This window comes from Bacillus sp. FJAT-49711 (assembly GCF_018343715.1).
Classification (GTDB): domain Bacteria; phylum Bacillota; class Bacilli; order Bacillales; family Bacillaceae_C; genus Lederbergia.
The window spans coordinates 401,730-442,353 of record NZ_JAGYPL010000002.1; the positions used below are offsets into that span (position 1 = coordinate 401,730).

The 40,624-nt window shown below is 38.1% G+C and carries 38 protein-coding genes, 2 pseudogenes and 1 riboswitch; of the genes and pseudogenes, 30 read left to right on the top strand and 10 right to left on the bottom strand.

Translation table 11 applies throughout. The features are described 5' to 3' along the window. Positions 1 to 141: 141 nt before the first annotated feature. The 4 genes and pseudogenes from KHA96_RS09590 to KHA96_RS09605 all read left to right on the top strand — a co-directional run. Positions 142 to 1,185, top strand: a pseudogene (locus KHA96_RS09590) (elongation factor G); the annotation flags it as partial. A 97-nt stretch (positions 1,186 to 1,282) separates the two neighbouring features. After that, the gene (locus tag KHA96_RS09595) at positions 1,283 to 1,645 is read left to right on the top strand and encodes a DUF488 domain-containing protein (RefSeq protein WP_213129083.1); all 363 of its coding nucleotides are present in this window, start codon (positions 1,283 to 1,285) and stop codon (positions 1,643 to 1,645) included. A gap of 367 nt (positions 1,646 to 2,012) precedes the next feature. After that, a complete protein-coding gene (locus KHA96_RS09600; protein ID WP_213129084.1) occupies positions 2,013 to 2,573 on the top strand; it encodes a DoxX family protein in 561 nt (186 codons plus the stop codon). A 148-nt stretch (positions 2,574 to 2,721) separates the two neighbouring features. Continuing rightward, complete coding sequence (locus KHA96_RS09605) at positions 2,722 to 3,009, top strand: phospholipase A2 family protein (RefSeq protein WP_213129085.1); 288 nt, start codon at positions 2,722 to 2,724, stop codon at positions 3,007 to 3,009. Between the two features lie 361 nt (positions 3,010 to 3,370). Here the strand turns inward: KHA96_RS09605 and KHA96_RS09610 are convergent, their stop codons facing one another. The 5 genes from KHA96_RS09610 to KHA96_RS09630 all read right to left on the bottom strand — a co-directional run bounded on the left by KHA96_RS09610 (position 3,371) and on the right by KHA96_RS09630 (position 7,916). Continuing rightward, positions 3,371 to 4,558 carry an alanyl-tRNA editing protein gene (locus tag KHA96_RS09610; protein ID WP_213129086.1) on the bottom strand — a complete coding sequence of 396 codons (1,188 nt, stop codon included), beginning with the start codon at positions 4,556 to 4,558 and terminating at the stop codon, positions 3,371 to 3,373. A gap of 123 nt (positions 4,559 to 4,681) precedes the next feature. After that, entirely contained in the window at positions 4,682 to 5,269 is a 588-nt protein-coding gene (locus KHA96_RS09615; RefSeq protein WP_213129087.1) for a 3D domain-containing protein, read from the bottom strand. Positions 5,270 to 5,429: 160 nt separating this feature from the next. Continuing rightward, entirely contained in the window at positions 5,430 to 6,077 is a 648-nt protein-coding gene (locus KHA96_RS09620; RefSeq protein WP_213129088.1) for a TetR/AcrR family transcriptional regulator, read from the bottom strand. 10 nt (positions 6,078 to 6,087) lie between these two features. Then, on the bottom strand, positions 6,088 to 7,197 hold the full coding sequence (locus tag KHA96_RS09625) for an ABC transporter permease (RefSeq protein ID WP_213129089.1): 1,110 nt from the start codon (positions 7,195 to 7,197) through the stop codon (positions 6,088 to 6,090). After that, on the bottom strand, positions 7,194 to 7,916 hold the full coding sequence (locus tag KHA96_RS09630; protein ID WP_213129090.1) for an ABC transporter ATP-binding protein: 723 nt from the start codon (positions 7,914 to 7,916) through the stop codon (positions 7,194 to 7,196). Before KHA96_RS09630 ends, KHA96_RS09625 begins: the two co-directional genes overlap by 4 nt. A gap of 299 nt (positions 7,917 to 8,215) precedes the next feature. Here KHA96_RS09630 and hprK point away from each other — a divergent pair, with 299 nt between their 5' ends. Beyond that, entirely contained in the window at positions 8,216 to 9,130 is a 915-nt protein-coding gene (hprK, locus tag KHA96_RS09635) for an HPr(Ser) kinase/phosphatase (RefSeq protein ID WP_213129091.1), read from the top strand. Positions 9,131 to 9,183: 53 nt separating this feature from the next. On the opposite strand, the gene KHA96_RS09640 is transcribed toward hprK, so the two are convergent. Next, the gene (locus KHA96_RS09640; RefSeq protein WP_213129092.1) at positions 9,184 to 11,031 is read right to left on the bottom strand and encodes an exo-beta-N-acetylmuramidase NamZ family protein; all 1,848 of its coding nucleotides are present in this window, start codon (positions 11,029 to 11,031) and stop codon (positions 9,184 to 9,186) included. Between the two features lie 179 nt (positions 11,032 to 11,210). Here KHA96_RS09640 and KHA96_RS09645 point away from each other — a divergent pair, with 179 nt between their 5' ends. Continuing rightward, positions 11,211 to 11,819 (top strand): class I SAM-dependent methyltransferase, encoded by a 609-nt coding sequence (locus KHA96_RS09645; protein ID WP_213129093.1) that lies wholly within the window; start codon positions 11,211 to 11,213, stop codon positions 11,817 to 11,819. A 6-nt stretch (positions 11,820 to 11,825) separates the two neighbouring features. Here KHA96_RS09645 and KHA96_RS09650 read toward each other — a convergent pair whose 3' ends face one another. Further along, on the bottom strand, positions 11,826 to 12,698 hold the full coding sequence (locus KHA96_RS09650) for an AraC family transcriptional regulator (RefSeq protein WP_213129094.1): 873 nt from the start codon (positions 12,696 to 12,698) through the stop codon (positions 11,826 to 11,828). 122 nt (positions 12,699 to 12,820) lie between these two features. On the opposite strand from KHA96_RS09650, the gene KHA96_RS09655 reads away from it, so the two are divergent. Next, positions 12,821 to 13,705: a sugar phosphate isomerase/epimerase family protein gene (locus tag KHA96_RS09655; RefSeq protein ID WP_213129095.1), complete on the top strand. Its 885-nt coding sequence runs from the start codon at positions 12,821 to 12,823 to the stop codon at positions 13,703 to 13,705. A 199-nt stretch (positions 13,706 to 13,904) separates the two neighbouring features. On the opposite strand, the gene KHA96_RS09660 is transcribed toward KHA96_RS09655, so the two are convergent. Further along, the gene (locus KHA96_RS09660; protein WP_213129096.1) at positions 13,905 to 14,627 is read right to left on the bottom strand and encodes a YebC/PmpR family DNA-binding transcriptional regulator; all 723 of its coding nucleotides are present in this window, start codon (positions 14,625 to 14,627) and stop codon (positions 13,905 to 13,907) included. A 912-nt stretch (positions 14,628 to 15,539) separates the two neighbouring features. Then, positions 15,540 to 15,641, top strand: a riboswitch (purine riboswitch). A gap of 204 nt (positions 15,642 to 15,845) precedes the next feature. Between KHA96_RS09660 and KHA96_RS09665 the strand changes: the two genes are divergently transcribed. From KHA96_RS09665 to KHA96_RS09720, 12 genes are all read left to right on the top strand, one after another. Beyond that, on the top strand, positions 15,846 to 17,147 hold the full coding sequence (locus KHA96_RS09665; RefSeq protein ID WP_213129097.1) for an NCS2 family permease: 1,302 nt from the start codon (positions 15,846 to 15,848) through the stop codon (positions 17,145 to 17,147). A 327-nt stretch (positions 17,148 to 17,474) separates the two neighbouring features. Continuing rightward, on the top strand, positions 17,475 to 19,265 hold the full coding sequence (gene ade, locus KHA96_RS09670; RefSeq protein ID WP_213129098.1) for an adenine deaminase: 1,791 nt from the start codon (positions 17,475 to 17,477) through the stop codon (positions 19,263 to 19,265). 519 nt (positions 19,266 to 19,784) lie between these two features. Beyond that, the gene (nadB, locus tag KHA96_RS09675) at positions 19,785 to 21,365 is read left to right on the top strand and encodes an L-aspartate oxidase (protein ID WP_213129099.1); all 1,581 of its coding nucleotides are present in this window, start codon (positions 19,785 to 19,787) and stop codon (positions 21,363 to 21,365) included. Then, positions 21,334 to 22,170 carry a carboxylating nicotinate-nucleotide diphosphorylase gene (gene nadC, locus KHA96_RS09680; protein ID WP_213129100.1) on the top strand — a complete coding sequence of 279 codons (837 nt, stop codon included), beginning with the start codon at positions 21,334 to 21,336 and terminating at the stop codon, positions 22,168 to 22,170. Before nadB ends, nadC begins: the two co-directional genes overlap by 32 nt. A gap of 36 nt (positions 22,171 to 22,206) precedes the next feature. After that, positions 22,207 to 23,166 carry a quinolinate synthase NadA gene (gene nadA / locus KHA96_RS09685; RefSeq protein WP_213129101.1) on the top strand — a complete coding sequence of 320 codons (960 nt, stop codon included), beginning with the start codon at positions 22,207 to 22,209 and terminating at the stop codon, positions 23,164 to 23,166. 284 nt (positions 23,167 to 23,450) lie between these two features. Beyond that, complete coding sequence (locus KHA96_RS09690; protein ID WP_213129102.1) at positions 23,451 to 23,894, top strand: aminoglycoside adenylyltransferase domain-containing protein; 444 nt, start codon at positions 23,451 to 23,453, stop codon at positions 23,892 to 23,894. An 89-nt stretch (positions 23,895 to 23,983) separates the two neighbouring features. Continuing rightward, positions 23,984 to 24,514 (top strand): RNA polymerase sigma factor SigY, encoded by a 531-nt coding sequence (gene sigY / locus KHA96_RS09695; RefSeq protein ID WP_213129103.1) that lies wholly within the window; start codon positions 23,984 to 23,986, stop codon positions 24,512 to 24,514. Continuing rightward, positions 24,514 to 24,849: a YxlC family protein gene (locus KHA96_RS09700; protein WP_213129104.1), complete on the top strand. Its 336-nt coding sequence runs from the start codon at positions 24,514 to 24,516 to the stop codon at positions 24,847 to 24,849. Before sigY ends, KHA96_RS09700 begins: the two co-directional genes overlap by 1 nt. Next, entirely contained in the window at positions 24,839 to 25,048 is a 210-nt protein-coding gene (locus KHA96_RS09705) for a transcriptional regulator (RefSeq protein WP_213129105.1), read from the top strand. The genes KHA96_RS09700 and KHA96_RS09705 overlap by 11 nt, the downstream gene beginning before the upstream one ends. Before the next feature lies 1 nt (position 25,049). Then, entirely contained in the window at positions 25,050 to 25,235 is a 186-nt protein-coding gene (locus KHA96_RS09710; protein ID WP_213129106.1) for a PLDc N-terminal domain-containing protein, read from the top strand. 14 nt (positions 25,236 to 25,249) lie between these two features. Then, positions 25,250 to 26,137: an ABC transporter ATP-binding protein gene (locus KHA96_RS09715; RefSeq protein ID WP_213129107.1), complete on the top strand. Its 888-nt coding sequence runs from the start codon at positions 25,250 to 25,252 to the stop codon at positions 26,135 to 26,137. Then, complete coding sequence (locus KHA96_RS09720) at positions 26,134 to 26,910, top strand: ABC transporter permease (RefSeq protein ID WP_213129108.1); 777 nt, start codon at positions 26,134 to 26,136, stop codon at positions 26,908 to 26,910. The genes KHA96_RS09715 and KHA96_RS09720 overlap by 4 nt, the downstream gene beginning before the upstream one ends. Positions 26,911 to 27,080: 170 nt before the next feature. Here KHA96_RS09720 and KHA96_RS09725 read toward each other — a convergent pair whose 3' ends face one another. Further along, positions 27,081 to 28,007 (bottom strand): aldo/keto reductase, encoded by a 927-nt coding sequence (locus tag KHA96_RS09725; RefSeq protein WP_213129109.1) that lies wholly within the window; start codon positions 28,005 to 28,007, stop codon positions 27,081 to 27,083. Between the two features lie 154 nt (positions 28,008 to 28,161). On the opposite strand from KHA96_RS09725, the gene KHA96_RS09730 reads away from it, so the two are divergent. The 4 genes from KHA96_RS09730 (at position 28,162) to KHA96_RS09745 (ending at position 31,027) form a co-directional block, all read left to right on the top strand. Further along, the gene (locus KHA96_RS09730; protein WP_213129110.1) at positions 28,162 to 28,881 is read left to right on the top strand and encodes a sulfite exporter TauE/SafE family protein; all 720 of its coding nucleotides are present in this window, start codon (positions 28,162 to 28,164) and stop codon (positions 28,879 to 28,881) included. A gap of 19 nt (positions 28,882 to 28,900) precedes the next feature. Continuing rightward, a complete protein-coding gene (locus tag KHA96_RS09735) occupies positions 28,901 to 30,373 on the top strand; it encodes a sulfatase family protein (protein WP_213129111.1) in 1,473 nt (490 codons plus the stop codon). Between the two features lie 251 nt (positions 30,374 to 30,624). Continuing rightward, positions 30,625 to 30,804 (top strand): GNAT family N-acetyltransferase, encoded by a 180-nt coding sequence (locus KHA96_RS09740; RefSeq protein ID WP_249315438.1) that lies wholly within the window; start codon positions 30,625 to 30,627, stop codon positions 30,802 to 30,804. Next, positions 30,773 to 31,027, top strand: coding sequence for a hypothetical protein (locus tag KHA96_RS09745; RefSeq protein ID WP_213129113.1), 255 nt, complete (start codon positions 30,773 to 30,775; stop codon positions 31,025 to 31,027). Before KHA96_RS09740 ends, KHA96_RS09745 begins: the two co-directional genes overlap by 32 nt. A 20-nt stretch (positions 31,028 to 31,047) precedes the next feature. Here KHA96_RS09745 and KHA96_RS09750 read toward each other — a convergent pair whose 3' ends face one another. Next, complete coding sequence (locus KHA96_RS09750; protein WP_213129114.1) at positions 31,048 to 32,562, bottom strand: ATP-binding protein; 1,515 nt, start codon at positions 32,560 to 32,562, stop codon at positions 31,048 to 31,050. A 199-nt stretch (positions 32,563 to 32,761) separates the two neighbouring features. Here KHA96_RS09750 and KHA96_RS09755 point away from each other — a divergent pair, with 199 nt between their 5' ends. The 7 genes and pseudogenes from KHA96_RS09755 to KHA96_RS09785 form a co-directional block, all read left to right on the top strand. Then, entirely contained in the window at positions 32,762 to 33,991 is a 1,230-nt protein-coding gene (locus KHA96_RS09755) for an MFS transporter (protein WP_213129115.1), read from the top strand. Between the two features lie 18 nt (positions 33,992 to 34,009). Then, complete coding sequence (locus tag KHA96_RS09760; protein ID WP_213129116.1) at positions 34,010 to 34,930, top strand: metallophosphoesterase family protein; 921 nt, start codon at positions 34,010 to 34,012, stop codon at positions 34,928 to 34,930. A 145-nt stretch (positions 34,931 to 35,075) separates the two neighbouring features. After that, a complete protein-coding gene (locus tag KHA96_RS09765; protein WP_213129117.1) occupies positions 35,076 to 35,522 on the top strand; it encodes a MarR family winged helix-turn-helix transcriptional regulator in 447 nt (148 codons plus the stop codon). A gap of 57 nt (positions 35,523 to 35,579) precedes the next feature. Next, on the top strand, positions 35,580 to 37,310 hold the full coding sequence (locus KHA96_RS09770; RefSeq protein ID WP_213129118.1) for an ABC transporter ATP-binding protein: 1,731 nt from the start codon (positions 35,580 to 35,582) through the stop codon (positions 37,308 to 37,310). Then, positions 37,303 to 39,147, top strand: coding sequence for an ABC transporter ATP-binding protein (locus KHA96_RS09775; protein WP_213129119.1), 1,845 nt, complete (start codon positions 37,303 to 37,305; stop codon positions 39,145 to 39,147). Before KHA96_RS09770 ends, KHA96_RS09775 begins: the two co-directional genes overlap by 8 nt. Before the next feature lie 113 nt (positions 39,148 to 39,260). Beyond that, a complete protein-coding gene (locus tag KHA96_RS09780) occupies positions 39,261 to 40,193 on the top strand; it encodes an aldo/keto reductase (protein WP_213129120.1) in 933 nt (310 codons plus the stop codon). 254 nt (positions 40,194 to 40,447) lie between these two features. Beyond that, a pseudogene (locus KHA96_RS09785) lies at positions 40,448 to 40,588 on the top strand (transposase); the annotation flags it as partial. Positions 40,589 to 40,624 lie beyond the last annotated feature (36 nt).

Here is a 40,624-nt window from a genome sequence, read left to right on the forward strand (position 1 = left end):
AAATATTTACAAAAAAAGGGAACTGGGTCGAAATAGACTGAGCGTTACCTTTTTTTAAAAAATAGAATGAAAGCGACTGGAAAATTTTTACTTTTAAATCAAAAGTTACATTTATTGGTTATCGTGCAACACTAGTGGGAGGCTGGTCAACTGTTTGCAGTTACGGGCCTAACCATGCCCGAAGTCGGTGATGGTCTTGGAACTTTACTGGAAAAGTCAAATTATGAAATGGTTCCAACTTTAAAATCGAAGGTCATTTTCGATCGAGAAATCAATCTAAAAGAAGCAATTAAATATTTTAATATACTGGACGCAGAGGACCCATCTTTAAATGTAATATGGGAAGAGAGTTTACAAGAGATTCATATTCACATCATGGGAGTCATTCAGCTTGAGGTATTGAAGCAAATTGTTTTTGAACGCTTTCAGTTGAAAGTTTCTTTTGATAAGCCTGAAATCCTGTATAAGGAAACGATTGAAAATGCAGTGAATGGTTATGGACACTTTGAGCCTTTAGGTCATTATGCAGAAGTCCATTTAAGGCTCGAACCTGGAGAAAGAAATAGCGGAATGACTTTCCAAAATTCTTGTCACGCGGACGACTTGTCCGTTGGAAATCAAAACCTTATTCAACATCATCTTTATGAACGAGATCATCACGGACTTTTAACAGGCTCGCCAATTACCGATGTTAAAGTAACTTTACTGACTGGTCGGGCCCATAATAAACATACTTCCGGCGGAGATTTCAGGGAAGCAACGTATCGAGCGCTGCGACAAGGATTGGAAAAAGCAGCAAATGTGATTCTAGAGCCTGTTTATCAATTTAAAATTAAGGTCGGTCTAGAACAAATGGGCCGGGTCATTTCTGATATTCAAACTGCCCACGGTGTATATGATCCTCCAATAACAGAAGGAGATCATGTTATTTTAACAGGGCTAGTTCCTGTTGCTGCTTTTATGGATTATAGTACTCAATTTGCAGCGATCACCCATGGAAAAGGTATGCTTAATTTAGTCTTTTCGGGTTACGAGCGTTGTCACAATGAAGAGGAAGTCATTGCAAGTATGGGCTATAATAAAAACGCTGATCCTGAATACACTTCATCCTCCATTTTTTGTGCAAAAGGGCAAGGGTATACTGTGAAATGGGATGAGGCGGAGAAAGAGATGCACGCTCTATAATAATACGCCACTGTGTGAAAAATGGTATAAATACGGTTTTGGATTAATTCATGAGGCACTTCAATTGCCTTATGAGTTAATGAAAGGAATGACTTGCATGGAAGTTAAAATAAAGCGCGCTTATGAAGATGCGTCAAGCTGGGATGGAATCCGTGTATTGGTCGATAGAATATGGCCTCGCGGTGTGTCAAAGGAACAATTAAAAATTGATCATTGGATGAAAGAAGTTGCACCCTCCAACGAATTAAGGAAATGGTTTAATCACGACCCGGAAAAGTTTGATGAATTCAAAAAGAAATACAAAGATGAATTACAAAAAAACACTCAATTGGAAGATTTAAAAAGTTTAGTGTTAGAACAAAGGGAAATGGTCACTTTAATATATGGTGCTAAAGATGAGAAGCATAACCAGGCTATTGTGTTAAAAGAAATGTTGGACCAAAACAATGTGAAAAAATAATTTAATTATTTACTCATACATAAGGATGCTGTAACTGATCCCGTAAATGTTCTAGGAGTTTGGCTGCTAACCTTAACTTGGTTTCAATTCGGGATATAGTGTTAGGTCAAAATAATGGCTCTACAGTTGGAACTGCTTTAAATGATTAAAGCGGGTTAGTGGTATAATTCTCCTCTTAGGCAGGGAAGGAAAGTCTCTATGTTCAAAGACAGCCATTTAATAAAAACTTATTACCATTGAAAAAGCGAAAAACTACTAAATCAAATAAAAAGGATTAAGTTAGACCTGAAAGTGAGTAAAGATTCCGACTTCCGCTATTTATATAATATAATGAAATTTGATTGATAATATTTTAGGAGGAAGTACGATGTTTGACAAAAAAAATATTGTAATATCTGAAAACCCAGTTTCAAAATTCTTATTTAGCAATACACGTTCTGCTCTTATTTGGCTAATTATTCGTTTATATGTTGGCTACGCTTGGTTGACGGCGGGGTGGGGGAAGGTTACAAGTGATGCTTGGACAGGTGAAAATGCGGGAGGGGCTATTCAAGGATTTGTACAGGGAGCACTGGCAAAATCTCAAGAAGGGGCAGATGTTACCGGGTGGTATGCTAACTTTTTAGAGAGTGTGGTCTTGCCAAATGCTAAAGTTTTTGCTTTTATGGTTGCATATGGTGAATTACTCGTGGGACTAGGATTAATTGTTGGATTATTAACTGGAATTGCCGCTTTCTTTGGTGCATTAATGAATGTGAGCTTTCTTTTTGCTGGTACCTTGAGTACTAACCCATTATTGTTCATTCTAGCGACTTGGCTAGTATTAGCATGGAAAGTTGCGGGCTGGTATGGTTTAGATCGCTGGGCTCTTCCATTATTAGGGACACCTTGGAATAGAAGTAATAGAGAAATCCCATTAAAATATTAATTTAATTTTATCAAAGACCATTCTCATATTATAGGGATGGTTTTTTTGTTGTTATTCTTGCCTCGTAATGCTAAGAAAACAGCTTATACATAGCTGCACATAATCGAATATCCTATATTAACAAAATAAATGGAGGGAGGTTGTGTTAATGACACGGAACAGATACCGCAGAAAGTTGCGTTTATGTGTTTTTCCAGAATATCGTTGGTGTGGACCGGGGTGCAGCGGGCCAGGTGCCCCCATTAATGAAGTTGATGCTGCCTGTCAGGCACATGATGAATGTTACCGGCATTTCGGAGCTTCTTGTGAATGCGATCGAGCGTTTCTTCGCCGTCTACGTTCAATGAAGAACCCTAATACAAGAACGGGGAGACATGCCTACCTTTTATATAATTATATGAAATTCCAAGTATTATTAAATTGTAATATGTATTAATGCTTACTTATAAATGAAAATATTGCTTTCAGCTATTATAAGAGGAAACTTCTGATGAATTAAGTAAAGTCAATTACCTAGTTATATCTGTTAAAGCTCTTGATTAAATAAATAGCATTCCGAATATAATGCACACAGTTGAAAAGGCAAAGTACTTTTACTGGAAGCTACTGTCCCAAGTCTAGAAAATTTCTCTCATGGATAGTCAATTCATAGGTGTTGTAGTGCTCGTATGCAAATCTGCAAACAACTTCTAAAGGTCACTATGTCACTTGCCATTTATATAAAAAATGTAATTAAATGGAAAAGAGGCATTCGGGAAAATCAAATTTTTCCGAATGCCTTGAGTTTAGGGAACAGTTTAACGAAAAGAAACCACCATTTTATCCAGCAATTCGTTTCCTGTCATGGTACGTTCTCCACCACCTTGGACGAACGCATCTTTTCCTCCACCTTTCCCATTGATTGCAGATAGGGCAACTTCTGAAGCTTTCTTCATACTCGTTCCAACCGCGGACCCTTTTGCTGCAACAAACTGTAGTCGATTTTCATTTTCGACTACAAATAGGACTATGACGTCATCGTCCTCGGATACAATTAATCTTGCTAGTTTCTGTACATCTTGCATATTCCGCCCAAAGTAGACGCCTTTCACGATATGGGATTCTTTTTTTAATAATAATTCCTTTCCTTCAAACGTTAATAGAGATGCTTGTGCTTCTTCCAAAGACCTTTCTAACGTCCGGTTTGTTTCTAAGAGTTTGGAAACAGAGTGATTTATGTTATTTTCAGAGGCACTCAGTTGCCTGGAAGCCTCCGCTAAAATAGATGTTTTTCTATGTAGTTGCTGCAAAATACGACCACCACAAACAAAATGAACACGTATATTTCGTCTTTGCTTTTCCGTTGATAGTATTTTTATTCCACTTACTTGTCCTGTTGTATTAGGATGGGTACCGCCACAGCCGTTATAATCGAATTCTGGTATAATGACTAAGCGGATTTCATCGGTAACTGCTAATTCTTTTCGCAAAAAGTATTGGTCAAGTTCGTTCTCTGATACCCATTTCGTTTGGATAGGGAGGTTTTTTAATATAATCTCATTTGCAAACTTTTCCGCAGCTTCCAATTGTTCAGAGTTAATATTCTCTATTGACAGGTCAATCGTGCATAGCTCTTTCCCCAAATAGAAGCTCTCCGTTTGGAATCCGAATAATTCTACAAACGCAGCGGTCAAAATATGCTGCCCTGCATGTTGCTGCATATGATCAAAGCGTCTGCTCCAATCAATGATGCCTTCAATTTCTTGAGGAGAATCTAGCTGTTTGGCGATAGAATGGCGAATTTCTCCATTTATTTCCTCTACATTAAATACGTTAATCCCGTTTAATGTTCCTGCATCATGTGGTTGGCCGCCGCCAGTGGGGTAAAATGCGGTATTTTCCAATACGACAAAACAATTGCCATTTGAATCCTGTGATTCCTTAATGATTCGAGAGGTGAAGGTAGTAAGATACGGATCTTTATAATACAGACGATCTTGTAGCATTCAATAAAATTCCTTTCTGCAATTAAGAGTAATCAAGTTCATTAGGAAAATAATATCATATTCAATCTATGATAGCTTAAAGAGTCAACGAAAAACCCGAATGCAGAGCATCCGGGTTGCAATTTATTTATAGACTTTTATTTTTACAGTTCGTACTCCCCATTGCAGTGCTTTTGCTTTAGTAGGCAAGTGAATGTCAATTTTATTTCCTTTCATGGCGCCGCCAGTATCACCAGCAATCGCGTCTCCATATCCTTCAACCCATACTTTTGTTCCCAATGGAATCACTTTTGGATCAACGGAAATGACTTTTGCATTAGGGTTTTTCTTTAAGTTAATACCAGTGGCAGTAATTCCGCTGCAGCCTTTACAACTTGCTGTATAGGCAGTTGCTTTAACTGTCATAGTTTTATAGGCAGCTTTTTTACTAGTAGTTGTTTTTTTCTTTGCTGCGACCTTTTTCGGGGCAGCTTTTTTGACTGCCTTTACTTGTGGCTTTGTTAACTTTAATACTTGGTTTGGCTTAATTAAATCCGATTTAAGTCCATTCCAACTTTTTAGTTGGTTGACTGTGATTTTGTGTGTACTTGCAATTCTCCATAAAGAATCGCCTTTTTTAACTTTATATGTACTAGCCGCGGCTGAAGAAACACCAGAAAAACTAAATATCAGAAAACAAGCTGTGATCGTCGAAATAACTATTTTTTTCAAAGTAATAGTCTCTCCTAACGTTTTAATCTAGCATTAGTATAGCAGGAGAATATGACAGGAATATTTCACTAGAGTAGGAATTGTGTTACATTTTTATTTCAGTTTCACCAAAAAATGGAAAAGGCACACTTTCTTAACGGTGAAAGTGTGTCTTTAGTCATCAATTTTTCATTTCGACTCCATTCAGTATAGATCGAATGGTCCATTCAGTTTCATGTTCATCGTCCCATTCATAGTTAGGAAAGAGGATGTAACGGGAAAATAAGTAGCCCAATATATTAGTAATTAATATCCTAGCTAAACTTTTTGGCGGCATGTCTATCAATTGTCCTTTTTCTTGATAGATTTTAATTTTGTTAACGAAAAGCTCAAATATTTTTTCACCAAAACGTTCAATAATATGCTCTCTTAAGTCCGCTTGAAAAGGGATTTCCTGAAGTATAATCTTTATAACAGGTAACAGCTTTAATAAAACTGCTTTTCTATTTTCAAGTGTATCCTTTAAAAAGTCCTCAATATGATCGTACTCTTGATCCAACACCTTATTGAAATCATTCACAATAATAGGTCCAACTATCTTTGTAATAAGAGGCATTATGATGGACATAAGCAGCTCTTTTTTTGTTCTATAATGCCGGAAAATTGTACCTTCCGCAACTCCTGCTTTTTTTGCAATTTCATTAGTTGAAGTAGAAGCATAGCCCTTTTCAGAAAATAACTCGATGGCTGCTTCAATAATTTTTCTTTGTTTTTCAGTAAAATTCTCATTATCAAAAATCTGTTCAATTATCAAATCTGTATCAGACATTGTTTTCTCCTTATATTTTTCGATACTTTTTCAAAGCAATTATATTTAAGGCGATAAAGATAAAGGCAAATCCTAATAGCACAAAAAGATTATTTTTAATATCGTTTAAATCTAAGCCTTTATACATGACATCAACTAAAGCGTTGCCGCCATAATACATTGGTATAAATTTAGCAATTACTTGCAGCCAGTTTGCCATACCTTCAACAGGAATAATGCCAGCGAAAAATATTTGCGGGATAATGGCGACTGGTATAAATTGCATCATTTGAAACTCAGAGTTTGCAAAGGACGATAGGAGGATCCCGAGTGATAGTGCTACCAAGGCTAATATTAAGTTAATGAGAACGACATTCCATAATGAGCCGACAATCATCATATCTAATACTTTTATTGCATAAAAGACTATGATTAACGTTTGAATGACAGCAAATAACCCGTATCCTAAAACATAACCAAACACAATATCCCATCGTCGAATCGGAGTTGCCATTAATCGATCCAAAGTACCTGTCGTCCGTTCTTTCAGTAAAGCAATTCCTGAAATAAGAAAGACAAAGAAGAAAACAAAAAAACCAACTAAAATGGGGCTTAATAAATCGAAAAAGACTGTATTTTTGTTCCCGTAAATAAATGCAGTTTGGAAATTAGGCACATTCGCTTGTTCCAGCTGCGAAGGTTTTACTTGGGGCAGCTTAGTTTGAATTTCTTTTACAAACTTCTCCATATTTTCAGCCTGATTTTTTGCATTCATTGCAGCAATGCTTTGCTGAACTTTCATTTGCAGCGCCTTTGCTGAGGATGTTTCATCATTTAACAAGGTTAAAATAATCGTTTCATCATTGATTTCAAGAACACCGTCTAAATCATGGCCTTCGATGAATGTCTTCGTATTCTCAAGCTGATCATAGTTGATAACATCAAGATCTTTTTCCTGTAATGATTCAATCAGCTGTTCAATTGGGGCATTAATGCCGAGACGAGGTGTGGCTGTTTCACCAGATAGTAAATAATGAAGAAGGGTTAAAATAAGTAACGGTGCAACCATCATTAAAGCAAGGGCCCGTTTATCACGCAGCATCTGCTGGATGATCCGCTTCACTAAAGCTAATATTCTCATTCCTTTTTCCCTCCAGCCATTAAAAATACATCTTCTAAACTTGTAATTCCATATTTTTCTCTTAATTCCGAGGGGGAACCGGACGTAATGATTTCTCCATCCCGTACCATAGCAAGGCGGTCACATTTTTCAGCCTCGTCCATAACATGGGTAGTGACGAGGATCGTCTTTCCTTTTTCTTTTAAACGATGGATTTCAGCCCAAATGGATCTCCTCAATTCTGGATCAATCCCGACAGTCGGCTCATCCAAGACTAGTACTTGTGGATCTTGTATTAGGGCTACTGCAAGGGATAATCGACGTTTCATACCACCTGAATAATCTCTTACTTTTTTCTTAAGATCGGCAGTAAGGTTAACGAGATCCGCGGCATAAGTAATTCTCTTTTTCTTTAAGTCTTTTTTTAACTTAAATAATGAAGCAAAGAAGGCAAGATTTTCTTCGCCGGTTAAATCACTATATAAAGCATCTGCCTGTGCCATATAGCCAATTTTTTGCAGTAAAGTTAAGTTAGGGACTGCTGTACCGAGTACGTGAACATCTCCTTGGGAAGGGCGGTCCATACCAACGATTATTTTGACTAAAGTTGTTTTCCCTGAACCAGAGGGACCGATTAATCCATAAATTTGACCTTGTTCCACAGCTAAATCAATCTTGTTCAAGACAACCTTTTTACCAAAGCTTTTACTTACAGAATGCACCTTAATCGTGGCTGCCATTGTTAAGCCTCCTTATGTGAGTGATTACTCACTCTTATTATATATACTCACCAATTTCAATACAACGAAAATGAAAAATATAATCCTTATTAAAGATTAATAATTTTATTAAAATAATATTTGACGATTTTGTAAATGCTTCCAAACTTTCAATGAAGTGTGTTATAATAATTCACTAAGATAAAGTCAATGTTGGCATGAATGTAATGGATATAAAAAATTTGGCATTAAGTAAAAAAATGTTTGTGATATGTCGAACAAAGTATTGTTTTGAGGATATAAGGAATGGGTGTGGAAACATGGGAGTTATAACGATAGAAAAATTAGTAAAAAAGTTTTCTTTGAAAGTATTGGCCGGAGAAAATGAGCTTCGTCGAACAGTTACGAAGCCAAAGGCACATCGGCCAGGTTTGGAATTTGTCGGTTATTTTGATTTTTTCCCAATGGAGCGTGTGCAAATACTTGGTAGGACAGAAATCACTTATTTGCATACTCTAAGTAAAGATGAAAGAAAATATAGGATTGGAAATATTGTCAAATACCACCCACCTTGTTTTATCGTGACCGCTGGGCAAGAAGGTTTGGAGTACATCACACAATATTGCGCGCAGGAAGGGATTCCGTTGCTTCATACAAATGAACGTACATCAGAATTTATAGCAAAGCTAGATGCTTTCATGATAAAGGAATTGGCTCAAGAAATATCGATCCACGGTGTTTGTATTAACGTATCGGGAATGGGAATTTTACTGCGTGGTAAATCAGGAGTCGGAAAAAGTGAAACAGCCCATACTTTAATTCGCCGTGGGCATAGGTTAATCGCTGATGATATCGTTGTATTAAAAAAGCTTAGTCCACAAACTCTTCTCGGGACACATAATGAGAGCAATAAGGAATTTCTCGCTCTCCGCAGCATCGGCCTGCTAAATGTCGTCCGGTTATATGGGAGAAGAGCTTTTCAGGAAGAAACGAGAATTGCGCTGGATATCGAACTGACGAAATGGCGGGAGAACTCTTTATATAATGAATTGGAAGTGGAGCCGAAATTTACAGAATATATGGGAGTCCGCATTCCACATATCGAAATTCAGCTCCAGCCTGGTCGTGATGTTGCCGGATTAATTGAGGCTGCAGCAAATAACTGGTATTTAAAACAACAAGGATACAGCCCGATGGAAGAGTTTATGAGTCGTTTGGAAACAGGTTCAAATTAATAGAAGAGGAAAAAACCATTCTTCCAAGTATGGAAGAATGGTTTTTTAGTGGTCTAATTATTCATTAAATCAATTACAATTCGGTTTGAGAAGTACGGATCCTCATACCTTGCTTTGTCTGCTTTTAAATGAAAACGTGCTTCAAATGTATGACCATCGATGATGTCAAACGTCACTTTAGAAAGGATAGGGCTGTTTGCTATTGTAATGGTTTTACTTTCATTGGATGAAAGGGGAGAACCTATTTCTGCGTACGGGACAGTCAAAATGAGTAGTCCCTTTTCTTCAGAAATTTGATAATCTGTATTTTTATTTAAATCAAAAACAACTCTTGCATAATCTGGATTGACGCTATGTCTAATATTAGTGATTATATTTTGAGCTACGACAACAGATCGTTTAGCTTGGAATTTATTGAAACTGGCAGTGACAGTACCTATCCCTGCTTTTATAGCAGTAAATGTTTGACCTTTTATTGACCCAATATCTCCATCTGTTTTCCACGTTATAAGTGAGGGGTTGATATCAAGCTTTTTCCCATTCTTATCGAAACCAATTAATGTTAATTCCTTGGACTGTCCCGGTGCTAATTCTAAATCATGAGGCAAGATTCCTAATATCCCTTCATTTTTATAAGGCTGGGCTTTTGCCGGATAAGGGCCATACATCAAGTACTGGTTTCTTATATTTTTAATCCAATCGTTCAGTTCCTCTTTCCATATGTTTGTAATTTCTTCTATAGGTCGATCCTCTAATACAAGTGGGCGAACATGCTTGTCCCCAATTAAAGAATCATAAGAGGAAGTCATTTGGAATTTTTCGGGATTTTGGTCCTTCATAGCATCCACTAACTGAAGCCCTAACTCCACTAAATTAACTTTGCTTATATTTTCAATATGAACTTGTACACCACCTACACGTTGATCTTGGTATTTACCAAACATTGGTGTAAAATAAGCTGCTCGGAAAGAAACGCCCTCTATTTTTCTTCCGTTCAGTTCTTCAGCTAAATCCTCACCGTCAATCCAAGGAGCCCCAAGCAATTCAAATGGTTTCGTCGTGCCAAGACCTGTAGATAGGGAGGTGTCATCAAGTAATTCTGTCCCTGTGTATAAAAATGCTGTTTCGGGTGTTGGGATGTTAGGTGATGTCAAAACGAAAGGAAGTCCAGTTTCCTCGAAATGCATCGTCCTCTTCCAGCCCTTCATTTTTGCTACTTTCAAATTGACACCGAGATTGTATTCATGATTCCACATGGTTGCCAGTTCTCCGGCCGTCATACCGTGACGGACGGGAAGAAGAAATCTTCCCATAAAGCTGACCGTATCTGCATCACGAACAGGGCCTTCTACTCGGACACCACCCGTCGGATTTGGACGATCAAGTACAATCACTTCTTTATTAAATTCAGCAGTTGCTTCCATCACAAATCCAAGTGTATAAATGTATGTATACACATTCGAACCAACGTCTTGAATATCAAACAGTATGACATCCACGTTTTCCAGCATTTTTTGTGAAGGCTTCCAAGTTGAACCATATAGGCTGTAAACCGGAAGGCCTGTCCGTTCATCGATATATGATTCTACGTAGGCACCAGCTGGCTGGTCGCCGCGAATTCCATGTTCTGGCCCAAATAAAGCAGTTAAGTTAACATTAGGATGTTCATATAATAAATCGACCGTGCTAACAAGGCTGCTGTCAATCCCTGTTGGATTAGTGACAAGTCCTACTCGTTTTCCTTTAATCCATTCGAGATGGTTTTCCAACAACACTTCAATTCCTGGCTGAACCTTAGTTGCTCTTTCGTTGTCTTTTGCTTTTGTCAAATGTGTAGTTCCCGGAAGTGAACATGCTAAGACTAGTAAAATGGCAAAAATGATATAAAATCCTCTTTTCACTTTTCAACACACCTCCCTGAAATTACCAATATTATAATGGAAAGGAGTAATGAAGAAACGGGACTTATTAACCTTTATAGAAAAAATGATTACTAGGACTCATGTTTTTCTAGGAAAAAGGAGTTCATGGGGATGTTGTTGAATTTTAAAAGATATTAATATCAAGGGGAGGGAGACAGATGAAAAAGGAGAAACTCATTCGAATATTTGATAGACAAGCATCAAATTATGGGAAAAGTAGAGAGACGGCTAAACAAAAAACAATGCGAAAAAGCTTGATTAGTAAAGCAAAGGGGGAAGTATTGGAGTTAGCTGTTGGAGGGGGGGCAAATTTCCCATACTATCAATCTGGAGTAAAAGTAACTGCAGTAGATTTTAGTGAAGCTATGTTGGGAGAAGCTATGAAGACAGCTCGTGAGAATAATGTAGTAGCCAATTTTATCTGTTCAGATATTGAAGAAGTAAGCTTTGAAACTCATTCTTTTGATACCATTGTTTCTACTCTATCCTTTTGCAGTTATGAGAATCCTTTATTCATGATGAAGAAAATCCAACAATGGTGCAAGCCAGGTGGAAAAATCCTGCTTTTGGAGCACGGAATTAGCACAAATCGAATAGTGGCCGTCATCCAAAGAATGTTAAACCCTCTTTTATACCGCGCAATTGGATGTCATCATACGAGAGATATAATGAAAATGACGCAAGAATCGGGGCTATGTGTCGAACGAGTTGAAAGTTATTATTTCAATATGGTGCGTGTCATATGGGCAAGCCCCGGCAAAAATTGAAATTTCCTACATCATTTTCCTTTGATTAGATGGCGGGTAGCCCTTAATGTTCTTATACACTTTTGAAAAACGATATATCGAATTAAATCCTACACGCTCTGCAATCTCCGAAATGGACCATATTGAATTAACTAATAGCTTATCGGCTTCATAAATGCGATGTAGATTTATAAATTGAATGAATGTAGATCCTGTCAATTCTTTAAAAACTTTACAGAAGTGATATGGACTTAAGTTCACGATGGACGCTGCTTTTCCAACGGTTATTTTTTGTGAGTAATTTTCCTCTATAAAGAGAAGGAGCGCTTTAAATCGTTCTGCTTTTTTCTTCAATACATCTAGCTGTAATTCATCTCCTTGTTGTACGGTAAACGAGCGAATAAGCTGCATAAAGATTAACTGACAATATGCTCGAACAGCGAGTTGATATCCAGTATCTTTTTTTGTGAATTCCTCAGTAAGAGAGACAATTGCTTCCTTTACGGTGTAATATTGCGGGTGATCTTGATTAATAATGTTCGCTACCTTTGTGTTCCTCTTTACATAAGAAGAAACGATATCTTGAGAAAGCGAGCCTTCCAATTCATTGCCAAGTAATGAAGAATGAAAAACAATCGCGTCGTATTGAACATGGTTAGGATATTCTGATAAGGCTGTATGAAGTTCACCACTGTTAATAAAGATAATATCGCCCGCAATGGCAGGTATTCGATTTCCATTTATATAAAATACTGTTTCACCCGATTTTAATAAAATAATTTCATAATGCTCATGCCAATGAAGATGAAGTGTTTCTGTCTCAAATGTATCATTGTGGAAAATATTAATCGGAAATGAATGGTCAAGTAGATTTGTATTTTCCCATAATTCATCACGCATTGAAAAAAACACCCCTAATCGCAAAATAAGATAAAATTACCGCAATAAACGATATAGTAGACTACTAGAAAAGTATAATACAATAAAAGTAATTAGTAAAAGTGAAAAAGGGGGCTATTACAATGAAGCAAATCAGAGTTGGGACATTAGTTAATGGAGATACAGCGGCAGATGTTATTCCGCAAATAGTAGGACATGGTTTTGAATCATTTGGCTTAACTTTTTGGCAAACGACAGGGAACTATGATTTCGTAGAAAATGCAAAAAAAATAAGAGAGTTAATGGATCAACACGATTTTGTTATTTCAACAATAGGTGTGTTTGGAAATCCTTTAACGGGCCACGGAGATAATGCCGATACATTAGCAAGCTGGGAAAGAATAATAGACAATGCCCATCTATTCGGTGCAGAGATAGTTTGCGGGTTTACCGGAAGAATAGTAGATCGTCCAATTGACGAATCAATGGGTAAATACAAAGAAGTCTTTGGAGAACTCTCAAAAAGAGCCGAAGACCGTGGTTTGAAAATTGCTTTTGAAAATTGCGATATGGGCGGAACATGGACACAAGGTGACTGGAATATTGCCCATAACCCAACAGCATGGGAAATGATGTTCAATGCACTGCCTGTTGATAATATCGGACTACAATGGGAACCTTGCCATCAAATGGTAAGCCTCATTGATCCAATTCCGCAGCTTCGCAAATGGGCGCCAAAAGTATTCAACGTCCATGGAAAAGATGCAACGATCGCCTGGGATGTTGTAAAAGAACATGGAGTACACGGTCCACATGAATATGTCTGGCATCGGACACCAGGATTTGGGGATACGAATTGGACGGATGTCATCACAATTCTAAGGCAAAATAATTATACAGGATCTATTGAAATTGAAGGTTGGCATGATCCTGTATATAAAGATGAACTTGAAATGACTGGACAAGTGCATGGATTGAATTATTTAAAACAGTGCCGTGGTGGGAATTTCATTCCTAACCCGAAATAAACATAAAAATGGGGACAGAGTAATGAACGGTGACCCCTAAAAGTTAGTTTTAACTTTAACTTTTAGGGGTCACTACCAACTCTGTCTCCTTTTTCACTGTAATCTTCATTACATCCTTTTATGAGGAAAGAAATAAGGAATTAAAAAGAAGCAGACCCTTTGTATTACTGGGTCTGCTTCTTTTTAATATTGAAATTTATTAAGACTCAGGAAAATCCACATTATGATATACCTGACTAACATCTTCAAGATTATCTAATGCGTCAATCATTTTTTCAAACTGTGCTTGAGCATCTTCGGGCAATGCTATGTGGTTCTGAGCAAGCATCGTCAGCTCGGCAACGGCAAATTCGGTAATGCCAGCGTCTTTCAAAGCCTCTTGTACTGCATGGAATTGATCAGGTTCGGCATACACAATCACCATTTCATCTTCCTCGGTAATATCTCTTACATCGATGTCCGCTTCCATTAACAATTCGAGCACGTCATCTGCTGTTTTTCCTTCTATCCCAATAACCGCTGTTGCATCAAACATATATGCAACAGACCCACTGACTCCCATATTGCCGCCATTTTTACCAAAAGCGGCACGAACTTCAGAGGCTGTGCGGTTCACATTATTCGTAAGAGCATCTACTATTACCATCGATCCATTAGGGCCGAATCCTTCATAGCGGAGCTCATCATAATTTTCTTCTGACCCCCCTTTTGCTTTTTCAATCGCCCGATCAATAATAGCTCTCGGAACGCTATACGTCTTTGCACGCTCAAGCACGACCTTCAAAGCCTGATTCGATTCGGGATCTGGTTCTCCTTGCTTTGCTGCAACATATATTTCACGCCCAAACTTTGCATAAATACGACTTGTATTCGCATCCTTAGACGCTTTCTTCTCTTTAATATTGTTCCATTTACGACCCATTCTGAACACTCACTTTCAATAAAATCAATAGATTTTCAAAGACTAATCTTTATTAACAAAGGGAGTACCTACCAAGATATTATACAATAAAAAGGCAGTTTTTTGAAAATAAGACATGATAATTCAAAAAAATGGAATCTATGAGGTAGTTTCTGTTGTCGTTCGGGGGTTTTTATTTTCGTACGAATGGAGTTTATTCTCGTTGACAAGCTTCCAATTCCCGTTTGAGGTTAGCTTATTCCCCTTTAAGTGGGTTCAATTCTCGTTCAGGATTTTTATTCTCGTTCGAATGTGGTTTATTCCCGTTGACCGAATTCCAATTCCCGTTCGAGGCTGGCTTATTTCCGTTTAAGAGGATTCAATTCCCGTTCAGGTTTTTATTCTCGTCCGAAGGTGATTTATTCCCGATGACAGGCTATCAATTCCCGTTCGAAGGGGTCTTATTCCCGTTTAAGAGGATGCAATTCCCGTTCAGGATTTTGATTCTTGTCCCAAGGTGATTTATTCCCGATGACAGGCCACCAATTCCCGTTCGAGGCCGGCTTATTCCCGTTCAGGATTTTTATTCTCGTCCGAAGGTGAATTGTTCCCGTTGACAGGCCATCAATTCCTGTTCGAGGCCGGCTTGTTTCCGTTTAAGAGGATTTAATTCCCGTTCAGGTTTTTATTCTCGTCTGAAGGTGGATCTATTCTCCTTCAGAAACAATCTGTTCAGTGTTCAAACATCGTATTTTCAAAATCTCATATATTGCTATATTGGAGGAGGTTCGGCGATATGGCCTAAAATCGAAGGTGATTTATTGAAAGAGGGAGCGAAATTCACGAACATTGTTTAATTTCCATATAAAAACATTCGTCTTTTCTATTGACCATTCTAGGACTTTTATGCTATTAATAGAGTTGTAGAAAATAATTAAATAAAAGTTCATTCCATGTATATGCTTGAGAATATGGCTCAAGTGTCTCTACCAGGTAACCGTAAAATACCGGACTACATCGAATAACATTTGAAAATGATATCTAAAAGGTTTTGTCATTATTTTTCTCATTAATATATCATCATTTTCATTCGTTCATTCAACGTAGATCGGAACCTGGGTAGATTTTTGCCCGGGTTTTTTGCTGTTTTGCACATGTAATTGCCGATTAGCAAGCTGATTGACCAGGGTGTAGCACTTTCATATTTATGGCATGACATTCGAACTTAGGAGGAAAATCATGAATCGTTATTTTAATTTTAAGGAATTGAATACGAGCTACCGTCAAGAATCGGTTGCGGGTCTTACCACTTTTCTTGCCATGGCGTATATTCTTTTCGTTAACCCATCTATTTTAAGTGCAACTGGTATGGATCAAGGTGCCATTTTCGTTGCGACAGGTCTTGCTTCTGCTATTGCCTGTTTAATCATGGGTCTATGGGCAAAGTATCCTGTGGCACTTGCGCCTGGGATGGGGATTAATGCTTTCTTCGCTTTTACTGTAGTGTTGGGAATGGGTATTCCTTGGCAAACAGCATTAGCAGGTACGTTTGTTTCTGGTTTAATTTTCTTCATTTTAACGTTAACAAAAATTCGTGAAACGATTATCAATGCTATTCCTGAACAATTAAAGCTTGCGGTTGCATCTGGTATCGGTTTGTTTATTGCTTTTATCGGTTTTCAAAATGCAGGTATTGTAAAAGAAGCAGAGCCTGGTACAACGATTGTTGCGCTTGGTGATATCACAGCTCCAACTACTTTATTAGCCATTTTTGGTTTGATTGTTACTGCGTTTTTCATGATCAGACGTTTTAAAGGAGCCATTTTTTACGGAATGATCGTCACTTCCGTTGCAGGGATTATTTTTGGGCTCATTGATTTGCCATCTGGACTTGTTGCTCCAATTCCAAGCCTTGAACCTACTTTTGGTGCTATGTTTAGTCATTTAGGAGATCTTTTTACTCCGCATATGCTCGTTGTTATTTTTACATTATTATTTGTTGATTTCTTTGATACAGCTGGTACGTTATTAGCTGTTACCCGTCAAGCTGGATTATTAGTAGATGGGAAATTGCCTAGAATTGGCCGTGCTTTATCTGCCGATTCAATTGCAACTATGATCGGTGCACTTTTGGGAACTTCGACAACAACATCTTATGTAGAATCAACTTCTGGAGTTGCAGCTGGCGGGCGTACTGGTTTTACATCTATCGTCACTGCGGGCTTATTCATCTTAGCGTTATTCTTTTCACCTTTATTAAGTGTTGTTACACCGCAAGTTACAGCTCCTGCTTTGATCGTAGTAGGAATTTTGATGTCATCTGCATTAGCTGAAATCAAATGGAACGAATTTGAATTTGCGATTCCTGCTTTCTTAACTGTTGTTACAATGCCATTAACGTATAGTATCTCAACTGGTATTGCTTTAGGGTTCATCCTTTATCCTTTAACAATGGTATTCAGAGGGAAATACAAAGAAGTTCATCCAATTATGTACGTATTATTCGTCGTGTTCATTGCCTATCTTGGCTGGGCCGTTTAAAGCCATCGACGTAGAAACTTCAGTCCCAGACTTGCGATAAAGGAACGAGCCGATGTTACTTATCGTAAGGAAGAGGGCAAGAATTTTAATAGTCGATAGGCACTGATGTTAGACATAATAAAAAAGAACTCAATGAATGGGAATGCACATAATCTTATGGGCATTCCCTCCTTTTACTAAGGCGCGGTTCTCGTGTTTTTTTGTAAATGTTCAAAAGTTGGCAGCTATTTTCATACGATCGTTCAAATAAAATATTCTTTATGAATTTAAAATAGCAACCATGTTTGAGAAAAGAGCCTTATTAATATCGATGGGAGTGCAGCATCTATGCAAAGCAAAAGAAAAAAACTTTATGAAGTGAGTCAGCAGCTATCCAAAGTGGCTAGAGGAATTGAAAAAGCCGATTTAGTCATTAAAAATGGTACGCTCGTGAATGTATTTTCTGGAGAATTACTTGAAAACATGGATGTCGCGATCTCCCAAGGAAGAATTGCCTATATAGGGAATGCTGAACATACAATTGGTGAAGAAACGAAAGTGGTTGACGTACACAATAAGTATATCGTTCCGGGGTTATTGGATGGTCATATGCATGTGGAAAGCACAATGCTTTCTGTTACGGAATTTTCGAAAGCTGCGCTTGCGAAAGGGACAACAGGTATTTTTATGGACCCGCATGAAATTGCTAACGTCTTTGGTGTTGAAGGTGTTCGTTTAATGCATGAGGAAGGACAACAGCTTCCGTTAAAAGTGTTTACTACTTTTCCATCATGTGTTCCGGCAACGACGGATTTTGAAGATGCAGGCGCGTCTTTAGGTGTTGAGGATATTAAAGCTGGATTACAGTGGGAAAATGTAGCTGGTCTCGGAGAAGTGATGAACTTCCCAGGAGTCGTTTTCGGTGACCCTCTTATGTGTGGAGAAATTGAAGAAACAATCAAGGCGAATAAAACAGTAACGGGACATTTTCCTGCTGAAGACCCACATATGCTGCAAGCTTATATCGCTTCGGGAGTCACTTCTGATCATGAAACGGTCACGAGGGAGCAAGGGCTTGAAAAGGTTAGATTGGGCATGCATCTTATGATTCGCGAAGGATCTGCTTGGCATGATGTAAAAGAAGTGATCAAAGTTGTAACGGAAGATAAAGTAAACACGGATAATATCAGCTTAGTGACAGATGATGTTTACCCACAAACCCTTATTGAAAAAGGTCATCTAAACCACGTCGTTCGCCGCGCGATTGAAGAAGGGGTCGACCCTGTTACGGCGATTCAAATGGCCACGATCAATGTTGCTCGATATTATAAATTAGAACAAGATCTTGGAGCGATAGCACCAGGAAAATATGCAGATATTTTAATTATAGAAGATCTAGAAAAAGTTGAACCGGTTACGGTCATTACAGACGGGGAAATCGTTTTTAATAACGGAAAACTTGTAAAACAATTTCCTGCTTTCACTTATCCTGAACACGTTCGAAATTCAATCAATTTGAAATCGGGGCTTACTGAGAATGACTTCCTATTAAAGGGTAAAGCTCAGCAAACAGCGGAAGTAAATGTCATTAAAATCATTGAAAATAGTGCTCGTACAGAAAAAATGACTGCAAGCTTACAAGTGGTCGATGGATTTATCCAACCGGATTTGGAAAAAGATATTTTACAGCTGGCTTGCATCGAACGTCATCATGCAACAGGACAGATTTCTCTTGGGTTTGCGCATGGTTTCCAATTGAAAAAAGGGGCAGTAGCTTCCACGGTCGCTCATGACAGCCATAATCTACTTGTCATGGGGACGAATGCTGAAGATATGGCGTTTGCTGCGAATGAGCTCGCTAAGATGGGCGGTGGCATGATCGTTGTAGAAAATCAAAAAGTCCTTGCTAAAGTGAGCATGCGCATTGCCGGACTTATGTCAGATCAACCACTGGAAACGGTCGTAAAAGAAGTTCAAAATCTCGAACAAGCATGGAAGGAAATTGGATGCCCAATTCATGCGCCATTTATGACATTTTCACTTATTGCATTGCCGGTCATTCCAGAAATCCGCATCTCCAATCGAGGAATAGTGGATGTTACAGAATTTAAACTAATAGAAACTGAGATTTTCGAATAATTACTATTGAGGCGCTTAACGAAAGCGTCTTTTTTATTTGATATTTAGCTGTATAGATGCCTTATCCTTATCCTAAAAAGACAAGAAATCTCCCAATAGATAACTGCAGCTGGGACAAAAAATGAGAAAGGAAGGTTGCCCCAAAGTTGTCTCAACTGAGGACAAGAAAAGCGAAAAGCTCGGAAGGTTGCCCTCAACTGAAGACAGGAAAAGCGAAAAATTCAGAATGCTGTCCTGAGTTGTCTCAACTGAGAACAGGAAAAGTGAAAAGCTCGAGCACCGTCCAGAGTTACTTCAACTGAGGATGAGAAATGTAAAAAAGTAGGTTTTCTTCCCAAAATTCATATTCAAACTCTTTTTTGCTTTGTGGATTTAGGATCTTTAATTTAATTTATTTTTCATTATTAAATTTAGCTTCATTGCCATTTTCAACATGATACAAAAAAACCTTGTTTTTCATTTTAATCTGTGTAAAATATATAAGTGTAAAGACACCTGTAAACACCGGAGGCTTTCATAATGAAAATAAGTGATGTGCTTATCATCGGCAGCGGAGTAGCCGCTTTACAGCTAGCGACTTTGCTTAGTAAAGACAAAAATGTGAAAATCCTAACAAAGTCGGCCATAGAGAATGCAAATTCTTATTTGGCACAAGGGGGGATTGCTGCTGCACTTGGAATTTATGATGATCCTTCGAAACACATTAAGGATACTCTTGAGGCTGGAAGGCTTCATAATGATGATGAAATAGTTCGTGAAATATTGAACGAAGCACCTGAATTAATAGAAGATTTCTCTAAACGAAGTAATATTTTTGATAAAGCTGCAAATGGACAATTGGAACTCGGACTTGAAGGAGCCCATAGCGAAAAAAGAATTGTCCATAGCGGTGGTGATGCGACAGGAAGAAATGTAATAGAGTACTTAATGAGTAGATTAACAGAAAATATTAATGTGGAAGAAAATGTTTTTGCTTATGAATTAATCATTGATGATCAGCTGAAACAATGCATCGGTGTAAAAACCAAAAATCAAGAAGGCGATATTTGCTGTTTTTTTGGAAGCGCTGTGATTCTCGCAACCGGAGGAAATGGCCAATTATTTCCCTTTACGTCAAGTGCCCCAACGATCACGGGGGATGGAATTGCGATGGCCTATTTAGCTGGCGTAGAAATTGTTGATATGGAATTTATTCAATTTCACCCGACTCTCTTGTATAAAGATGGAGAAGCAAAAGGTTTAATTTCGGAGGCGGTTAGAGGGGAAGGGGGAATTTTAGTAAGCCAGGATGGAATGTCTATTATGGATGGAGTTCATCCGCTAAAGGATCTTGCTCCAAGACATGTTGTGTCTCAAACTATTTTTGACTATATAGAAAATGGACATGAAATATATTTAGACATACGGAATATAAAAAAGTTCGAGAAAAGGTTCCCGCAGATTACAGCTATTTGTTGGAAAAGTGGAATTAACGTTAAGGATGGGAGAATTCCAGTTGTTCCAGGCAGTCATTTTTTAATGGGGGGAATCAAAACGGATGCAATAGGCCGTACCTCGTTAAGTGGCTTATATGCTATCGGAGAAGCTGCATGCACAGGGCTGCATGGCGCAAATCGCTTGGCGAGCAACTCCTTGCTGGAAGGTCTTTATCAAGGGAGAAAGCTCTCACAATGGATTAATGCAAATTTAAAAGAGTATTCCATTCCAAAGCTAAATCAATTTTTTCGTCCCGTTCACGAAAAAAAGGTTATGCTACCGGATGTTCAACTTTTAAAGAGGTTGATGATGAAACGAGTCGGGATAGTCCGTTCTAAAGAACTTTTAGAAAAACATAAAAATTGGTTACAGAAGTTAAATGTAAATGATATTACAGACCTTGATTCTTATTCAATACAAGATCTTACAACAATATTTATGTATATCAATGCGTACCTTGTGACAGTAGCGTCATTAAAGAGAACGGAAAGCCGGGGAGGCCACTTTAGAAATGATTTCCCGTATGAAGATAATGATAACTGGTTGAAGAAAGTGGTTATTCAAAAGCGGCAGGAGGAAGGGGCGATCGTTTATGAACAAGTTAAAGCTGCGCTCATTAATTGAGCAATTTTTTATTGAAGACATTGGCGAACAGGATGTCACAACCGACTTAATTTTTACCGATGATACAAATGGAAAAATTGTTTTTTTAGCAAAGGAAAAAGGGGTTTTTTGCGGAGAAGATATTATTAAAACTGGATTTAATTTGCTGAACCCTGATATTGTTATCGATTTGCATGTGAAAGATGGTGATTCAATTGAGATAGGGGAGCAGCTAGGAGTTGTTTCCGGAGAAGTTTCCACCCTTTTAAAGGGAGAAAGGGTCATTTTGAACCTCGTTCAACGCATGAGTGGAATTGCGACTTTAACTCGTAAAGCAGTAGAGACACTGGATTGCTCTTATACAAGGATTTGTGATACTAGAAAGACAACGCCTGGACTTCGGATGCTTGAAAAGTATGCGGTACGCTGCGGAGGGGGATATAATCATCGTTTTGGCCTTTATGACGGAGTTATGATTAAAGACAACCATATATCATTTGCTGGTTCCATCAAACGTGCGGTTGAATTAGTGCGCGAGCAATTAGGGCATATGGTCAAAATTGAAGTGGAAACAGAGTCAAAAGAACAAGTCATTGAGGCGGTGGAAGCAGGTGCGGATGTGATTATGTTCGATAACCGTACTCCTGCTGAAATAAAAGAATTAATCAAATTGGTGCCCAACCATACGATTACAGAAGCTTCAGGCGGAATCGCATTAAGTGATTTGGACTCATATCGAGATTGTGGTGTTCATTATATTTCGCTCGGCTTTTTGACTCATTCTTTTAAGGCGCTGGATGTCAGTGTGAAAGTCGTACTCGGTTAATATATCAATTCTTAATGAGGGGAAGGAGCATACAAAATGACTGTTACAGAAATAAAAAACCGCTTAGTGGAGGAAATTCAAGAATGGAAGAAAAAGCGTAATGCCATTCTTCTTGCACACAATTACCAACTACCAGAAATTCAAGATATTGCAGATGTTTTAGGTGATTCTCTTGCTCTTGCTAGGGCTGCCGTGGATACCACAGCAGATACGATTGTGTTCTGCGGGGTTCACTTTATGGCAGAAACGGCAGCAATGTTGAACCCGGAAAAAACGGTGCTTCTTCCAGATCTTGAAGCGGGCTGCTCTTTAGCTGATTCTATCACAGCGGACCAACTTCGTGAGTGGAAAGCGGAGCATCCAGATGCCGTAGTCGTTGCTTATGTAAATACAACCGCAGAGGTAAAGGCAGAAAGTGATTATTGCTGTACTTCATCTAATGCAGTGGATATAGTTCGATCCATCCCGCCAGATAAAGAGATTTTATTTTTACCAGATATGTTCCTTGGAAACTTTGTGAAGAATGAAACAGGTCGTGAAAACATGTATATTTGGATGGGAGAATGCCACGTACACGCAGGAATTGCTCCATATCAAGTAGAGAATGTATTGACACAACATCCAGAAGCGGAATTGCTTGTCCACCCAGAATGTGGCTGTTCTACATCCAGCATGTATTTAAAATCTGAAGGTATTCTACCAAAAGATAAAACTCATATTCTATCAACAGGCAATATGTTAAAGCACTCTAAAGTGTCACAGGCGGATGAATTCATCGTTGCAACCGAAGTAGGGATCATTCATCAGATGGAAAAACAAAATCCCGAAAAGCGATTCGTCCCAGCTAATCCAGAAGCAGTTTGTCCTTTCATGAAAATGATCACGCTGGAAAAGGTTCTAGCAGCTCTAAAAGAAAATAAACATGTGATCACTGTCCCTGCCGATACTGCCGATCGGGCAAAGCTTGCCATTGAGCGTATGGTTTCTATTGGTTAATATGTGATACCGTTGGTTAGAAATAAAATAAGATAGGTGTAGGATGCACAGCTTTGTCCCTTTAGATATGATTATCTAAAGGGTTTTTTTGTTTTCAAAATATTAATAAAGAACAATTAACTGACTATCAGGAAAAGGAGTTACGAGAATTACATGATGAAATTCCTACCCGAAAAGGACATTGGACAAAACATTTAGAAGGCTCATATCCAATTGCCTCAGAATTCAAGACCTTAGAAAAATCGGATGCGAAATGGCTGTATATAGATCATGGTTGGAGAGAAATGCAGTGGGATGCCCATTGTAATAATTGTTGGGCAAGATGGTCTTTAAGAGAAAAGGGAATCACATTAATTGGGCCTGATCCAAAAAGTTTAGTGGATTCAATACCTAAAGAAAAAATGACGGGTGAAGCAAAAAAGTTACTAGTCAATATTGTTGAAGATACACATAGTTGGATGCCACCCGCAATCGCCTGGGGTCAAAGATATATTGTTACAACAGCCTGTAGAATGCTTTATACAATAAAAACTGGCGAAGTGACCTCTATAGCTCATTGTTTAGATTGGGCTGCTAAGAATTTAGATTCCCGTTGGTTAAGCCTGTTAAAACAAGTAAAGGAAGATAGAAAACTTGGATTTAACGAAAATACTAAACCACGGCCAGGAAGTTTGCAGAAGACCTATTCCTTTGTGAAATATGTTCAAAGTATAGGTTTGAAAAAGTAGTCATTAAAAAATATTCAAAAACAAATGAACGGTTCTAATAAATCTTTCGTCATATCAATAGAGCAAACAGAGAGGGGGTTCGTCTTTCGTTGGATCAGGTGGAAGAGAGAAAGTTAATTGTATTAGCGAAGAAAGGAAATGATGAGGCATTTACGATGCTTTTCCAAAACCATTACATGTTTTTATATAAATATTTAATTAAGCTCAGCCTCGATCCTAGCCTAACGGAAGATCTAACCCAGGAAACGATGCTAAAAGCGTATATCCATCTTACAAATTTTAAAGGCGAATCCAAATTTTCAACTTGGCTGATCTCCATTGCCTCACGCGTTTATATTGATCACCAACGAAAAGTAAAGCGGGAACGGAAACGTTTTGAGAAGGCAAGAGAGGATGTTCTTCGCAAAGTGAAGTGGGATGTTTCGATAAGTGGTCACGATTGGACCGACTATATGAGTCAGTTTGCTGAGCTAGATCCAGATATTCGTGCTCCCATTTTGCTAAGACATTATTATGGTTTTACATATCCCGAGATTGCATCAATGCTAAATATAAAAGAAGGAACGGTCAAGACACGTGTGCATAACGGTATAAAACGAATTCGAAAGGAGTGGTCGTGATGAAGAAAGATAACGAAGGTGAATGGCTGAACCGTTTTAAAAAGGATATGGATGTGTTGGATGATGTGTATGAACCAAAAGTACCTCAACAATTTCAAGTGTTGAATACTTTAAATGAATTTAAAGCTCGGCAAAAAAAGGCTTTTAAACGAGAATTGGTCACTTTTCTTGTCACGGCGTTCATTATATTAAGCTCCTATATCGTATTTTCACTTAAAATGCCACCTATTTTTTCTTGGGTTCAAGGTCTAGCTTTCGTCTTCTTGCCAACCATTTTAATTGCCGAAAGCCGGCGTAAAAAAAAGAGAAATGGGGTGGGGGGCAATGGATTCTGAACATTTGATTATCCTATTGTTTGCATCTCCAATTTTACTTGTCCAAAGTATATTGCTATTTATTGACGCCAAAAAAAAAGGAGCACTTGCTTGGCTATGGGGTATGTGGGGATTAATCCAATTTCCGCTTCCAACTATTTTTTATTATTTCATCGTAATACGACCTTATCGAAAAAAATTAAGAATGGAGGAACAATAATATGTCTATTCCATGGGAACTCATCGCACCACTAATCATTTTGCAACTAATTCTGATGGCCTTTGCAATCACGAGCTGTATTAAGGAAGAGACAAACGGTCCTAAGTGGTTATGGATTGTAATTATTGTCGGATTGAATATTGTGGGACCAGTTCTGTATTTTATCATCGGCAAGAAAAAATATTGATCGGAGAATGGAAAATGCTATTAAAAGTAGATAAATTATCTAAAAAGTATAAAGATCATCTAGCGGTTAAAGAATTGACATTAAACATTGAGCACAATCAATGTGTTGCGCTTCTAGGTCCGAATGGATCAGGAAAAACGACAACCTTGAGCATGCTATCTGGATTGTTAACTCCTACGTCTGGAAAAATAGTTTTTCAAGGTGGAACTACGATTAATCGACAAGAAATAGGATTTTTACCACAGTATCCGGCTTTTTTCTCTTGGATGACAGCAACAGAGTATTTACACTTTGCTGGGAAACTCTCCAATCTCTCTAAAAAAGAATTGCAGAATAAAAGCAATGAAATGCTTTCTTTTGTAGGATTGGAAGATGCCAAAAATAAGCGAATCGGGGGTTTCTCAGGAGGAATGAAACAAAGATTGGGACTCGCTCAAGCGATGCTCCATGATCCGAAACTTCTCATTTTGGATGAACCAGTATCCGCTCTTGATCCGTCAGGACGACGAGATGTTCTTCAAATGATGATGGAACTCAAAAAGAAAATGGCCATATTGTTTTCTACTCATGTTTTACATGATGCAGAACAAGTATGTGACCACATCATTATGCTGAAAGAAGGAACAGTGAAATGGGCTGGTTCTTTAGATGATTTGCGAAAAAGAAAAACAGAAGAGACATTTATCTTAGCTACCGAAGAAAAGCTTGAGGATTGGTTAAAATCGAAAACGTATATTAAGGAATTTATTTTAATTTCTCAAACGACGGCGGAAATAAAATTACATGAAGCAAGCAGAAACCGACTGCTGGAAGATTGTATAACGAATAACATGACAATCAACCGCTTTGAAATGAAAAATCATACATTAGAAGATGCATATATGGAGGTGGTGAATCAATGAGTACATTCATGACTTTATTAAATAAGGAATTATTAGAGGCGTGGAGAGATAAAAAGTTAATTTGGCTGCCAATCGTACTCAGTGTATTAGCTATTTCTCAGCCGATTAGTTCATATTATATGCCGCAAATTTTGGATATGGCGGGCAATCTGCCAGATGGAACTGTCATTCAAATTCCAATTCCAACGGGAGCTGAAGTGTTGGCGGGAACCTTATCACAGCTCGGAACAGTTGGTACTGCAATTTTCGTTCTAAGTGTGATGGGGAGTATTGTTCACGAAAGAAATAGCGGTGCATTGTCCTTAGTGATGGCGCGCCCTGTTCAAGCTTATCAATATATTGCCAGCAAATGGGCAGCAAATGCCATTATTCTAATATCTTCATTTATCATTGGCTATGGACTGTCATATTATTATACGAATCTTTTATTCGATGGAGTTGAGGTAAAGCGTTTCGCAGCAAGCTTAGGAGTGTATAGTATATGGATTCTATTCACACTAACAATCACGCTATTTGGCGGGACTCTATTTAAAAAAGTTGGCGGGGTTGCAGGAGTTAGCCTTTTAACTGTAGCTTCTATCGCCTTATTCGGATCACTTTTCCCTAAATTCATGGGATGGAGCCCTTCGAATGCATTGAACCATGCTAGCTCCTATTTAGAATCAGGTACATGGGGAGAGGCGTTTGGAATAATGATGTTTTCTAGCATCGCCATCATACTATGTATCTTTGCTTTAACCGTTTTTCTTTTTAAAAAATATGAAAGTTATTAAAGCGATTGTGCGGTTCAGCTATCACCTAATAGAGTGTCTGATAGAAACTCCTAATAGAAAGTTTAATACTCTATTATAGTCACGAAATTTCCAAAAGGAAATTCTTAAAAAAGAGTTCGCTTGTAGCTTAAACGGCTCCAAAGCGGACTCTTTTTGCATAAGTATTCATTTTAAGGAACAATATTCCCTGCAACCTTGTAAATCTGATACCATTCATCTCTTGTGAGTGAAATTTCAGAGCCTTTACAAGCATCACTTAAACGCTCTACATTTGTCGTTCCAAGTACAACTTGAATATTAGCGGGATGACGTGTAATCCATGCAGTCGCTATTGCCGTATTGGTCACTTCGTACTTCTCGGCAATTGTATCAATTACTTCATTTAATTCAGGGTAGTTTTCAGTATCACCTAAAAATGGTCCTTTAAAGAATCCAGTTTGATAAGGGGACCATGCTTGAATCGTAATATCATGCAGTCGGCTGTATTCTAGAATACTGCTATCGCGATTAATCGATTGGTCAATATTCATATTCAATGCTATACCTGAGTCAATCATAGGAGTATGTGCAATGCTAAGTTGAAGCTGGTTTACAACTAATTTATGAGAAACATATTTTTGCAGTAATTCGATCTGTAAAGGGTTATGATTCGAAACCCCAAAATACCTTACTTTCCCGCTATTATGCAGTTCATCAAAAGCTTCTGCTACTTCTTCAGGCTCCATTAACGGATCGGGGCGGTGAAGTAGTAAGATATCGAGATAATCCGTTTTTAAGCGCTGTAAAATACCATCAACCGATTGGAGGATATGCTCTTTTGAAAAATTAAAATAGTTGTCTTTCGTATTAATTCCACACTTGCTTTGTAAAATCATCTTTTCGCGGATGCTAGAATTCATTTGAATTGCATCGGCAAACAATTCCTCACATTTTCCGCCGCCGTAAATATCGGCATGATCAAAGAAATTGATACCTTCTTCCATCGCAGTACGGATTAAATTTTCAATTTCAGAAAGAGAAAGCTGTGTAATCCTCATATTCCCCATGATGATATTGGAAACGTTTAAACTAGTGTTCTTAATTGGAAAGTACTTCACGAAAAATCCCCCTTAAACTTGTTCTCCCTACTACTATAAGCCACAAGACGGACATTAGGTCAATTATTATGTACCGAAAATAGAAAAATTCATAATCGTCTACAATTTCAAAGTGGTATAATAAGGGACACAAGAAAGTAAAGAAGGTGCTCGTTTGGAAACAGTATTCATTTTTATCGTGATCATCTTAGTCGCTTCTATTTTGCAAACTAGCACAGGATTTGGCTTTTCTATATTGGCTACACCATTCCTTCTATTGATTTTTGACGCGAGGGAAGCCATTCAAATCAATCTTATTTTATCTTTAGTCATTTCGTGTGCGTTAATTTACAAGATTCGTAAGGATATTGATTTTGAGGCATTAAAACGATTAGTAATTGGAAGCGTTATCGGTCTTCCGCTTGGAATGGTTATCTTTTTATTATTGGATATGAATAAATTAAGGCTTGCTATTAGCATTATTATTCTTTTATTAACGTTATTATTGATTTTTAATGTGAGGATCAGGCAGACGAAAGGAAGAGATTTAACTGCTGGAAGCTTATCGGGACTCCTTACAACAAGTATTGGGATGCCGGGACCGCCTTTATTGCTATATTTTTCAGGAATAAATTCCAAGAAGGAAAAACTGCGGGCTACGACATTAGCATTTTATTTATTTATCTATTTCTTCAGTTTATTGATTCAAGCGACTTTTGCAGGAACGAATAAAACAATATGGATATCGAGTGGTTATGCATTGCCGTTTGTTGTCGGAGGTCTATATTTAGGGCAACTTTTATTCGCAAAAATAAATCAACATGTATTCCGAATATTTACGTATATCATCCTTCTTTTCACGGGTATTCATCTATTAGTGGAAAGTTTGAAATAGGAATATTGGAGGGAAAAAGATGAGACAAAAACTACCACATATCATTATTTTTAATCCGGATCAATGGCGAGGAGATGTGATGGGTCATCTAGGCAATCAAGCTGCTGTCACACCTAATCTTGATCGCTTAGTTGAAACGGAAGCGGTATCGTTTGAACGTGCCTTCTGCCAAAATCCAGTTTGTACACCGAGCCGCTGTTCATTTATGAGTGGTTGGTATCCACATATTAAAGGGAACCGGACTATTTTTCATATGATGCAGCCAGGAGATCCAGTTTTATTACGGACGTTGAAAAAGAAGGGGTATCACGTATGGTGGGGCGGTAAAAATGATTTGATTCCAAATGATGCTGATTTCTCCGAGTACTGTGATGAAAAATATGAACCGGAACCTCCCGAAACGAAGTCTACATATAATATGAATTGGCGCGGCGAATCCGATAGACCCGGCTACTATTCCTTTTTTGGTGGGAAGGTAGATGATGACCACGGTTTAAAAGGGTTTGCTGAAAATGATTGGGGATATATTTATGGTGCGATTGAGCGGATAAAAAATGCGCCAAAAGATAAGCCACTATGTATTTATCTGCCAATTTTGTATCCGCATCCGCCGTATGCAGTCGAGGAACCTTGGTTTAGCATGATTGATCGCAGCAAACTTCCAGAAAGAGTGAAGCCTCCTAAAGACTTTGAAGGAAAAGCAAGCATGTTGAAAGGAATTGCCGAAGTCCAAGATCTGGAATCGTGGCCAGAAGAGAACTGGGCTGAATTAAGAGCTACTTATTACGGAATGTGCGCCCGAGTAGATCACCAGTTTGGCCTTGTTATGGAAGCACTTAAAGAAGCAGGAATATATGATGATACTGCAGTCTTTTTCTTTTCTGATCATGGAGATTACACAGGTGATTTTAATTTAGCGGAGAAAAATCAAAACACCTTTGAAGATTGTTTAACGAATGTGCCGTTTATTGTAAAACCGCCTGCAAATATTCCGGTTGAGCCGGGCGTACGTGATGCACTCGTAGAATTAATTGATTTCCCGGCAACTGTCGAAGATTTATTAGGGATTGTGCCAGAGCATACTCATTTTGGTAAATCTTTGTTGCCTATCATTGCTGGAAACGTGACGGACCATCGGGATGCTGTATTTTCTGAGGGAGGTCGGCTACATGGTGAGACGCATTGTATGGAATTGGAAGCAACCGATCAACAGCAGCCAGGAGCCCTATATTATCCGCGGCTGAAATGGCAAAGAAGCGATGGGCCTGAGCATACGAAAGCCATTATGTGCAGAACGAAAGATTATAAATATGTTCAACGATTATATGAACAAGATGAATTGTATGATTTGAATGCCGATCCTCATGAAGTGAATAACCGAATAAACGATCCCGAGCTAGCAGATGTTTTAGCAGAAATGAAAGATCGTTTATTGACTTTCCATCTAGCAACTTCCGATGTAGTACGTCATAGACCAGATGCTAGATTTTAAAGGCTAACAGGCTTTAAATCAATGAAGAAATACTCAATCCACTGATTTTCCTATTAAGAGGAAGCATAGGTCCAGATTGTTTCTTGAAAATAAAACGTAAGAGGTAAATGATTACGAATCTAGTAATCCAAACGTTTGAAAAGGAAAATTAAATAAAAGCCCATCTCTTTCAATGTGAATATCTAGATAACGAAAGCTTCAACGTTTTTTTAAAAAGAGTCGAAAGTAATCCGGGCTTGTACCTCATTGCAATGGATGACGAGGAATTAGTTGGAGTGTGTTATGGAAGTCCTTCGAGAAAAGATGAACGAGCAATACATTTGCAAGGAATCGCAGTAAATTTAGATGTCAAAAAAGGATACGGCAGGAAGGGAATTGGCTCAAGATTGATTGAGGAATTTGAAAAAAACCATTCGATATTTAGGCGGTAAGAAAATTAATCTTGGTTCGGCAGATGACTTAAAAGTGGAGAAGTTTTATGTTGAAAATGGTTTCGAACCTTATGAATTAGTAGCTAAAAATGCTAACCATGAGGAATTCGAAAGAGTAAAAATCAGCGACTATATGATAGGTAAAAAAGTTCAAGAAGAATTGAGATTAAAGCATAATCCAGATGAAGTTATTTTTATTTTTGAAAAACAAATAGAAAAATAAGGAGTGGATGATTCCATTCCTTATTTTTCCGTACTATGCAGGGGTATGCTAATCTCCACTTTCGTCCCTTTGTTTAAGGTGCTTTCGATTGCAATAGTTCCTTTATGGGAATCTATAATCCTTTTACATACTGTTAATCCTAATCCAGACCCTTCTTCCTCCATCGTAAAGAATGGATTGAAAACTTGATCTAGTTTGTCTCTAGGAATGCCTTTTCCATTGTCAATTACTTGAATAACACAGCCATCTTGAATCTTTTCTAGCGCAATGGATAAATCGCCGCCTTGCTCCATAGCATGTAAAGAGTTTTTAGTGAGATTCAGCAATACTTGTTTTATTTGGTCTTTAACACACAATATCGGCAGCTCGTGTTTAGAATACTTTATGGATATTTCAACATTCATGTAATTGGCTTCCGATTGTATAATAGGTTTGATCTCACGTAAGATGTTGTTTGTATCGCAAACTTCAAACGTATAAGCTGTAGGGCGTCCGAGCAACAGCAATTCACTGACAATCGCATTGATTCGAGAAATTTCATTTTGAATAACATCATAGTAAAATTGAGCTTTTTGATCATGATTTTCTTCGCTTAATAACGAGATAAGTCCTTTTATTCCTGTTAGGGGGTTTCTGATTTCATGAGCTGTGCTGGCAGCCAACTTCCCTAACAACTCGATTTTTTGATGTTCAATTTGTGCTTTTTCTTTTTTTTCCTTTTTATGCAGTAAAAAGTAATGTATGAGTAAATATACTAAATTTAGGAGAACTATCATTATAACAAAATGATAAAAAAAGATTTTCCAATATGAACCCGCTTCTTTTTGTAGGACTTTTGCCGTTATTGTCCAAGGTAGTTGCGAAAGGTCAATACTATAAGAGGTGTAAAGTTCCCCCGGTATCGGTGTATCTGTTTTAATTACTGTTTTCTCGGATTCATCTGTAACAATGATAATTTCATCTTTTATTATACTTTGAATGGATTTTTTCAATTCATCTATTCTGATGCTGACAAGCAGCACGCCTTTTGTATTCGAATCTCCATTAATTGGAGTGGCTGCGGTTATGATGGATCTCTTCATAACTCTGCCGATATGTGTTTTCGAGAATGTCGTTTTTCCAGATTTTAATGATTCTTGAAAATAATCGCGATCACTAACATTAACATAATGATTTAAAGGATTAGAGCTTACAATTAGATCCCCTTTAGGATCAACTAAATAGAGACCCGAAAAACGATCATCTTTTTTATGTGTTTCCTTTAATATTTCATTAATACTGTCCAAGTCGTCATGTTGGGTATTGATTAATGTGGCCAACATTTCTAATCTTCCAACTGTTTCACCTATAAAATTATTTAAATTGGTAGAATGAATTTTGGCAATTTGGTGGGATTTACTTTGATATTTATCGTTAATTTTGTCTAATTCTTGCTCCGTTAAAATATAACTAATGATAATGGCTGGCAAAATTGTAATAAATACATAGATTGTCCCTTTTTTCACGTGTTGTCTAATGTTCCATTTCCGTAACAAAGGATCTTCCCCTTAAGCGTTATTATCCCATTCTATCATCTTTCGATAAGTAGTAGTATGGAAAGAAAAATTTGGTTCTATATTATTAAAAATAGCAGAATGACGCGATGCTAAATCGATGAATAATGGAGAATAAAACATATAGTTTGTCCATCATTAAGACAGTCAAAATCCAAATAGAGAGAAGGATATTAACATAATGCCAGAGCAGGTTTCGAAGAAAGGGCCAGTCATTACCATTGCCTTAATCACTGCAATCAGTTTATTAGGCAATGAAATGTTATTCATTGTACTTCCAATCTATTGGAAGTTCTTTGGATTAGAGTCATTATGGCAAGTGGGGGTACTACTTTCGATTAATCGTTTTGTAAGAATTCCAATTAATTCTGTCGTTGGCTGGTGCTATCATAAAATAAGTAAGAGATCGGGTGTTTTGCTCGCCATTATTCTCGCCGCTTTATCAACATATTCATATGGGGTATTAAAAGGTTTTTGGATTCTTTTGTTGATGCGCATATTATGGGGCATTGCATGGTCCTTTTTACGGCTTGGAGGATATTTAACTGTTATTTCAAGTAGTGAAAGCAAAACAAGAGGACAATTAATCGGATTATACAATGGGCTATGGGGATTAGGCACTTTGTTCGGAATGTTGATCGGCGGCTTATTAAGCGATTTGATCGGTATTATGTACATCACAACAGGGTTTGCAGCTTTGACTGTTTTGACTATACCGATGGCGATTAAATTTATTCCTAGTAGGTCGAATGCAGAATACTCCGAAGAGAAGCAAGCAGGTTCTATTATGGGAAGTGCTCAACATAGAAAAGTATTACTCAATGGACTATTTGTTGCATTCGTAGTGTATGGAGTGTTTTTTACTACAATTAGTAAATTAATAGAATTTCATATGGAAGGAAACATATCTGTTTTGGGAATGTCCATTGGTGCAGCGGCCATTGCGGGATTGATTCAATCGGTAAAAATGGGAATGGATCCTTTCTTAGCGCCAGCTATCGGAAAATGGTCTGATCTGAAATATGGGAGAATTCCGCTTTTAATGATAGCTTTATTAGGCGGAACCCTATTTCTGGCAAGCATTCCGTTTTTGGAGAATTATTTTCTATTATTTGTGATGGTTTTCGCTTTCCAAATGGTCTGTACCTTTTTGATTACGACGAGTGACTCTTTGGCTGCTGACTTAGCTAATGGACCACTATCAATTAAAACGATGACTTATTACACTTTATTTGTCGACCTTGGAGCAGCGGTGGGGCCGCTGCTAAGCTTCTTCGTTATAGATTTTATTGGTCTTCCTTGGTTGTATTGGTTTACAAGTTTGCTATTGTTCATGGCATTTCTCTTTTGGATGAAGGAGCAGCGAAGACAAAAGTCGGAGAATGCATCTTTGCAAAGGGCAGAAATTTAAATATGAGGGGGAACAACAATGCGAGAACAATTGAAGTTTAACGATGATGGTACATTTAAAATCCTTCAATTGACAGATTTACATATTGGTGGAGATATAGAAAATGCAGAGGATATAAAAACATTTCAGTTAATTGATGAGCTTATTGAAGCAGAAAGGCCTGATCTAATTGCCATTACGGGTGATTTAATATGGAGTGAAGGCGTGGACCATCCTGAAATATCGTATAGGAGAGTGCTTAATCATATCAATAAGTGGAATATTCCTTTTGCTGTTGTGTATGGAAACCATGATTCAGAAGCTAATATCACACGGACGGAGTTATTTTCTATTCAAAAGGATTATCCAAATTCTTTGGCTCAGGCAGGTCCGTCCAGTATACACGGTGTAGGTAATTACTCTCTCCCTATTCAATCAGCAAAGATTCCCAAAATGGAGGCTATCTTATATTTCTTGGATTCGGGTTCCTATGCCCCCAAAAATATGAGCGGATACGAATGGATACACCTTGATCAAATCAATTGGTTTGTTGAAGAATCTAATAAGTATGCAAGAGCAAACGAAAAGCGACTTCCGGCCTTAGCTTTTTTTCATATCCCATTACCCGAGTATAAAGATGTTTTTAGTGTAGGGAAAATATCAGGAATTAAGAACGAAGCGATTTGCTCACCTAATATTAATAGCGGTCTATTTGCTGCCATGCTTGAAGCAGGAGATGTGATGGGAACGTTTGTCGGCCATGATCACGACAATGATTTTTGCGGAGAACTGTTTGGGCTGTCATTATGCTACGGACGTGTTGGTGGATATAATGTGTATGGAGATTTGGAGCGCGGTGCACGGGTGATCCAATTATATGAAGGAAAACGTGAGTTTGATAGTTGGATTTTGTTAGGTGGAGGAAAAGTAGTTTCGTTGTACAGGCATAATGAAAAGTAGATGATTGATAAGCTTATGTAGGTGATACACAAAACCCACATAAGCTTGTCAACAAAGCAAATATAATCGTGTAAATCTTAGTGAGAAAACGCTTGCTTTTTATTTAGGATAGCTATATAATCTTTTTCAAATGAGGTGAATGTAAGTGGAAGAGACTGAAAATTTAGAACGTTTTATAGACGCGGTTCAATATGTGGGAAGAATGTTAAAGCGTAATGTACGGGATCAAGCATCCCCACAAGGAATTACGAAGACTCAGTGGTTTATTTTACGCCATCTTTGGAAAAAGGCGTGCACGATTGGGGAATTGGCTGAAAAATTGGAAGTTCGTTCTAGTTCGATGTCACAAATGATTGATCGAATGGAGCTTGCTGGGCTCGTGCAAAGGACGACGGATCCACAGGATGGTCGTACGAAGATTGTCATGTTGAGTGATGAAGGAAAAAAGCATTTAGAAACGATTTCAACTGCTGGTGTTGAATTGCTTTCGGATCCTTTTTCGAAGTTTAGTAAAGAAGAACAAAAAGTAGTAGTGGAGCTGTTAGAAAGATTTAAGGCAAACCTTTCAGCCGCATTTGAAGAAAAGAAGTAATGATCATTAATACTTAGGTTCGCTATATAAATAGAATGTTATTGGAGGGAAATAAATGTGAGAAAGCTAAGCCCTTATTTAAAGAAGCATTGGCTATTCGTGTTATTAGCCCCGCTTTTGATGGTGCTTGAGGTTTGTATGGATTTATTGCAGCCAAGGTTAATGGCGAGCATTATTGATGAAGGAATCATGGAAGGGAATTTATCACTTGTTCAGTCGACGGGAGCTTGGATGCTGCTTATTGCCTTTATTGGGCTTTTGGGCGGCGTCGGATGTACGTTTTTTGCGAGTTTTGCTTCCGTTTATTTTGCCGCAGACGTACGCGAAGATTTATATAAACGTGTTCAAACCTTTACCTTTAAACAATTAGATCGCTTTTCTGGAGGTCAGCTAGTCACAAGACTGACGAATGACGTAACACAGCTTCAATTATTTGTAGAAATGCTCTTAAAGATATTCGTTCGGGCTCCTTTGTTAATCATCGGAAGCACCATTATGGTCATTATTATTAGTCCGAAGCTTGCATTGATTTTAGTCGTGTCAATGCCGTTGCTTTTCACTGCATTATATTTGCTCATCCGCTATGCATTCCCAATGTTTTCAAAAGTGCAGGCAAGGCTTGATGGAGTCAATAATGTTTTGCAGGAAAATTTACGCGGGATGCGCCTAGTTAAAGCATTCGTCCGCGGAGATTTTGAACGTAAAAAATTTCATAAACAAAACAAAGAGTATACGGATTTCGCTGTAAAAGCATTTCGAATTATGGCATTGAATATGCCAGTTATGATGTTGATCATGAACTTATCGATTGTGGCCATCCTTTGGTTTGGTGCAGGGCAAACATGGGCTGGGCATCTCCCGGTAGGCGATCTCGTTGCTTTTATCAACTATGTCACCCAAGTTTTATTTTCTCTTTTAATGGTGGGGATGCTCATGATGTCTATTTCTCGGGCAAAAGCCTCTGCTGACCGTGTCAATGAAGTGTTGAATATAGAGCCGGAAAAGCAAACTCCGACAGCACAGCCACTAAAAAATGTTGAAGGTAATATTGAATTCAGAAATGTTTCTTTCGCCTATGAAGAAGACCAGGAACTTATTTTAAAGAATATTAGTTTTAATGCGAAACAAAGTGAAAGAGTTGCTATTTTGGGGGCAGCTGGTACAGGGAAGTCATCGCTTATTCACTTAATTCCGGGGCTTTATGAACCGACTGAGGGATCAGTCTTGCTTGATGGTAAAAATGTGTTGGATTTGCCATTTGAAGAACTGAGGAAACATATTGGTCTCGTGCTTCAGCAAACCATTTTATTTAGCGGAACCATCTATGAAAATATTAGTTTTGGAAAGCCGGACGCTTCGATGGAAGAAGTAATTGCTGCGGCGAAGGCAGCGCAAGCCCATGAATTTATTAGTAAAATGCCAAATGGCTACGATACTGTTTTAGGTCAACGCGGAGTCAATTTATCGGGAGGGCAAAAGCAAAGAATATCGATTGCTCGCGCTCTTTTATTAAAGCCTGCTGTTCTAATCCTTGACGATAGCACAAGTGCTGTAGACGTTAAAACGGAAATTGCTATTCAGAAGGCATTGCGGTCCGATTGGAGTGATAGTACATGTATTTTTATTGCCCAGCGCATTTCGTCTGTTGTAGATGCGGATCGCATTATCGTGATAGAGAACGGAGAAATTGTGGCAGAAGGAAAGCATGAACAATTGCTTTCAGAAAGCCGGATTTATCAAGAAATTTATGCATCTCAACAGCGAAAGGAGGAAATACTCCATGCCTAATTCTAAAGAAAGAACTCAAGCCTCAGGGCCACCTCCCGGTTTTCATCGTGGTCCTGGACGACATATGCCAACAGGTCCTGTTGTAAAAGCTAAAAATACAAAGGAAACATTGAAACGAATATGGCATTACTTAAGCAAGCAAAAGTCAGGCTTAATCGCAGTTACTATTTTTACAGCCATTAGTGCTGTCCTCATGCTGACGGGGCCTTATTTAATCGGGATCTCCATTGATAAGTATATTATTCCACGTAATTACAATGGACTTCTTTTGCTATGTCTTACTTTGCTTTTTGTATATGTTGGAAGTTCTGTTTTTTCGTGGCTTCAAATGCATGTGATGGCTGGAGTTTCCCAAAATACGGTCAGAGAGATGCGCCGAGATTTATTTGATAAACTACAGAAGCTCCCAATCCCTTATTTTGATAAAACAGCACACGGTGAATTGATGAGCAGGACGACGAATGATATGGATACTGTCTCGAATACACTCAATCAAAGCATGGCGCAATTTATTAACAGTGTGCTGACGCTAGTTGGAGTCGTCATTTTTATGCTTGTAATGGATGTATGGTTGACAATAATCAGTATGATCATCATTCCACTCGTTATTTTTATTACAAAAAATATAGCTAAGTTCACACGGAAATTTTTCAGCAATCAACAAAAAGAATTAGGCTCATTGAATGGTTTTATTGAAGAAACGGTCTCGGGGCAAAAAGTAATCAAGGTGTATCGCAGGGAAGCAAAAGCCCTAGAGGAGTTTCGTGAAAAGAATGTTGCTTTGCGGGATGTTGCTAAAAAAGCACAAATTTTTGCCGGTGTAATGGGGCCTTCCATGAACTTTGTGAATAACTTAAGCTTTGCGCTCATCGCGGGAATTGGCGGATGGTTGGCGCTTAATGAGATCGTAACAATCGGAATTGTAGTCGCATTTTTAAATTATTCAAGACAGTTTAGCAGGCCCATCAATGAGCTTGCGAACCAGTTTAATTTATTGCAGTCTGCAATCGCCGGAGCGGAACGGATTTTTGAAGTAATGGACGAGGTAGAAGAGGATGAAAAAGATGAAAAGTTACCTTCTCTTCCAGCCATTCAGCATTCCATCGAGTTTGAAAATGTTTCTTTTTCTTACTCGAAAGAAGATGAAGAGGTATTGCGAAGTATTTCTTTCTTTGCTGAAAAAGGGCAAAACGTTGCTCTTGTCGGTCCTACTGGTGCCGGAAAAACAACGATTGTTAACTTGCTTACCCGTTTTTATGATATTGATAATGGGAGCATTAAAGTAGATGGTACGGATATAAAAGTGTGGGATCGGAATAGCTTGCGCAAACGAATTGGGATCGTTTTGCAAGATGCCTTTTTGTTCAGTGGCTCTGTTATGGACAATATCCGCTATGGGCGTTTGGATGCAACCGATGAAGATGTGGTGAATGCAGCAATAATGGCGAATGCTGACAATTTTATTCGTAAGCTTCCTGAAGGGTACCAATCAAAATTATCGGCAGATGGAGGCAATTTAAGTCAAGGTCAGCGACAGCTTATTACAATTGCACGAGCCATATTGGCAGACCCGGATATATTAATTCTTGATGAAGCAACGAGCAGTATAGATACGAGAACCGAAAGACAAATTCAAGAAGCAATGAAAACATTGATGAAGGGGCGTACAAGTTTTGTTATTGCTCACAGGCTTAGTACGATCCGCGAAGCTGATATGATTCTCGTTATTAAGGATGGCGAAATATTCGAACGAGGCAACCACGATCAACTTATGGAGCAAAAAGGATTTTATTATGAGCTGCAGATGAACGCGGGCGCCGCTCTGAAGGCAGTATAAATGACGAAAATTCCTGGAAGGAATTGAAATATATACGAGTTCTTTAAAGGAATCTGCGTATCATTGTAGAACCTCATATAGATGGGAAATATTATTAGAAGGAGTGAATACATATGTCTCAAAAAGTGCGTCTTGGAAAAACAGATTTATATGTGAATCCGATCGGGCTCGGTACAAATGCAGTTGGAGCAGCGCGACTAAATCCGGATTTAGATGGCGAGCTTGGAAGAAATATTATTAGAACGGCTATAGAAAGTGGTTTAGATTTTCTCGATACCGCTTTTATATATGGTCCTAGAAGATCGGAAGAAATTATCGGAGAAGTGTTAAAAGAATCGGGTGCTCGTAGTAAGATGATAATTGCAACAAAAGGTGCACATCGATTCGAAGGGGAGGATGTAGTTGTTGATAATTCTCCCAACTTTTTGAGAAGGTCTGTTGAAGATAGTTTAAACAGACTGCAAACCGATTATATTGATTTGTATTACATTCATTTTCCAGATGAAGATACGCCTAAAGCAGAGGCGGTTGGTGTTTTAAAAGAGCTTAAAGATCAAGGGAAAATTCGTGCGATTGGCGTGTCTAATTTCTCCATGGACCAGTTAAAAGAAGCAAATGTCAACGGCTATGTTGATGTGTATCAAGGAGAATACAATTTATTAAATCGATCCGCAGAAAAAGAATTTTTCCCGTATATGATGGAAAAGAATATTTCGTTTGTACCTTATTTCCCACTTGCTTCCGGTTTGCTTACTGGAAAATTTAATAAAAATTCCGAAATAACAGATGCACGTTCAAGAAAGCCGCACTTCCAAGGAGATGCCTTTATTCAAAATCTAGAGAAGGTCGAGCAACTTAGAAAAATAGCGGACGCGAAGGGTGTGGATATTGCCCATATCGTATTGGCATGGTACTTAACAAGAGATGCTGTTGACACAGTCATTCCAGGAGCTAAAAGACCTGAGCAAGTCTTAAATAATCTTAAAACGTTGGAAGTAAATTTAACTGATGCTGAAATTCAGGAGATTGACAGCATTTATAGTTAAAAGGAGTCGGCTGCAATATCATTTTAAAAACTCGACCTAATGACGTGGTCGAGTTTTTTGCCGTAAAAGAAATATAAAAATCTCTTTTATCATGTAGCCGAGAACACCTGTGATTTCAATCATGAGATGAATCGGCTTCGAATCGGGCGTGATTTCATATCACGTTAACGATTCGACATATGCCAAAATACAGATTGCATATAGGCCCTGGATAATCGTAACTCAATCACAAAAAGGTGCTAACATATGGTACATTGATATTTAAAGAGTTCCCTGAGTTAAAAGGGAAACTCTGGGGTGGTCATCTCTGGAACCCTTCTTATTTTGTCGCAACCGCTAGCGAACAGACAAAGACCCAGATTCGGCAGTACATTCAAAATCAGAAGGGGAGGTGAGCATCCTTTGATCGTGAACAGAGCCTATAAGTTCAG

What these genes read in the sequence shown, in the direction of transcription:
- KHA96_RS09595 (WP_213129083.1), top strand. Translation starts at nt 1,283, where the DNA reads ATGGAAGTTAAAATAAAGCGCGCTTATGAAGATGCGTCAAGCTGGGAT.
- KHA96_RS09600 (WP_213129084.1), top strand. Translation starts at nt 2,013, where the DNA reads ATGTTTGACAAAAAAAATATTGTAATATCTGAAAACCCAGTTTCAAAA.
- KHA96_RS09605 (WP_213129085.1), top strand. Translation starts at nt 2,722, where the DNA reads ATGACACGGAACAGATACCGCAGAAAGTTGCGTTTATGTGTTTTTCCA.
- KHA96_RS09610 (WP_213129086.1), bottom strand. Translation starts at nt 4,558, where the DNA reads ATGCTACAAGATCGTCTGTATTATAAAGATCCGTATCTTACTACCTTC.
- KHA96_RS09620 (WP_213129088.1), bottom strand. Translation starts at nt 6,077, where the DNA reads ATGTCTGATACAGATTTGATAATTGAACAGATTTTTGATAATGAGAAT.
- KHA96_RS09625 (WP_213129089.1), bottom strand. Translation starts at nt 7,197, where the DNA reads ATGAGAATATTAGCTTTAGTGAAGCGGATCATCCAGCAGATGCTGCGT.
- KHA96_RS09630 (WP_213129090.1), bottom strand. Translation starts at nt 7,916, where the DNA reads ATGGCAGCCACGATTAAGGTGCATTCTGTAAGTAAAAGCTTTGGTAAA.
- hprK (WP_213129091.1), top strand. Translation starts at nt 8,216, where the DNA reads ATGGGAGTTATAACGATAGAAAAATTAGTAAAAAAGTTTTCTTTGAAA.
- KHA96_RS09645 (WP_213129093.1), top strand. Translation starts at nt 11,211, where the DNA reads ATGAAAAAGGAGAAACTCATTCGAATATTTGATAGACAAGCATCAAAT.
- KHA96_RS09650 (WP_213129094.1), bottom strand. Translation starts at nt 12,698, where the DNA reads ATGCGTGATGAATTATGGGAAAATACAAATCTACTTGACCATTCATTT.
- KHA96_RS09655 (WP_213129095.1), top strand. Translation starts at nt 12,821, where the DNA reads ATGAAGCAAATCAGAGTTGGGACATTAGTTAATGGAGATACAGCGGCA.
- KHA96_RS09660 (WP_213129096.1), bottom strand. Translation starts at nt 14,627, where the DNA reads ATGGGTCGTAAATGGAACAATATTAAAGAGAAGAAAGCGTCTAAGGAT.
- KHA96_RS09665 (WP_213129097.1), top strand. Translation starts at nt 15,846, where the DNA reads ATGAATCGTTATTTTAATTTTAAGGAATTGAATACGAGCTACCGTCAA.
- ade (WP_213129098.1), top strand. Translation starts at nt 17,475, where the DNA reads ATGCAAAGCAAAAGAAAAAAACTTTATGAAGTGAGTCAGCAGCTATCC.
- nadB (WP_213129099.1), top strand. Translation starts at nt 19,785, where the DNA reads ATGAAAATAAGTGATGTGCTTATCATCGGCAGCGGAGTAGCCGCTTTA.
- nadC (WP_213129100.1), top strand. Translation starts at nt 21,334, where the DNA reads ATGAACAAGTTAAAGCTGCGCTCATTAATTGAGCAATTTTTTATTGAA.
- nadA (WP_213129101.1), top strand. Translation starts at nt 22,207, where the DNA reads ATGACTGTTACAGAAATAAAAAACCGCTTAGTGGAGGAAATTCAAGAA.
- KHA96_RS09690 (WP_213129102.1), top strand. Translation starts at nt 23,451, where the DNA reads ATGCAGTGGGATGCCCATTGTAATAATTGTTGGGCAAGATGGTCTTTA.
- KHA96_RS09700 (WP_213129104.1), top strand. Translation starts at nt 24,514, where the DNA reads ATGAAGAAAGATAACGAAGGTGAATGGCTGAACCGTTTTAAAAAGGAT.
- KHA96_RS09705 (WP_213129105.1), top strand. Translation starts at nt 24,839, where the DNA reads ATGGATTCTGAACATTTGATTATCCTATTGTTTGCATCTCCAATTTTA.
- KHA96_RS09710 (WP_213129106.1), top strand. Translation starts at nt 25,050, where the DNA reads ATGTCTATTCCATGGGAACTCATCGCACCACTAATCATTTTGCAACTA.
- KHA96_RS09715 (WP_213129107.1), top strand. Translation starts at nt 25,250, where the DNA reads ATGCTATTAAAAGTAGATAAATTATCTAAAAAGTATAAAGATCATCTA.
- KHA96_RS09720 (WP_213129108.1), top strand. Translation starts at nt 26,134, where the DNA reads ATGAGTACATTCATGACTTTATTAAATAAGGAATTATTAGAGGCGTGG.
- KHA96_RS09735 (WP_213129111.1), top strand. Translation starts at nt 28,901, where the DNA reads ATGAGACAAAAACTACCACATATCATTATTTTTAATCCGGATCAATGG.
- KHA96_RS09740 (WP_249315438.1), top strand. Translation starts at nt 30,625, where the DNA reads ATGGATGACGAGGAATTAGTTGGAGTGTGTTATGGAAGTCCTTCGAGA.
- KHA96_RS09755 (WP_213129115.1), top strand. Translation starts at nt 32,762, where the DNA reads ATGCCAGAGCAGGTTTCGAAGAAAGGGCCAGTCATTACCATTGCCTTA.
- KHA96_RS09760 (WP_213129116.1), top strand. Translation starts at nt 34,010, where the DNA reads ATGCGAGAACAATTGAAGTTTAACGATGATGGTACATTTAAAATCCTT.
- KHA96_RS09775 (WP_213129119.1), top strand. Translation starts at nt 37,303, where the DNA reads ATGCCTAATTCTAAAGAAAGAACTCAAGCCTCAGGGCCACCTCCCGGT.
- KHA96_RS09780 (WP_213129120.1), top strand. Translation starts at nt 39,261, where the DNA reads ATGTCTCAAAAAGTGCGTCTTGGAAAAACAGATTTATATGTGAATCCG.